We start from the raw sequence: 52991 nt of genomic DNA, 5'->3' as shown, positions 1-52991 counted from the left end.
CCCCCGACCTGAAGGGAGTAACGCCCAGGTCACTCCCACCGAAGCGAGACACATCGCGCTGTTAAAAAGAAGCGCATACTGTGCGGCGCTGGCCATGCCCAGCGGCAGCAGCAGCGCATAGAGCGACGCGGTAACCGCGATCCCCATCGCTCCCCCCAGCGAACTGCCCATTTTGTACACCCCAGAGGCCACCCCGACTTTGTTTTCTGGCGCGTTCATCACCGCCGTATCCGTTGACGGCGTAGCGTAACATCCCAGCCCCAGCCCAAATAAAATGTTACTGAGAAAGACGGTGATGATGTAGATCTCCTTGCTTAAAAACGTGCAGGAGATAAGCGTGATGCCCGTTGCGGTCAGCAGCGGCCCGGTCATCATCGGCAGGCGCGCGCCGTAGCGCTGAAGCAGCTTTTCCCCCACCCGGATCATCGCCAGCACGGTAATCAGATACCCCAACGTCATCATGCCGGTTTGCAGTGGTGACAGACGGTGGCCTTGTTGCAGCCAGATGCTGGCAATCATCATGGTACCAATGCAGCCGTTGAGCAAAAAGTTAGAGAATACCGAGGCGCTGTAGGCTCGGTTTTTAAACAGGGCAAAATCAATCAGCGCCGCATCACCCTTGCGTCGCCCGGTGAGCACGAAGCAGGCCGCTGCCAGCGCGGCGCTACCCAGCACCAGCAATGACAGGCCGCTGCTCCAGCCCCAACCGTGTCCTTTGCTGATAAACAGATTCAGCAGCACCAGCATAAGGACAAAACTCACCAGGCCGCTAGTATCCAGCTTATGGCGACGTGCGCCGTCGCTTCGGCTTTCCGGGGTACCGCGAATCAGCAGGAGTGCCACCGCCGCCACCAGCATGGAAAAAATAAAGATCCAGCGCCAGCCGAGCGTGGTGGCGATGGCACCGCCGACAAATGAGCTCAGGCCGCTGCCGCCCCATGAGCCGATGACCCAAAAGCTGATTGCCCGCTGGCGAGCGTTGCCTTGATACCAGGTTTTAATCAGCGCCAGCGTGGCGGGCATGATGCAGGCCGCTGACAGACCTTGTATCGCTCTCCCCAGCAAAAACAGAACGGGCTCCCACGATACGAAGAGTAAGGCACTGCCGATGATGCTCAGCATCAGGCCAATGTATGTCATGCGCACGCGGCCAAACTTATCGGCAAATCCCCCGCAGGCAACGACAAAACAGCCGCTGAATAGCGCACTAAGGCTGACCGCCAGCGTAAGGGTTTCAAGAGAGATTGCGAGGCTGTTTTTCATTGCCGGCACAACGTTAATCACAGACTGCGCAAATAACCAGAATGTCAGGACGCTCATCACAATACCGGCCAGCAGCCGATCGTTACCTGCGTAGGACGTTGTGTCTGTCAGTGGAACGGTACTCATCGTGCAGCCCTCAGATTGGCGCGAATCAGCGCAGATAGTGTTCGGTTAACGCAGTCCAGAGGGCCGCCCCGGTCAGCAGGAGCTTGTCGTTAAAGTCGTAGCCTGGGTTATGCACCATACAGCGGTCCGGCTCATCTCCCGCACCGAGGGTGAAGTAACAGCCGTTGGGGTTTTTCTCGAGCATGAATGCAAAATCTTCGCTTCCCATAAAGGCATTCACCGACGTGACGGCATCCTTACCGAACAGGTCTGTCGCCACCGTGCGCACCATGTCATTGGCCTGCGGGCTATTGCGCAGCACCGGGCTGCCATTCACGTGACGAATCGTGGCCGTGGCGTTGAAGCTCTCAGCCTGCGCCACGGCAATGTCGTGGATCCGCTGCAGGACGGTTTGACGCACCGCTTCATCCAGCGTGCGCACGGTCAGCTTCATGAGTACCTTATCGTTGATAATATTCGGGGCATGTCCCGCCTGGATGCTGCCCACGGTCACGACGACCGGCTGGAATGGGGTGATATTCCTCGACACAATCGACTGCAGGGCGAGGGTGATGTGACAGGCAACCAGCGTAGCATCAACGGTGTGTTCCGGAACGGCGCCGTGTCCCCCTACGCCGTTCACTTCAATATGTATGGTGTCAGAGGAGGCCATCATGGCGCCATCGCGCAGGCCAATTTTCCCAAGCGGCTGGGAGGGCATGTTATGCAGGCCAAAAATATGGTCGCAGGGGAATTGTTCAAACAGGCCGTCTTCAACCATGACGCGCCCGCCATACAGCAGCTCTTCGGCTGGCTGAAAAATCAGATGCAGCGTGCCGCTAAAGTTGCGGGTACGGGCCAGATACTCTGCGGCATAAAGCAGGGTAGTGGTGTGCCCATCGTGTCCGCAGCCGTGAAATTTACCTTCAACCGTGCTGCTCCACGCTTTGCCGCTATTTTCCTGCATCGGCAGCGCGTCCATGTCGGCGCGCAGGCCCAGACGTTTGCTGCCGTTGCCCACCTTCAGGGTGCCGACCACGCCGGTTTTGGCCATTCCCCGATGGACCTCATAGCCCCATTGCTTCAGGAGTGCCGCGACGCGGTCGCTGGTTTTATGCTCCTCGAAGCCGATTTCGGGATGCCGGTGAAACTCGCGTCGTAATTCAGTGAACTGAGCCTCGGAGCCTCGCAGCGCGTCAACAATTGGATGTGTCATTTTTGTTATCCTTTTCCTGCCAAATGGTGTTAGTTTCGAGTTTATGTCGATCGCATTGCCGGAAAACGCCCTTTTTTGTTGTGAATCGACGCCTTTTTTCTGATTGTTTTTCATACGATTCAGTTATGACAAAAAAGAGGATGTCATTATTTGTCCTGGCAGGAGCAGCAAATGAAGCAGCGTAAAAGTGAGTTTGCGGTAACCGTTGAGGACATCCGACGCTATGCGCAGGATGAAGGTGATTCGCTGACGATACTCTGGGTGCTGGAGGGTGAGGGGGAGTTGCACGCCGACGCGGGGCCAGAAACGATGCAGACAAACGGTCTTGCGATAATAAACCGCCATCAGCGCTGGCGGTTCAGCAGCCGGAGCGCTAACGTCACCCTGCGTGTCACCCTCTCCGGGGGCTGGGTCATCCAGCTGTACGAAGACTTTTTTGCCCATGACTATGCGATTCCGGCGGAGCCCGGCGGGAGCTTGCCGCAGTGCGACGCGCTTCGGCACCTGCTGCGCCAGCTTCTGGTGGTGACGCTGGTGAACGATCCGCGCCGCTATCGGCTGGAGGCGAATCGCTGGCTGAGCGAGATCCTGTTGCTGCTAACCGGTCGCTTTCAGCAGCCCACTCGCCAGAAACCCCGGCACCAGCACGCGAACGTAAGCAAGCGCATCGCCCGTGTCCTGGAGCGGATCGACGCCAGCTACACCCGCCGCATTACGCTGGCCGAAATCGCAGAGAGTGAGTTCGTCTCAGAAGCGTGGCTCTCCCGTCTCTTTCGAAAAGAGACGGGAGTCAGTTTTATGCAGTACATCACCGCCCTGCGGCTGGAAAAAGCGGCTGACGCCCTGCGTCTCACCAGCCGTCCTCTGCATCAGATTGCGCTGGAGCACGGGTTTGCCAGCACGCGCATAATGACCGATCGCTTCCGGCGCTATCACAACATGTCTCCGGGCGAGTTTCGCAAGGCCGGGCGCCATCGCCCAGAGGCGTCCCGCCTGCGGGCGAGTGCGGACGAGCAGCGCTTTCCCGTTGCGGTGGATACGCTTTTCGGCCTGCTTAACGGCGCTGAGGCGCACGGCTGGGAACCCCCTCCGCTCGCCCACGCGCCGCGTCAGGAGCGGATCCTGAATCTGGCGCAGCTTCACCCGATCTCGGCTTCGCTGCGCCGCACGCGGCTTGTTGTGACCCTGCGCGAGCTCGACGATTTGTTGCGGGAGGATGTTCGCCAGCATCTGGAGGCGCTTCATGAAGCGATCCCCATTGAGGGTATTGATATCGCGGAACCTTTTCTCAGCAGCCGTCTGTTCGCCACGGGGTGGGACGATCCCGAGATGGCCGGCTACGCCTGCTGGTACAATCTGCAGCAGGTGTTCAGCTGGGTGGCCAAAAAGGGCTGGACAGTGCTGCTGCACACGGGCGTCACCACCCGATGCGATCTGCTGACGCGTTTTTTGCAGCTATCGATTAACCGTTTTTCGCCCGACGTCACCGCAGGCTGGCACGCGGTTATGCACTGGTCTTCTCAGGCCAACGCGGAAACGCAGGAGCAAGCCTGGCACACGCAGCGAGCGGTGCTCAAGTCGTACCTTCCGCAGGCGAAGTTTGGCGTATGGCATCGTTTCTTACCCGCGGGAACCGGGCCTGGCGGTGACGCGCTGTTCCAGTCAGCTATCCTGAACCAGGCTGATTTCCTCGCGTGTCCGGCCGATGCCAATGAACTGCTCGATCTGGCGCAGCTGGATCCCGCGCATCTTTCCTCGTCTGAAAATTACCCTGTGCTAAAGGTCCGTCAGATCCTCGCCGCCCTTCGCCAGCGGCAGCGGACGCTGCCGGTATGGTTACTCTCATGGAATACCCTTACCGGCAACACGCGGGCGACCAACGGCTGGTTTTTCCGCGGCGCGCTGCTGATGCAAAACCTGCTCGGGCTTTCAGAACAGGTCTGGCTGGCGGGCTTCTGGCTAAATTCTGGTTTACAGGGAGAAGCGAGGGCGAACAACACCCTCGATACATCGAGCCTTGCGCTTCAATATAATCACGGCCTTCCACGGCCCATCTATTGGGTACTCTGGCTGTGGCAGCGTCTGCGGGGAGAGGTGCTCGTTAACGATAAGAGCGTGCTACTGCTGCGTCATGAAGGTGGCTACCAACTGCTGCTGCGCAACGTGGTGGTATTCAATCCGCTGTTGTCGAGTGAAGAGGCCTTTATCCAGCGTTTTCAGCAGCACCACCACCTGCAGCTGCAAGGAGCGTGCGGCAGATGGCGCATCAAGCGCCACCTGTTCGATCGTCATAACGGCGCGCTTTACCCGCTGCTGGAAGGCGTTCGAAGCGAAAGCGGGCCTGACGAAGAGATGTGGAACTGGATTGCGCATAAAGCGCGTCCAACGCTTTCCGTACACGATGAACGGCTTTATGACGGCTGGCAAATCACGGAGTCGCTGGAAAGTAACGCGCTCGTTCTTTATGAACTTACGCCGTTAAACGCCTGCGAGGATGAGGACGATCACTCCCCGCGATAGATGCAGCCCGCGGTGCAGGTCTCTTTGATCATCACCGCGCTCAGCAGCGGTACCTGCGGTTTCATCTGATCCCAAATCCATTTTGCCAGCACTTCGCTGGTTGGGTTTTCGAGGCCCGGGATCTCATTCAGGTAGTAGTGATCCAGACGATCGTAGGTCGGCTTAAACGCCGCCTTCAGCTCGGCAAAATCCATGATCCAACCGGTATGCGGATCAACTTCACCGGTGATCTCAAGACGCACCATGAACGAATGCCCGTGCAGACGGCCACATTTATGCCCTTCAGGGACATGCGGAAGGTGGTGGGCGGCTTCGAAGGTGAAATCTTTAAACAGTGTGGTGGACATGATCGCTCTCAGTAATGCGGAAAAAACCGCCGCATAGTACCGGAAAGCACAATTTTTAGCATTAACTAAAACGGCTCTGAGCGGCAACCACCTCGTATTCAGGGTGTTTATCGCTATTTGTTCTTTTATTTCAGAAGGTTATTTAATCGGTTTTATCGCTAAGCATGACAACCAAAACAGGTTAGTCCATTTGGTTATTTATTATTTCCATCCCTTCTTTAATTGTTATTATCCTCGCCGTTAACCTTATCTTCAGTTTGGATTTATTCGCTTAAAGTCCGCTTGGCTACTGGAACATAACGACGCATGACAACACAGGCCCCACCTTCAAATTTGCTTCCCCTGAACCCGGAGCAACTGGCGCGCCTTCAGGCTGCCACCTCTGATTTTTCTCCCACTCAGCTTGCCTGGGTCTCCGGTTATTTCTGGGGAATGCTCAATCAACAGCCTGGCGCTGTGGCGGGTGCACCGGCCACGGCCGTTGAAATTCCGGCCATTACCCTGATTTCCGCCTCGCAGACGGGCAATGCCCGCCGCGTGGCCGAAGCACTGCGCGACGACCTGCTGGCCGCGAAACTGAACGTGAACCTGGTCAACGCCGGGGATTACAAATTTAAGCAAATCGCGTCGGAAAAACTGCTGGTGGTGGTTGCCTCTACGCAGGGTGAAGGTGAACCCGCTGAAGAAGCGGTGGCGCTGCATAAGTTCCTGTTCTCGAAAAAAGCGCCGAAGCTGGATGGCACGGCGTTTGCCGTCTTTGGCCTGGGCGACACCTCCTATGAATTCTTCTGCCAGTCCGGCAAAGACTTCGACAGCAAGCTGGCGGAGCTGGGCGCGGAGCGCCTGCTGGACCGCGTTGACGCGGATGTCGAATACCAGGCCGCCGCCGCCGAATGGCGCGCCCGCATCGTTGAGGTGCTAAAAGCGCGCGTGCCGAAAGAGACGTCGACGCAGGCCGCGTTCACCGCGACGGGTGCTGTTAACGACATCCACACCAGCCCGTACACCAAAGAGGCGCCGCTGACGGCGAGCCTGTCGGTGAACCAGAAAATTACCGGCCGCGATTCAGAAAAAGATGTGCGCCATATCGAAATCGATCTGGGCGACTCGGGCCTGCGCTATCAGCCTGGCGATGCGCTGGGCGTCTGGTATCAGAACGATCCGGCGCTGGTGAAAGAGCTGGTTGAGCTGCTGTGGCTGAAAGGCGACGAGCCTGTCACCGTTGACGGTAAAACGCAGCCGCTTTCTGATGCGTTGCAGTGGCATTTTGAGCTGACGGTGAACACCCCGAATATCGTCGAAAATTATGCCACCTTGACGCGCAGCGAATCCCTGCTGCCGCTGGTGGGCGACAAGGCGAAACTTCAGCATTACGCCGCGACGACGCCGATCGTTGATATGGTGCGCTTCTCTCCGGCTCAGCTGGATGCCGATGCGCTGATCGGTCTGCTGCGTCCGCTCACTCCGCGCCTGTACTCCATCGCCTCTTCGCAGGCTGAAGTGGAGAGTGAAGTGCATATTACCGTCGGCGTAGTGCGTTACGATATCGAAGGCCGCGCCCGCACGGGTGGGGCATCAGGCTTCCTGGCGGATCGTGTGGAAGAAGAGGGCGAAGTGCGCGTCTTTATTGAGCACAACGATAACTTCCGCCTGCCGGTCAAGCCGGAAACGCCGGTCATCATGATTGGCCCGGGCACCGGCATTGCGCCGTTCCGCGCCTTCATGCAGCAGCGCGCGGCAGACGGCGCGCCGGGTAAAAACTGGCTGTTCTTTGGCAATCCGCACTTTACCGAAGATTTCCTCTACCAGGTCGAGTGGCAGCGCTATGTGAAAGAAGGCGTACTGACCCGCATCGATCTGGCCTGGTCTCGCGACCAGAAAGAAAAAGTATACGTACAAGACAAACTGCGCGAACAGGGCGCAGAACTGTGGCGCTGGATCAATGACGGTGCCCACATTTATGTCTGCGGCGACGCCAATCGCATGGCGAAAGACGTTGAGCAGACTTTGCTGGAAGTGATTGCCGAATTCGGCGGTATGGATGCCGAAGCGGCGGACGAATTTTTAAGTGAGCTGCGCGTTGAGCGCCGTTATCAGCGAGATGTCTACTAATGAGCGAAAAACATCCAGGGCCACTGGTGGTCGAAGGTAAACTGACAGACGCCGAGCGCATGAAGCTGGAAAGCAACTATCTGCGTGGCACCATTGCTGAAGATCTGAATGACGGTCTCACCGGCGGTTTCAAAGGCGACAACTTCCTGCTGATCCGTTTCCACGGCATGTACCAGCAGGACGACCGCGACATCCGCGCCGAGCGTGCAGAGCAGAAGCTGGAGCCGCGTCACGCGATGCTGCTGCGCTGCCGTCTGCCGGGCGGGGTGATTACCACCAAACAGTGGCAAGCGATCGACAAGTTTGCCGGTGAAAACACGATTTACGGCAGCATCCGTCTGACTAACCGTCAGACCTTCCAGTTTCACGGCATTCTGAAGAAGAACGTCAAGCCGGTGCACCAGATGCTGCACTCCGTTGGGCTGGACGCGCTGGCGACCGCCAACGACATGAACCGTAACGTGCTCTGCACCTCGAATCCGTATGAGTCCGAGTTGCACGCCGAAGCGTACGAGTGGGCGAAGAAGATCTCCGAGCACCTGCTGCCGCGCACGCGCGCCTATGCAGAGATCTGGCTCGATCAGGAAAAAGTCGCGACCACCGACGAAGAGCCGATCCTCGGTCAGACCTACCTGCCGCGTAAGTTTAAAACCACGGTCGTTATTCCACCGCAGAACGATATCGACCTGCACGCCAACGACATGAACTTCGTGGCGATTGCCGAAAACGGCAAGCTGATTGGCTTTAACCTGCTGGTGGGCGGCGGCCTGTCCATCGAACACGGTAACAAGAAAACCTACGCCCGTACCGCCAGCGAGTTCGGCTTCCTGCCGCTGGAGCATACGCTGGCCGTGGCGGAAGCGGTGGTGACGACCCAGCGCGACTGGGGTAACCGTACCGACCGTAAAAACGCGAAAACCAAATACACCCTGGAGCGCGTGGGCGTCGAGACGTTCAAAGCGGAAGTGGAGCGTCGCGCGGGCATCAAGTTTGAGCCGATCCGCCCTTACGAATTCACCGGGCGCGGCGATCGCATTGGCTGGGTGAAGGGTATCGACAATAAATGGCACCTGACGCTGTTTATCGAAAACGGTCGTATTCTGGATTATCCAGGGCGTCCGCTGAAAACCGGTCTGCTGGAAATTGCGAAGATCCATAAGGGCGAGTTCCGCATTACCGCTAACCAGAACCTGATCATTGCCGGCGTGCCGGAAAGCCAGAAGGCGAAGATCGAGAAGCTGGCGCGCGAACATGGGTTGATGGATGCGGTGAAGCCGCAGCGCGAAAACTCAATGGCCTGCGTGTCGTTCCCGACCTGTCCGCTGGCGATGGCGGAAGCGGAACGTTTCCTGCCGTCGTTTACCGACAAAGTGGAAGCGATTCTGGAAAAACACGGCATTCCGGACGAGCATATAGTTATGCGCGTCACCGGGTGTCCGAACGGCTGTGGTCGCGCGATGCTGGCCGAGCTCGGACTGGTGGGGAAAGCGCCGGGTCGTTACAACCTGCACCTGGGCGGTAACCGAATCGGTACGCGCATCCCGCGTATGTTCCGCGAGAACATCACCGAGCCGGAAATTCTTGATTCCATCGACGAGCTTGTCGGGCGCTGGGCGAAAGAGCGCGAAGCGGGTGAAGGCTTCGGCGACTTTACGGTGCGTGCGGGCATCATTCGCCCGGTGCTCGATCCCGCGAGGGATTTCTGGGAGTAACATCCCGACGGTTTTACAGGTGTTGTAGGCCGGGCAAACGCAGTGCCGCCCGGCAAAACAGGCAAACGAGGTTCTTATGTCCGTACTCGATCTAAACGCCCTTAATGACCTGCCAAAAGTCGAACGCATTCTGGCGCTGGCAGAAACCAATGCCCACCTTGAAAAGCTGGACGCCGAAGCGCGCGTGGCATGGGCGCTGGAAAACCTGCCGGGAGAGTATGTGCTCTCGTCGAGCTTTGGTATTCAGGCGGCGGTCAGCCTGCATCTGGTGAATCAGATCCGTCCGGACATTCCGGTGATCCTCACCGATACCGGCTACCTGTTCCCGGAAACCTACCAGTTCATTGACGAGCTGACGGACAAGCTCAGGCTGAACCTCAAAGTTTACCGCGCGACGGAAAGCGCGGCCTGGCAGGAGGCGCGCTACGGCAAGCTGTGGGAGCAGGGCGTTGAGGGCATTGAGAAGTACAATGAGATTAACAAAGTTGAGCCGATGAACCGGGCGCTGAAAGAGCTTAATGCGCAGACGTGGTTTGCGGGTCTGCGCCGCGAGCAGTCCGGTAGCCGGGCAACTTTACCGGTGCTGGCGGTGCAGCGCGGGGTGTTTAAAGTGCTGCCGATTATCGACTGGGATAACCGGACGGTGTATCAGTACCTGCAAAAGCACGGGCTGAAATACCATCCGCTGTGGGACCAGGGCTATCTGTCGGTGGGCGATACCCACACCACGCGTAAGTGGGAACCGGGAATGGCGGAAGAAGAGACGCGATTCTTCGGGCTGAAGCGTGAGTGCGGGTTGCACGAAGGGTGATAACCTTTTTGCCCGGTGGCGCTGCGCTTACCGGGCCTACAAAGGCTCGTTCCCTATGTAGGCCCGGTAAGGCTTAGCCGCCACCGGGCTTAACGGCCTCAGGCTTTCCCCGCTTTCGCCAGCTCCTTCACCAGCGGCAGCATCACCTTCACCACATCACGACTGCGGTGCTCAATCCGCTGCGGCAGCGCGCGATCGATGTGCTGCTGATTGTCCAGCATCACGTTGTGCCAGCTCGTCCCGTCCGGGAAGGCCTTCGATTTAGCCCGCTGCTGGTAGCCATCTTTTTTGCCCAGCGCCCAGTTTGTCGCTTCCACGTACAGCACCGGAATGCCCGCCTTATCGAACACTTCCCCGTCGTTGCAGCAGCCTGTGCCTCGCGGATAATCCTGGTTACCGCCAGGGTTGCTGGTGGCATAAACACCATGGCTGCGGGCTATCGCCAGGGCCCGGTCGCGCGTCAGCTTCCGCACGGTACCCGGCGTACTTTGCCCGCTGTTGAAATAGAGCTTGTCGCCGACGATCAGGTTGTCGAGGTTAATCACCAGCAGCGTATTTTTCTTCTCCTCAGCGCTCATGCGCTTAAGGAGATTCTCAGCGCCGAGTTTGCCCTCTTCTTCGCCGCTGGTGGCAACAAAACGAATGCCATATTGGGTGGGAATATCTTTCATCCGCTCGGCCAGTTCGAGCATCACGCCGAGGCCTGCGGCATTGTCGTCCATGCCCTGCAGCGTCAGCCCGCCAAGATTATTATCCGTATCGGCGTCACTCATCGGGGCGTAGGTATCAAGGTGCGCCATAATAATAATTTGCTCTTTTGCGGTACCTTCGTGGGCCGCAATCACCGTACTGCCGGTCACGTTATGCCAGTTTTTCGTTTTATTTCGGGAGGTATAGACATAGCGGCTGTGAAACGATCGGATATCGCTCTGATAACCCATGTCGGCAAACTGCTGGCGAAGATAGTCTGCAGAGAGCATTTCCGCAGGCGATCCGGTCATGCGACCGGGGAAAACGGTGGCAATATGCCGCGCCTGCATATTGGCGATTTCACCATAAGGTTGGTTTTTTGCCTGAGCGGGAAGAATAAAGCAAACGCCGAGCGCCAGGGCAGCAATACGGTGGCGCGTTGCGGAAAACATAGTGAGTCCTTAAAAACAGAGCAAAATAGTCACCCGCCTAGTATGAAACTGTGATCGTCCATACACAATTTGAATTGCTCTTAAATGCCCGAAATATCGCGTGTTAAGCACTTTTTGGTATTAGCATTTTCATCGCGTTATTCCATTGAGTAACTACTCATTCCAATTCGTAATTTCATTCGGTCTAAGCCGCCCCCTATAGTCCCTCTATTCCTCGTTGTTAGTGAGTTGTTGCCTGTGGACTATCTGCCCTTATTTGCTGCGATTAAAGAGAAACCGGTGCTGGTTGTTGGCACGGGTGAAATCGCCGATCGCAAAATTGCGTTTCTGCAGCGCGCAGGGGCGCAGGTGCAGGTCGTTGCAGAGGCGGATTTTCACGAGTCACAAATCGATAGCGTCGTGCTGGTGATTGCGGCGACCGAAGATCGTGACCTCAACCGGCGGATCTCCGACGCCGCTCAGGCCCGTTACCGCCTGGTGAACGTGGTGGACGACCAGCCTTTATGCTCATTTATTTTCCCGTCGATCGTTGACCGCTCGCCGCTGCTGGTGGCGATCTCCTCCGGCGGGACCGCACCGGTGCTGGCGCGCGTGCTGCGGGAAAAAATCGAAGCGCTGCTGCCGACCAGCCTCGGGCGGATGGCTGAGAAAGCCAGTTACTGGCGCAACCATCTGAAAACCCGCCTGACCAGCGTGACGGAACGCCGTCGCTTCTGGGAGCGCGTGTTTCGCGGCCGCTTTGCCAGCCTGATGCATGCCGGTAATGAGACAGCGGCGCAGAAAATTCTTGAAGACGAACTGGATAACCCCGGCAGCACCGGCGGGGAGATCATCCTGGTGGGCGCGGGGCCGGGCGATGCCGGGCTTCTGACGCTGCGCGGCCTGCAGGTGCTGCAGGACGCGGACGTGGTGTTCTACGACCATCTGGTCACCGACGGCGTGCGCGAGCTGATCCGTCGTGACGCGGAGCAAATCTGCGTGGGCAAACGGGCTGGCGAGCACTCTGTGCCGCAGCACGACACCAACCAGATGCTGGTTGACGCCGCCAAAGCGGGCAAAACCGTGGTGCGCCTGAAGGGGGGCGATCCGTTTATCTTCGGGCGCGGCGGCGAAGAGCTGCAGGCGGCGGCCGAAGCGGGCATACCGTTCCAGGTGGTGCCCGGCATCACGGCGGCCTCTGCGGTGACGGCTTACGCCGGTATCCCGTTGACCCACCGCGATTACGCCCAGAGCGTCACCTTTGTGACCGGCCACTATAAGGCGGACAGCACGCCGTTTGACTGGTCGCATCTCGCCCAGAGCCGCCAGACGCTGGCGATATACATGGGCACGATGAAGGCGGCGGACATCAGCGAACAGCTTATTCAGCACGGTCGCGAGGCGACGACCCCCGTTGCCGTCATTTCTCGCGGCACGCGCGTCGATCAGCACGTTGCGACGGGCACCCTGGAACATCTTGCAACCCTGGCGAAAGACGCCCCTATGCCCGCCCTGATCGTGGTGGGGGAAGTGGTGCAGCTGCACAGCACGCTCGCCTGGTTTCAGCACACAACCGATACAGAAGGCTTTGGTTCTTCTGTTGTAAATTTGGCTTAAGGAACGGTTATGGACCAAAAACGTCTTACACACCTGCGGCAGCTCGAAGCGGAAAGTATCCATATCATCCGCGAAGTGGCCGCCGAGTTTTCTAACCCGGTGATGATGTACTCCATCGGTAAAGATTCCAGCGTCATGCTGCATCTGGCGCGTAAAGCGTTTTATCCAGGTACGCTGCCGTTCCCGCTGCTGCACGTGGATACCGGCTGGAAATTCCGCGAGATGTACGAGTTCCGCGATCGTACCGCGAAAGCCTACGGCTGCGAGCTGCTGGTGCATAAAAACCCGGAAGGGGTGGCGATGGGCATTAACCCGTTCGTGCACGGCAGCGCCAAACACACCGATATCATGAAGACCGAAGGGCTGAAGCAGGCGCTGAACAAATACGGTTTTGATGCGGCCTTCGGCGGCGCGCGTCGTGACGAAGAGAAATCCCGCGCTAAAGAGCGTATCTACTCCTTCCGCGATCGCTTCCACCGCTGGGACCCCAAAAACCAGCGTCCGGAGCTGTGGCACAACTACAACGGCCAGATTAACAAGGGCGAAAGCATCCGCGTCTTCCCGCTCTCTAACTGGACCGAGCTGGATATCTGGCAGTACATCTATCTGGAAAACATCGAGATCGTTCCGCTGTACCTGGCCGCCGAGCGCCCGGTGCTGGAGCGCGACGGCATGCTGATGATGATCGATGACGATCGCATCGACCTGCAGCCGGGCGAAGTCATCAAAAAACAGATGGTCCGTTTCCGCACCCTCGGCTGCTGGCCGCTGACCGGCGCGGTGGAGTCCAGTGCGCAGACGCTACCGGAGATCATCGAAGAGATGCTGGTGTCGACCACCAGCGAGCGACAGGGGCGCGTGATTGACCGCGACCAGGCAGGCTCCATGGAGCTGAAGAAACGTCAGGGTTATTTCTAAGGAGCCGCCATGAACACCACTATTGCTCAACAAATTGCCAAAGAAGGTGGCGTGGAAGCGTATCTGCATGCGCAACAACACAAAAGCCTGCTGCGTTTTCTGACCTGCGGCAGCGTGGATGACGGGAAAAGTACCCTGATTGGCCGCCTGCTGCACGATACGCGCCAGATTTACGAAGATCAGCTCTCTTCCCTGCATAATGACAGTAAGCGTCACGGTACCCAGGGTGAAAAGCTGGATCTGGCGCTGCTGGTGGATGGCCTGCAGGCGGAGCGCGAGCAGGGCATCACCATCGATGTGGCCTACCGCTATTTCTCTACCGAGAAACGCAAATTTATTATCGCCGACACCCCAGGGCACGAACAGTACACCCGCAATATGGCGACCGGCGCGTCGACCTGCGACCTGGCGATCCTGCTGATCGACGCGCGTAAAGGCGTGCTGGATCAGACCCGTCGCCACAGCTTTATCTCCACGCTGCTGGGGATCAAACACCTGGTGGTGGCGGTCAACAAGATGGATCTGGTGAACTTCAGCGAAGAGAAGTTCGAGGAGATCCGCCAGAGCTATCTGACCTTTGCCGAACAGCTGCCGGGCAACCTGGATATCCGCTTTGTGCCGCTCTCGGCGCTGGAAGGGGATAACGTCGCCTCCCAGAGCGCGAACATGCCGTGGTACAGCGGCCCGACGCTGCTGGAAGTGCTGGAAACGGTTGAAATCCAGCGCGTGGTCGACACTCAGCCGATGCGCTTCCCGGTGCAGTACGTGAACCGTCCTAACCTCGATTTCCGCGGTTTCTCCGGTACCCTTGCGTCAGGCTCCGTGAAGGTCGGTCAGCGCGTCAAGGTGCTGCCATCCGGCGTGGAATCGACCATCGCCCGTATCGTCACCTTCGACGGTGATCTGCAGGACGCGGGCGCCGGTGAAGCGGTTACGCTGGTGCTGAAAGACGAGATTGATATCAGCCGGGGCGATCTGCTGGTGGACGCGCAGGAAACGCTGGCGGCAGTGCAGGGCGCGTCCGTGGACGTGGTGTGGATGGCGGAGCAACCGCTGACGCCGGGCCAGAGCTACGACATCAAAATTGCCGGCAAGAAGACCCGCGCCCGCGTGGACGGTATTCAGTTCCAGGTGGACATCAACAATCTGACCCAGCGCGAGGTTACCGAGCTGCCGCTGAACGGTATTGGTCTGGTCGATCTGACCTTCGACGAACCGCTGGTGCTGGATCCGTATCAGCAGAACCCGGTGACGGGCGGGCTTATCTTTATCGACAGGCTGACCAACGTTACCGTCGGTGCCGGTATGGTACGCGAACCGATTAAACAGGCTGCTGTGGCCTCTGAATTCAGCGCCTTTGAGCTGGAACTGAATGCGCTGGTGCGTAAACACTTCCCGCACTGGGGCGCGCGCGATCTGCTGGGAGGCAAGTAATGGCCGCGCATGATGAGAACGTCGTCTGGCATCCTCATCCGGTCACCGTCGCCCAGCGCGAACAGCTCCACGGTCACCGTGGGGTTGTGCTGTGGTTTACCGGGCTGTCCGGCTCGGGTAAATCGACGGTGGCGGGCGCGCTGGAAGAGGCATTGCATCAGCAGGGCGTAAGCACGTACCTGCTGGATGGCGACAACGTGCGCCATGGCCTGTGTAGCGATTTAGGGTTCAGCGACGACGACCGCAAAGAGAACATCCGCCGGGTCGGGGAAGTCGCCAGCCTGATGGCCGACGCCGGGCTGGTGGTGCTGACCGCGTTTATCTCTCCCCACCGCGCCGAGCGCCAGATGGTGCGCGAACGCGTCGGTCAGGATCGCTTTATTGAAGTGTTTGTGGATACGCCGCTGGAGGTTTGCGAAGCGCGCGACCCGAAAGGGCTGTACAAAAAAGCGCGTGCCGGAGAACTGCGCAACTTCACTGGAATTGACGCGGTCTACGAAGCGCCTGAATCGCCTGAAATTCACCTGGAGGGTCAACAATTGGTAACAAATTTAGTAAGCCAATTATTAGACCTGCTCAGACGGGACGATATTATCAGATCCTGAGACGGTATCGTTCGGGAGCTGTCTTCCCGAACGATGAGTCACGGTCACAGGACTAGCTATGCGCAACAGTGAACATTACATTACCACCACCGGGTCGGAGCCGCTTGCGACCGACGACGAAACGACCTGGTCATTTCCTGGGGCCATCATTGGCTTCGTCTCATGGTTGCTGGCGCTGGGTATCCCGTTTCTTATCTACGGCGGAAACACGCTGTTCTTCTTTCTCTACACCTGGCCTTTCTTTCTGGCGCTGATGCCTGTGGCGGTTGTCGTCGGCATTGCGCTGCACTCGCTGCTCAATGGCAAGCTGCTCTACAGTACCGTGGTCACGATTGTGACGGTGGTTCTGATGTTTGGTCTGTTATTTTTGTGGCTCATGGGCTAACTTCAGCCATAATTCAAACCGTAACCAACTGTGTAACGATATTGAGCAGGACGATTCTGCGGAAAAAATGTGGTACATTTGCCCGCGATGTTGCGGCATCTCTGTTACCCCGGCGTAGTGCTCTGGGGAAGTCTTGGGATGATGATGCCGTTTTTCAGGGGGCAGGATGGGTAAACTAACGCTGCTGTTGCTGGCTTTGCTAATCTGGCTGCAATATTCGCTGTGGTTCGGTAAGAACGGACTGCACGACTATAGCCGGGTGAGCGATGACGTCGCGGCTCAGCAGGCAACAAACGCCAAACTTAAGGCGCGAAACGATCAACTCTTCGCTGAAATTGATGACCTCAATGGCGGGCAAGAGGCGATTGAGGAACGCGCACGCAATGAACTCAGTATGACTAAGCCGGGCGAAACCTTTTATCGTCTGGTTCCGGATGCGTCTAAACGCAATCAGGGCTCAGCACAAAACAATCGATAATCAGGCCCAGGATTACGACATGGCAGTAACTTTTTCGGACGTATGCGCCGTGGTGCCGGCCGCAGGTTTTGGCCGGCGCATGCAGACAGAATGTCCCAAGCAATACCTCTCTATTGGCGATAAAACGATCCTCGAGCACGCCGTGGCGGCGCTGCTGGCGCACCCGCGGGTGACGCGGGTGATCATCGCTATCAGCCCGGGCGATGCGCGCTTCGCGCAGCTACCGCTGGCAAATCATCCACAGATTACCGTTGTCGATGGCGGTGCCGAGCGCGCCGATTCCGTGCTGGCAGGCATTCAGGCTGCCGGTAACGCGCCGTGGGTGCTGGTGCATGACGCGGCGCGTCCGTGTCTGCATCAGGACGATCTCGCTCGCCTGCTGGCGTTGAGCGAAACCAGCAAAGTGGGTGGCATTCTGGCCGCCCCCGTGCGCGACACCATGAAGCGTGCCGAGCCGGGCAAACGGGCTATCGCCCACACCGTCGATCGCGTCGATCTATGGCACGCGCTGACGCCGCAATTTTTCCCCCGCGAATTACTCCACGACTGCTTAACGCGCGCGCTTAACGAAGGTGCGACCATTACGGACGAAGCCTCTGCGCTGGAGTACTGCGGTTTCCACCCAACGCTTGTTGAAGGACGTGCTGATAATATTAAAGTGACGCGTCCGGAAGATTTACAGCTCGCGGAATTTTATCTTACCCGTTTGACCCATCAGGAGAAGGCATAATGCGAATTGGACACGGTTTTGATGTACACGCCTTTGGCGGCGAAGGCCCAATTATCATTGGCGGCGTGCGCATTCCTTATGAAAAAGGGCTGCTGGCGCATTCTGATGGCGACGTGGCGCTGCATGCGTTGACCGACGCGCTGTTGGGCGCGGCTGCACTGGGTGATATCGGCAAGCTGTTCCCGGACACCGACCCGGCGTTTAAAGGGGCAGACAGCCGTGAACTGCTGCGCGAAGCGTGGCGCCGCATCCAGGCGAAAGGCTACACCCTTGGCAACGTCGACGTGACGATTATCGCCCAGGCCCCGAAAATGCTGCCGCACATTCCGCAGATGCGCGTGTTTATCGCAGAAGATCTGGGCTGCCATATGGACGACGTGAACGTCAAAGCGACGACGACCGAGAAGCTGGGCTTCACCGGTCGTGGCGAAGGGATTGCCTGTGAAGCCGTGGCGCTGCTGGTGAAGGCGAGCAAATGACAGACTTCGACAACCTGACATATCTGCACGGCAAACCGCAGGGGAACGGGGTGCTGAAAGCCAGCCCTGAAGATTTCCTCGTGGTCGAGGATCTGGGCTTTGAGCCGGATGGCGAAGGCGAACATATCCTGGTGCGTATTCTGAAAAATGGCTGCAATACCCGCTTTGTGGCCGACGCGCTGGCAAAATTTCTCAAAATTCATGCCCGCGAGGTGAGCTTTGCCGGGCAGAAAGATAAACACGCCGTCACCGAACAGTGGCTCTGCGCGCGCGTTCCCGGCAATACGATGCCTGATTTAAGCAAATTTGAGCTTGAGGGCTGTAAGGTACTGGAATATGCCCGCCACAAGCGCAAACTGCGTCTGGGGGCGTTGAAAGGCAACGCGTTTACGCTGGTGCTGCGCGAAGTGACTGATCGTGAAGACGTTGAAAAACGTCTGAACGCCATCAGTGACCGCGGCGTACCGAACTACTTTGGCGCGCAACGTTTCGGCATTGGCGGCAGCAACCTGCAGGGCGCACTGCGCTGGGCGCAAAGCGACGCGCCGGTGCGGGACAGGAATAAACGCAGTTTTTGGTTGTCGGCGGCCCGCAGTGCGTTGTTTAATCAGATTGTGAGCGAAAGGCTGAAAAAACCGGACGCGAATCAAGTTGTTGTTGGCGATGCGCTACAATTAGCGGGACGCGGAAGCTGGTTTGTGGCAACGGCCGAAGAGATGGCCGATGTCCAGTCGCGCGTGGACGCAAAAGGGCTGCTGATCACCGCCGCGTTGCCTGGCACGGGCGACTGGGGAACCCAAGGGGAGGCCCTGGCCGCCGAGCAGTCAGCCGTGGCGGATGCGCCAGAATTGCAGTCCTTGCTGGTGCGGGAAAAAGTCGACGCGGCACGCCGCGCGATGCTGCTCTATCCGCAGCAGTTAAGCTGGAACTGGTGGGATGACGTGACCGTCGAGTTACGCTTCTGGCTGCCGGCAGGCAGCTTTGCCACCAGTGTTGTCAGGGAACTTATCAACACCTCGGGTGATTATGCGAATATTGCTGAGTAACGATGACGGGATCCACGCGCCAGGCATTCAGACCCTGGCGAAACACCTCCGTGAGTTTGCGGATGTGCAGGTCGTGGCACCCGATCGTAACCGCAGTGGAGCGTCTAACTCGCTGACGCTGGAGTCGTCGCTTCGCACCTTTACCTTTGAAAATGGCGATATTGCCGTACAGATGGGCACGCCAACCGACTGTGTTTTTCTGGGCGTGAACGCGCTGATGCGGCCGCGTCCGGATATCGTCGTCTCCGGCATTAACGCCGGGCCTAACCTCGGCGATGACGTGATTTACTCCGGCACCGTGGCGGCCGCAATGGAAGGACGTCACCTGGGGTTCCCGGCGCTGGCGGTCTCGTTGAACGGCTACACGCACTACGACACCGCCGCCGCGGTGACCTGTTCGATCCTGCGGGCGCTCGGCCGTGAGCCGTTGCGTACCGGACGCATCCTCAACATCAACGTGCCGGATCTTCCTCTTGATGAAATTAAAGGCATCCGCGTCACCCGTTGCGGGAGTCGACATCCTGCCGATCAGGTGATCCCGCAGCAGGATCCGCGCGGCAACACGCTTTACTGGATCGGCCCTCCCGGCGATAAGTGCGATGCGGGTCCGGATACCGACTTTGCCGCCGTGGAGGAAGGCTATGTTTCGGTTACCCCGCTGCACGTAGATTTAACCGCGTATAGCGCGCATGATGTGGTGTCGGGCTGGCTGGATCGCGCAGGAGTGAACGCGCAATGGTAAACAAACGTGTACAAACTCTTCTGGAACAACTACGTGCGCAGGGGATCCGCGACGAGCACGTGCTTGAAGCGCTCGCCCTGGTTCCGCGTGAGAAATTTGTAGACGAGGCGTTTGAACACAAAGCGTGGGAAAACGTGGCGCTGCCCATCGGGCAGGGCCAGACGATTTCACAGCCTTACATGGTGGCTCGCATGACGGAGCTGCTGGAGCTGACGCCCGACTCCCGCGTGCTGGAGATTGGTACCGGTTCGGGGTATCAGACCGCGATCCTGGCGCATCTGGTGCATCATGTTTGCTCCGTTGAGCGGATCAAAGGTTTACAGTGGCAGGCGCGTCGTCGCCTGAAACAACTTGATTTACATAATGTTTCGACACGACACGGTGATGGATGGCAGGGTTGGAAGGCTCGTGCCCCGTTTGACGCTATCATCGTGACGGCGGCCCCGCCTGAAATTCCAGCAGCCCTGTTGTCGCAGCTGGATGAGGGGGGCATTCTGGTTCTGCCTGTCGGGGACGAGCAGCAGCTGTTGAAGCGCGTTCGTCGGCGCGGCGGCGAGTTTATTATCGACACCGTGGAAGCCGTGCGCTTTGTGCCTCTGGTGAAGGGGGAGTTGGCCTGAGACTCGGAATTATCCAGGGTTATTAAGGCAAATTCAGCGTATGGTGTGGCGCGAAAGATTCGTGCCATCACGGTAAATTTTAAGTCACTGGTAGTTAACACATTCCTGGGGGATAAATGAGCGCGGGAAGCCCTAAATTCACCATCAGCCGTGTTGCGGCATTATCACTGGTTTCGCTCTGGCTGGCAGGCTGTACAAGTTCTAACAACGCGCCTGCGCCCGTCAGTTCCGTCGGCGGAAACAGCGGCTCCGGTAACACGTCCAGCGGAATGTTAATCACGCCGCCACCTAAAATGGGAACTGCTGCGCCGCAGCAAACACCACAAATTCAGCCTGTGCAACATCCTGTTACACAGCCAATGCAGGTTCAGCCAGTTGAACAGCCTGTTCAGACCCAAAATGGCCGCATAGTCTATAACCGCCAGTATGGGAACATTCCGAAAGGTAGCTACACCGGTGGCAGCACCTATACCGTGAAACGCGGCGATACGCTGTTCTACATTGCGTGGATCACCGGGAACGATTTCCGTGACCTCGCGCAGCGCAACAACGTCCAGGCCCCATACGGTCTGGAAGTCGGGCAAACGCTCCAGGTGGGCAACGCGACGGGTACGCCGCTTACGCCTGGCAACACGGTTTCAGCGGCCGATGTGACGGCTCAAAATAACAGCGTTAAGCCTGCACAAAAATCCACCACGGTGGTTGCTTCACAACCTGTAATTACGTATTCTGAGGATTCAGGTGATCAGACTGCTAACAAAATGTTGCCGAATAATAAAGGGACTGCGACTGCTGTCACAGCACCGGTTACGGCTCCTGTGGTTAGCTCTACTGAACCGACTGCCAGCAGTATGACCTCCAGTTCGCCGATTTCTGCATGGCGCTGGCCGACTGATGGCAAGGTTATCGAGAACTTCTCTTCCTCCGAAGGGGGAAATAAAGGGATCGATATCGCAGGGAGTAAAGGACAGGCTATCATCGCGACCGCAGATGGACGCGTTGTGTATGCCGGTAACGCTCTGCGCGGTTACGGTAATCTTATTATCATCAAACATAACGATGATTACCTGAGTGCCTACGCCCATAACGACACAATGCTGGTCCGGGAACAACAAGAAGTTAAGGCGGGGCAAAAAATCGCTACCATGGGTAGCACCGGAACCAGTTCTACACGCTTGCATTTTGAAATTCGTTACAAGGGGAAATCCGTAAACCCGCTGCAGTATTTGCCGCAGCGATAATTTGACGGGGCATGCCAGCCAGGGTGTCTCGTTCAGGGATCACGGGTAGGAGCCACCTTATGAGTCAGAATACGCTGAAAGTTCATGATTTAAATGAAGACGCGGAATTTGATGAGAACGGAGTAGAGGCTTTTGACGAAAAAGCCTTAGTAGAAGAGGAACCCAGTGATAACGATTTGGCTGAAGAAGAGCTGTTATCGCAGGGTGCCACACAGCGTGTACTGGACGCGACTCAGCTTTACCTTGGGGAGATTGGTTACTCCCCACTGCTAACGGCCGAAGAAGAAGTCTATTTCGCACGTCGTGCTTTGCGTGGTGATGTCGCCTCGCGTCGTCGCATGATTGAAAGTAACCTGCGACTGGTCGTGAAAATTGCCCGCCGTTACGGCAATCGTGGTCTGGCTCTGCTGGATCTGATTGAAGAGGGCAACTTAGGTCTCATCCGCGCAGTTGAGAAGTTTGACCCGGAACGCGGGTTCCGTTTCTCAACCTACGCGACCTGGTGGATTCGTCAGACCATCGAACGGGCTATTATGAACCAGACCCGTACGATCCGCCTGCCGATCCATATCGTCAAAGAGTTGAACGTCTATCTGCGCACCGCACGCGAGTTGTCCCATAAGCTGGACCACGAGCCAAGCGCAGAAGAAATTGCCGAACAACTCGATAAACCGGTTGATGACGTAAGCCGTATGCTGCGTCTCAACGAGCGCATTACCTCCGTTGACACCCCGCTGGGTGGCGACTCCGAAAAAGCGCTGCTGGACATCCTGGCCGATGAAAAAGATAACGGTCCGGAAGACACCACGCAGGACGATGACATGAAACAGAGCATCGTCAAATGGCTGTTCGAACTGAACGCCAAACAGCGTGAAGTGCTGGCACGTCGTTTCGGTTTACTGGGGTATGAAGCTGCGACACTGGAAGACGTCGGCCGCGAAATTGGCCTGACCCGTGAACGTGTTCGTCAGATTCAGGTTGAAGGTCTGCGCCGCCTGCGTGAAATCCTGCAGGGGCAAGGTCTGAATATCGAAGCGCTGTTCCGCGAATAAGCAACCTTTCGTCAAAAAAGGCCCGTCGTGAGACGGGCCTTTTTCTTTTGTGTTACGGCTGTGCCGCCGTCTCGTGCAGCAGACGCCATGTTATTTTGTCGCCTTCATGACTGAGCACCGCGGTCGACCAGCGCACGTTGACGGGCAGGTCTGGCCGGGTTTGCGTCTCCCGGTAGTGAAGCACAGCACCCCGTTCGCCGCTTTGGATCGTGGTTAATTCGTCAATGACAATTTTCAGCCCGGGACGGCTTCCGCGCTGTTTTTCCAGAAAACTGGCCAGGCCGCGATAGTCGATCTGCACACCGCCCGGCGGGATCATCAGAAAATCGGGACGGAAACGGGCGAGCAGGGCATCCGGATCGCCATCACCTTTGCCTAACCAGTCTTCAAGCGCAATGTGGAGGTCGATAATGTCGTGTTCGAAAGGCGTCATGTATTCTCCTGTCGCAGCGGGTTTAGCACCTGCGTATTGTTAAGACGAAAAACGTACAGTACAGGCAGCAAGGTCATGCCTGCAGCAAAAATAAACATCCCGTGCCAGGCGGCGTGAGGTGTCAGCCACGCCTGCGCCAGGTTCAGCACCTGCGCAAGCAGCAGGGCACCGGCAAAAAAGCTCAGCTGACGATTGAGATTCCACAGCGCGCTGGCATCCGGCATCTCGTCCCGGCGCATTGTCAGAAACGCGCTGCTCTGAGCCGTACTGCTGCACAGGCTTCCTCCCGCGCCCATCAGGGTAAACGCGACGGCAGGCAACAGTGTTGACGAGCTGACGTCAATCAAAAGCAGAATACCCGCCGCCTGCAACAGGCAGCCGATGACGATCAGCGGCCGGGGGCCGATACGGTTAAAATAACGTCCCGTCGCCGTGATGGCGAGAAACGATGCCACAGACCACGGCAGCATGAGCATTCCCGTTGCGGCTGGGCTCATGTTCGCCTCGTGCTGAAGATAAAACATGCCCGTGACGTTCACCCCAATAAATATGCCGGGGACGCATAAATAGACAAGCATGGAAAAACGCAAAAGCGGGTCCGCGAGCAAGGTCAGGTTTAGCAGTCTGGCCGCGTTCATCGTGGGTTTTTCGTGTTTAAGCCACAGACAGGCCAGAATAAAGGTCACGATAGCCAGCGGGAGCGTGGCGAAAAAGATCCATCGCCAGCCCAGCGTCTGCACCAGCATGCCGCCGACAGCCGGGGAGCAGGCCGGGGCAAGCAACGCAACCAGCATCACCGCTGAGGAGAGTCGGGCCCGCTCGTGCGGCCTGAACTGTTGCCAGGTCAGCGCCTGTCCGACCGGGATCAGTAAGCCTCCTCCTGCGCCCTGAAGCACTCGCCAGGCGATCAGACTCTCAAGCGTTGCCGACGTGCCTGCCGCAGCAGAGGCGGCACTGAACAGAAAAAGCGAAAGCAGGATGACGCGCTTTGGCCCGATGCGGCGCGTGAGCACGCTGCTGAACGGGATCACCAGCGTCAGACCGGCAATATACCCGTTACTGACCCAGGCAAGCGCAGAAGGCGTGGCAGTAAAGGCGTGAGCCATTGCCGGAAAGGCGACGCTGGCAATAAACATGTTGATCAAATCAAGAAAAAAGCCCAGCAGATAGACAACGGCAATTTTGCTGCGATATGTCATGGTGGATCCTCCGGTGAGGTGGCGTATCGTATCGGCTCGGGAATCACGGATAAACCTGACAAAGCGCGATATACTGTCAAAAATATTTTGACAGTATCGGGCGTGATGATGATTAACCTACAGCGGACGCAGATGTTTATCGCAGTGGCTGACACCGGCAGTTTTACGGCTGCTGCCGAGGCGATGGGGCTGACAAAAGCGGTCGTCAGCTTCAATATTCGCCAGCTTGAAGATGAGCTGGGCGTTACGCTGCTGCTGCGCTCCACGCGTAGACTGACGTTAACCGAGGCGGGCGCGCTGTTTCATCAGCGCAGCGTGGCGCTTCTGAAGGACGCCGAACGGCTGCAGGATGATGTCCGCGCGAACCATGCGGGGCTCACCGGCGAACTGCGGATCACGACCACGCCTGAATATGGCGCCCGGGTCGTGGTGCCGCTGCTGGCCAGATTTAGCCAGCAGCACCCGGATCTTCGCGTACGACATGCTTCGTCGTCACTGCATGCTGATCTTATCTCGGAGCGTTTTGACGTGGCCATCCGACTTGGCACGCTTGTCGATTCACGCAACCACGCCGCACTGATTTCTCACTTTTCTATTCTCCCCGTCGCAACACCCGAGTGGCTTGTGAGAAACCCGATCGACTCGCTTGCGCAGCTGTCGCAAGCCGACTGGATCATCCACGAACGCTTAGCCTCGCCGCTGCGCTGGCAGGTGAAAGATGCCCGCGGTGCGCCTGACGTGCTGGAGATAAAAAAGGCGCCGCGTTTGTTTGCCGACAGCGCTCAGGCGCTTATGGCTTTTGCGCTCGCAGGCGGTGGCGTGGCGTTACTGCCGGAATGGCTGGTGCGCGATGCGCTTGATGCGGGAACGCTGGTGACGGTTTTACCGGGGTATACCTTTGCGCGGCAGGGCATCTATGCGGTCTATCCTGATGCCCGGCATGTGTCAGCGAAAGTGCGCACCTTTATCGATTTTATGCGCACCAGCGTGAATTAATCGTGCATCATCTTTTTGATGAGAGCCGAGAACTGCTCCCGCTCGGCCTTGTTTAGACGGCCTAAAAAGGCCTCATCAACCTCATTGCCTACCGGCTTACAGTCTGCAAGCAGGGCCTCACCTTCTGGCGTGAGGAAGACAAAGCGACGGCGCTTATCCGCAGGGTCGTGCTCGCGTTTGACCAGCCCGCGCGCCTCCATGCGGCTGAGCATTTCCGCCAGAGTCGCTTTCGTGCTGACCGCGACTTCAGTCAATGCCACCTGTTCGATGCCTGGATGCTCGGCAATGGAGCGCATCACCGCATACTGCGGCTTGGTCAGCTCCGGTAATGCATGTTGCCACTGGGCGGTATGCTGTTGAAAAAGCTGACGTAACAGGTGGAACGCCTCTTGTCTTAGTTCCATGAACACTCCGACGGGAAAAATCTCCCTCTATGATAGCCGCTCTTGCTCTGGATTTTAACGCGGCATTTTTTAGCAATTCGTGTGATCGTATGCGAACAATCTTGTCAGGAAATCGATCCGGGAGTAGTTTACTCATAATGTTCGTGTACGAACAAATTGATTGAGGTGCTGAATGAGATTAATCGTGGGAATGACGGGAGCAACGGGTGCTCCGCTGGGCGTGGCGCTGCTGCAGGCGCTGCGGGAAATGCCGGAAGTAGAGACGCATCTGGTGATGTCGAAGTGGGCAAAAACCACCATTGAACTGGAAACCCCTTACACCGCGCAGGACGTTGCTGCGCTGGCTGACGTCGTCCACAGCCCGGCTGACCAGGCCGCCACCATCTCCTCCGGTTCATTTCGTACCGACGGCATGATCGTCATTCCCTGCAGCATGAAAACGCTGGCCGGGATCCGCGCGGGCTATGCCGAAGGGCTGGTGGGCCGTGCGGCGGATGTGGTGCTGAAAGAGGGGCGCAAGCTGGTGCTGGTGCCCCGTGAAACGCCGCTCAGCACCATTCATCTGGAGAATATGCTTGCGCTCTCCCGCATGGGTGTGGCGATGGTGCCGCCTATGCCTGCGTATTACAACCACCCGCAAACCGCCGATGACATTACCCAGCATATTGTGACCCGCGTGCTTGACCAGTTTGGTCTGGAGCATAAAAAGGCGCGCCGCTGGAACGGGTTGCGGGAGGCGAAACATTTTTCACAGGAGAATAAAGATGGCATTTGATGATTTGAGAAGCTTCCTGCAGGCGCTCGATGAGCAAGGGCAACTGCTGAAAATTGAGGAAGAGGTAAACGCCGAGCCGGACCTGGCGGCGGCAGCCAACGCGACCGGCCGCATCGGTGACGGCGCGCCCGCGCTGTGGTTCGACAACATTCGCGGGTTTACCGATGCCCGCGTGGTGATGAACACCATCGGCTCCTGGCAGAACCATGCCATCTCGATGGGGCTGCCTGCGAACACGCCGGTGAAAAAGCAGATCGACGAGTTTATTCGCCGCTGGGATAAATTCCCGATTGCGCCAGAGCGCCGCGCCAATCCGGCCTGGGCGCAGAATACGGTGGACGGTGAAGACATTAACCTGTTCGATATTCTGCCGCTGTTCCGTCTGAACGACGGCGACGGGGGTTTCTATCTCGATAAAGCGTGCGTCGTCTCGCGCGATCCGCTCGACCCGGATAACTTCGGCAAGCAGAACGTCGGCATCTATCGCATGGAAGTGAAGGGCAAGCGCAAGCTCGGCCTGCAGCCGGTACCGATGCACGATATCGCTCTGCATCTGCACAAAGCCGAAGAGCGCGGCGAAGACCTGCCGATTGCTATTACCCTCGGCAACGATCCGATCATTACCCTCATGGGCGCGACGCCGCTGAAATACGATCAGTCAGAGTATGAAATGGCCGGCGCGCTGCGTGAAAGCCCATATCCGATTGCCACCGCGCCGCTGACCGGCTTCGACGTACCGTGGGGTTCTGAAGTGATCCTGGAAGGGGTGATTGAAGGCCGCAAGCGCGAAATTGAAGGTCCGTTTGGCGAGTTTACCGGGCACTACTCCGGTGGCCGTAACATGACGGTTGTGCGTATCGACAAAGTTTCTTACCGCACCAAACCGATTTTCGAATCCCTTTATCTCGGTATGCCGTGGACCGAGATTGATTATCTGATGGGGCCAGCCACCTGCGTGCCGCTCTACCAGCAGCTGAAAGCGGAGTTCCCGGAAGTGCAGGCGGTGAACGCGATGTACACCCACGGCCTGCTGGCGATTATCTCCACCAAAAAGCGTTACGGCGGTTTTGCCCGCGCGGTCGGCTTGCGCGCCATGACCACGCCGCACGGCCTGGGCTACGTGAAGATGGTGATCATGGTAGATGAGGATGTCGACCCGTTCAACCTCCCGCAGGTGATGTGGGCGCTGTCATCGAAGGTCAACCCGGCTGGCGATCTGGTGCAGTTGCCGAATATGTCGGTGCTGGAACTGGATCCCGGATCCAGCCCGGCGGGTATTACCGACAAACTGATTATTGATGCGACCACGCCTGTCGCACCGGATACCCGGGGCCACTATAGCCAGCCGGTACAGGATCTCCCCGAAACCAAAGCCTGGGCTGAAAAACTGACCGCGATGCTGGCTGCACGCCAATAAGGAGGAAAAGATGATTTGTCCACGTTGTGCCGATGAGCATATTGAAGTGATGGCGAGGTCACCGGTGAAAGGGGTCTGGACCGTTTATCAGTGCCAGCATTGTCTGTATACCTGGCGCGATACCGAACCGTTGCGTCGTACCAGCCGCGAACATTACCCGGAAGCGTTCCGCATGACGCAGAAGGATATCGATGAGGCGCCGCAGGTACCGACAATCCCGCCGCTGCTGTAAAAAAAGCCCGGTGGCGCTGCGCTTACCGGGTGATAACATCGTGCGGTCTTTTTTGCCGGGTGGCGGCTTCGCCTTACCCGGCCTACAAAAACCGTTGGCCCGGTAAGCGCAGCGCCACCGGGCAAAGATCGCAGAAAACTAAACCAGACTCTTCAAACGATAAATCCACTCCAGCGCCTGACGCGGCGTCAGTGAATCCGGATCGAGGTTTTCCAGCGCTTCCACGGCAGGCGATGTCTCTTCCGCCGGTACCAGCAGCGACATCTGCGTACCGTCAATCTGCGTCGCTGCCGCATTCGGTGACAGGCTTTCCAGTTCACGCAGTTTCTGACGCGCGCGCTTGATCACCTCTTTCGGTACACCAGCCAGCGCCGCAACGGCCAGACCATAGCTCTTGCTTGCCGCGCCATCCTGCACCGTGTGCATGAAGGCGATGGTGTCGCCGTGCTCCAGCGCATCAAGGTGGACGTTAGCCACCCCTTCCATTTTCTCCGGCAGCTGCGTCAGCTCGAAGTAGTGGGTGGCGAACAGAGTCATGGCCTTGATTTTATTCGCGAGGCTTTCCGCGCAGGCCCATGCCAGCGACAAACCGTCATAGGTTGATGTTCCGCGTCCGACTTCGTCCATCAGCACCAGGCTGTGCTCCGTCGCGTTATGCAGAATGTTAGCCGTTTCAGTCATTTCGACCATGAAGGTTGAGCGACCGCTCGCCAGATCGTCCGCAGCTCCAACACGGGTAAAGATACGGTCGATGGGGCCAATCTCCACGTTTTGCGCCGGAACGTAGCTGCCGATATAGGCAAGCAGGGCAATCAGCGCCGTCTGACGCATATAGGTACTCTTACCGCCCATGTTCGGACCGGTAATGATCAGCATTCTTCGCTGCGGCGACAGGCTCAGCGGGTTGGCGATGAACGGTTCGTTCAGTACCTGCTCGACCACCGGATGACGGCCTTCGGTAATACGAATGCCTGGCTTGTCGGTAAAGGTCGGGCAGGTGTAGTTCAGCGTTTCCGCGCGCTCTGCCAGGTTCACCAGCACGTCCAGTTCCGCCAGCGCGCTGGCGCTCAGCTGCAGGTCGGCCAGGTGCGGCATCAGCATGTCGAACAGCTCTTCATAGAGCTGTTTTTCCAGCGCCAGCGCTTTCCCTTTCGAGGTGAGGACTTTGTCTTCGTACTCTTTCAGCTCGGGAATGATATAGCGTTCAGCGTTTTTCAACGTCTGGCGGCGCACGTAGTGAATCGGCGCCAGGTGGCTCTGCCCGCGGCTGATTTGAATGTAGTAACCATGAACCGCGTTATAACCCACTTTCAGGGTGTCGAGCCCAAGACGCTCGCGCTCGCGGATCTCCAGCTTATCAAGGTAGTCTGTCGCGCCGTCGGCCAGCGCGCGCCATTCGTCCAGCTCCTCGTTGTAGCCCGGGGCAATCACGCCACCATCACGCACGAGAACCGGAGGCGCATCAATAATGGCGCGTTCAAGCAGCTCGCGGAGTTCGGTAAATTCACCCATGGTTTCGCGGAGTTTCTGTACCGGCGCGCTGTCAACGTCGCTCAGCTGCGCACGGAGTTCCGGTAACTGCTGGAAAGCATGACGCATCCGCGCGAGGTCGCGCGGTCGCGCCGTGCGCAGCGCCAGACGGGCCAGGATACGTTCCAGATCCCCCACCTGGCGCAGGACAGGCTGCAGCTCGGTATACCGATCCTGCAGGGCGGCAATCGTCTGCTGACGGCAAACCAGCGTTGCGGTATCGCGAATCGGCATATGCAGCCAGCGTTTCAGCATACGGCTGCCCATTGGCGTGACCGTACTGTCCAGGACCGACGCAAGCGTATTTTCTACGCCACCCGCCAGGTTCTGCGTGATCTCCAGGTTACGGCGCGTGGCGGCATCCATGATGATGCTGTCCTGCTGGCGCTCCATGGTGATAGAGCGAATGTGCGGCAGGGCAGTGCGCTGGGTATCTTTCACGTACTGCAGGAGGCAACCTGCCGCGCACAGACCGCGCGGGGCATTTTCAACGCCAAAGCCAATCAGATCGCGGGTGCCAAACTGCAGATTCAGCTGCTGGCGCGCTGTATCAATTTCGAATTCCCACAGCGGACGGCGGCGCAACCCGCGACGACCTTCAATCAGCGCCATTTCGGCGAAATCTTCGGCGTAGAGCAATTCTGCCGGGTTGGTGCGCTGCAGTTCGGCTGCCATCGTTTCACGATCGGCCGGTTCACTCAGACGAAAACGCCCGGAGCTGATGTCCAGCGTCGCGTAGCCAAACCCTTTGCCGTCCTGCCAGAGCGCGGCCAGCAGGTTATCCTGGCGCTCCTGAAGCAGGGCTTCATCACTGATGGTACCTGGCGTGACGATGCGCACGACTTTGCGTTCCACCGGACCTTTTGAGGTCGCGGGGTCGCCGATCTGTTCGCAGATGGCGACAGATTCACCCTGATTCACCAGTTTCGCCAGGTAGTTTTCTACCGCGTGGTGCGGAATGCCTGCCATCGGGATGGGCTCACCTGCCGATGCGCCACGTTTGGTCAGCGAGATGTCGAGCAGCTGCGATGCACGCTTAGCATCATCATAAAACAGCTCGTAAAAATCGCCCATACGGTAAAACAGCAGGATTTCCGGATGCTGTGCCTTCAGCTTCAGATACTGCTGCATCATCGGCGTATGTGCGTCGAAATTGTCGAGTGTGCTCATGGAGTTATGATGTCCATTTCTTTGAATATAAACCGTTTTGAGCGGCTCAGTGGCCGTTTGTTCCTTCTATTGTCGCATGAAAAAAAGGTACGGCGCAGAAAAATGTCGTCGCTTTACGAGGCATCTTCCGACATTAACTCAATGACTATTTTTCCATGCTCAACGTCCACGCGAACCCGGGAGTGGGTGGTAAACCCTGCCTGTTCAAGCCAGTCTCCTTTTAAGCTCAGCGCCGCATGCACGCTGTAGCGCTTCGGTATCTTGGTATTGCGGTCTTCATGGCGCTTTCTGAAATATCCCACTGTTAAATGGCGATAGGGTTTGTTGATAGCAAGTTCTTGCATAGGGTCTCCCGATAACACGGATAAAAGTCATTACTGATGCCTGTATAAAATACCAGTGATTGTCGGGCGGTGCAGGGCTAAAACTGGAATCAGGCTTCAGAAAACCGCATGCAAAAACTGAAATTCTGCATTGAAAGGTGTATTATTTTTGCACTTTATTGTTCGGTAAGTCGCTATGTCCGGTGAAAGAATTTCACGCGAAAAAGAGACCATCGCGAAAATGATCGCGCTGTATCAGAAGCAGTGTCCTCAGGCCTCTGCGGAAGAGGGGCACTATCAGGCGCTAAATGCCTATGCCGATAAGCGCCTGGATAAATGCGTTTTCGGGGAGGAAAAGCCCGCCTGTAAACAGTGTCCGGTCCACTGCTACCAGCCTGCCAAACGCGAAGAGATGAAGCAAATTATGCGCTGGGCAGGCCCGCGAATGCTCTGGCGTCACCCCATTCTGACCGTCCGTCATCTGATGGATGATCGTCGTCCCGTACCGGAACTGCCGGAAAAGTATCGTCCGAAAAAGTGATCGGTTCAGCTTCTGAGCGGGCGGCAAATCACGTTCATGGCCAGCGCGCTGCAGAGCGGGAAGAGGGCCAGCAGCAGCCAGGGGAGCATCGCCTGCGTGGAGGGCACCAGGGCGCGATCCAACAGACTGCCAAACAGCAAATTCCCCGTCAGGACCGCGACTCCGCCAGCGGTGGCGAGTGCGCCATAGTGCGCCCCCAGCGTGGACTCTTCGGCAAACCTTGGGATCAGATCCTTTGCCGAGGGTACCAGCAGCATCTGCCCCAGCGTCAACAGCGTCACGAAACAGACCGACGGCAGCAGGCGCAGCCAGCCCTCTGGCGGTGCCGTCGATGCAAACATTGCCACGCTTGCAAAGGCGGCGGAGAGCAGCAAAAAGCCCATCGGCAGGATCCTCACCGCGCCCACGCGCCGGGCGAAACGCGCCAGCGGCAGTTGTAAAGTGATGATCAGAATGGAGGCCAGCATAAAAAGCGGGCCGAGATCTTTCTCGTTTCCGCCGGAACGCTGGATCTCTACCGGCAGCGCCAGATAGAGCTGGTTATAGCTCAAAAGCCACGAGCTATAGGCAATGATAAAGGCGACAAAGCGCGGCTGGCGGAACGTCGTCCACCAGGGAACGAGCTTCAGCGTCCGCGAGGCGTGGCGTGACGCGGGCAGGCAAAAGTAGAGCACCACCAGCGCAACGATAAAGACCCCTGCGCCCGCCAGCGCCACCTGGCGAAAGCCCAGGCCGGTGAGCAGGGCGCCGGTAACCGGGCCCAGTACCGCACCGAGTTCCCCGCAGACCGCAAAGAGCGCGAACCACTCCGCCCGGCTTCGTTTACCTTTCGCCTCGCTGTGCGTGCCCGCTTTCGCCAGCAATGCTTCAATCGACGGAGAAAACAGCGCGCCGCCCACGCCTGTCAGACACGCGCCCAGAATAATCGGCCACAGCGATCCTCCGAACGCCAGCAGCAGATACCCCGCAACGCGAACAATACAGCCGCTCAGGATAACGACTTTCGCGCCAAACCTGTCCGAGAGCGCGCCGCCGACGATAAACATCCCCTGCTGAGAGAAGGTGCGCAGGCCGAGGATCAGCCCGATCAGCCCGCCGGAGAGCAGCATGTCGTCGCGCAGGAATATCGCCAGGAAGGGAACAACGGCGTAAAAGCCGATGTTAAAAACAAACTGGCTACCCAGTAAGACGGGCGGCCAGAGCGTGGTGGCAGGGCGAAGGGGCATCGTTGTTCACTCGCCCCTAAACGATAAAGTGAATGTGTTTTTTGCCATGGAACGGTGAGATCTCAATTTTGGTTTTGACCCGGAAGACGTCCCAGAGCAGCGACTCGGACAGGATGTCCTGCGGTGTTCCCGTCGCCACAATTTGCCCATTCTGCATCACAATCAGCGAGTCGCAGAACATCGAGGCGTGGTTGAGATCGTGGATGGCGACAATGCTGGTGACCGGTAATTCGCTGATTAACTGCATCAGCTGCATCTGATGATGAATGTCCAGGTGGTTGGTCGGTTCATCCAGCAGGATTTCCGTCGGGGTCTGGGCCAGCGCGCGGGCAATGTGGACGCGCTGACGTTCACCGCCGGAGAGGCTCAGCCAGCCCTGGTCGCTTTTATCCAGCATATCCACGCGCTGCAGAGCGGCGGTGACGGTCTCGTCATCGTGCGTGCTCCAGTTGGAAAAGGCGGAGTGGTGCGGAATACGTCCAAGTTTCACCACGTCGCGCACGCGCATATTGGCGTCAGTCATGCCGTGCTGTTCCACGAAGGCGACCCGGCGGGCAAGCTGTTTTTTGGCGATGCGGGTAATGTCCTGTCCGTCCAGGGTGACGCAGCCAGCATCCGGGCGACGCAGCCCCGCGAGGATACGTAAAAGAGACGATTTACCGCAGCCGTTAGGGCCAAGCAGTCCTACCGTTTCGCCCCGTGACACCTTCAGCGAGACGTCATTAACGATGACTTTTTTGCCGACCTTCCAGGTAATATTTTCCGCACAGATGCTCATCACTTATTCCTTGAACGGTAGATAATCACGGCAAAGAAGGGGACGCCAACCAGCGCGGTGACCACGCCGACAGGCAGGCTTTGCGGTGCTATCAGCATGCGTGAGGCAATGTCTGCCAGCACCATCAGGATCGCGCCTGCCAGCGCGCTGGCAATAAGCAGCGTGCGGTGCAGCGGCCCGAACAGGAAACGCATCACGTGCGGCACCACCAGCCCGACAAAGCCGATTGACCCCGCCATGCTGACGATGGTTGCGGTAATCAGCGCGGTGGTGGTAAAGAGCGCCAGGCGCACCCAGGGAACGGCAATGCCCAGCGACGCGGCGGCGTCGTCACCGAACGTAAAGGCATCCAGCGCCCGGGAATAGTAGAGGCAAATGGCTAACCCAATCAGCACCACGACCAGTGCCAGCTGGAATTCAGGCCAGCGTACGCCGCTGAAGCTGCCCAGCAGCCAGAACATCACGTCGCGCGCCTGCTGGGCGCTGGCGGAGGTGCTGATGGTGTAGGCGGTAATGGCGTTGAAAAGCTGCGAGGCGGCGACGCCTGCCAGAATAGTACGTTCATTCCCGCCGCGCGCGCCGTTCGTCAGAAACGCGACAAATGCAAACGCGGCGAATGCCCCGGCGAAGGCACCGGCAGAAAGGGAGACCGCACCGGTGCCGATCCCCAATACGACAACAGAAACCGCCCCGGTCGACGCGCCCGCGGACACGCCGAGCACGTAGGGTTCCGCCAGCGCGTTCTTCAGCAAGCTCTGCAATACGGCACCGCAGATGGCCAGCCCCGCGCCGCAGCAGGCCGCCACCAGCGCGCGGCTCAGGCGAAAGTCCCAGATGACGCTTTCATAGATGCGAGTGAGCGGAACCTCGGTGAGCCCCATTTTATTGCTGATGGCGTAAAACACGTTATCCAGCGGGATGGACAGCTCGCCGACGCTGACGCTCAGGGCGATCACCAGAAATAGCAGTACCAGGGCGAGCAAAGCCGAGGTCGTCAGAACCAGGCTCTGCCGGGCCTGAAGAACGGCGATTGTCATCAGTTCAGCCCCAGCTTTCTGAGCTGTTCGCCGACCTGCTCAGCCCCGTAAATCGTGCGAATCGTCGGGTTCATGGCCTGACCGTCCATCACCACGATGTGGCCTTTTTTCACGGCGTCCAGCTGGCTGACGGCCGGATCGCTCTTCAGGAATTTGATTTTTTCTTCCGCGTTATCCAGCGCCCAGCGGTTGCGGTCCAGGCTGGAGACCACAATCACATCCGGATTGGCGGCAATAATGCTCTCCCAACCCACGGTTGGCCATTCGGTTTCGGAGGTGATGGCGTTATGCCCGCCCATCAGGCTCGCAATAAACCCGGAGGGGCTATTTTTACCGCCTACGTAGGCGTCCGCAGAGGGGGATGAGCTGGAGAACCAGAAGACAAACGAGAGGTCTTTTTTGTTCTTGCCGAATTCCTTACGCAAGTCGGCCTCACGTTTTTTGAAATCGGCAATCACGGCCTGACCGCGGTCTTCAACGTTAAAGATTTTGGCGAAATCCCCAATCTCCTGATAGAGATACGTCATATCCCACAGTTTCTGGCGGCTGCCGTACATATCGCCCGTGGCTTTTTTGGTCGCGCACATGCCCGGTGACACGTAGCTGTTCACGCCCAGGGTCATCAGATCGTCGCGTTTTGCGACCTTGCTTTCCGGCCCCAGCAACAGCGGCGTTTGGGCGGGGACAAAGTCGGGATTTTGCGCAAGCACGGATTCAAGGGTAGGGATTTCAACCGTCAGGGTTTTGATTTTTGCGTTCTGTTCCGCTAGCTGCGGCAACACTTTCGTCGGCCAGAAGGCGCTGGCCTTCACCTTATCTTCCAGCCCCAGCAAGAGCAAAATTTCGACGGTATTCTGACCCAGGGCCACGACGCGTTCTGGCGCTTTGGTGAATGTCTCTTTATAGCCACAGTTTTCAATGGTCAGAGGATATGTGGTTGCCAGAGCAGAACTGACCGACGCAACCGCCAGGCCTAACGCGCAGATGACCTTCTTCATGAAACGCTACCCTTGATTAATATTATTATTGATGCAAATGAAACTCATTATTAAGGCGGAATTTTATACAGAGGAAACGATTTTGTGTCAATGAGGGACAATTGCGCAGGGTAACGCAAGGCGGTGTCAGAGCAACACCGCCGGATTGGGGCCTTAAACCAGGCTCTCTTTATCGATCCCGAGGCGTTTCATGCGCGACAGCAGGGTAGTGCGTTTTAACCCTAAACGCTGGGCGGCACCTTTTGGCCCGGCGACCACGCCGTTGGTCTCTTTGAGTACGCGCATAATGAGCTGATATTCATCTTCTCCCTCTTTCGCTGTCTCGGCGGCGGGCACGCTCACGTCAGGCAGCGTCACTTCAGGCAGGGAGAGCTGCAGGACATTTCCGCGCGTCAGCAGCACCGCACGTTCAATGACGTTTTCCAGCTCGCGCACGTTGCCGGGCCACTCCATCGATGAAAGGGTACGTAACGTCTCGGCAGGAATGCTGTCGATATTTCGCCCCATCCGACGCGCGATCTTGGCGGTAAACGCTTTGACCAGCAGGGGAATATCTTCCGGGCGCTCTCGCAGCGGCGGCAGGAAGATCGGGAAGACGTTCAGGCGATAGTAGAGATCGCTGCGAAACTCGCGGTCGGCGACCATCTTTTTCAGGTCGCGGTTAGTGGCGGCAATCAGCCGCACGTCAGTCTGGATAAGCTTGTTGCTGCCAAGACGTTCAAACTCCTGCTCCTGCAGGACGCGCAGCAGTTTCGGCTGTAGCTCCAGCGGCATATCGCCCACTTCGTCGAGGAACAGCGAGCTTTTGTCCGCCAGCTCAAACCGGCCCAGCCGCTGGCTGCTTGCCCCGGTAAAGGCACCTCGTTCGTGGCCGAACAGGTCGCTTTCCAGAAGCCCTGCGGGCATCGCGGCGCAGTTCATCTTCACCATCCGACGGCTGTTGCGGTTGCTCAGGTTGTGGATGGCGCGGGCAATCAGCTCTTTACCCGTACCGGTTTCGCCCAGTATCAGTACCGTGCTGTCGCTTTGCGCCACCATCTCAACCTGCTTGAGCACGTTGTACATGGCGTCGCTACGTCCGATGATTTCACCAAACTCGCTGTCCACGTTGTTGAGCTGTTCGGTCAGGGCCAGGTTCTCATCCACCAGCCGCTCCTTCAGACGATGAATTTCCTGATAGGCGAGGGCGTTATCCAGGGCGATGGAAATACGCTCGGCGATCTGACGCAGCAGCTTCAGGTTGGCGGTGGTGAAGACGCCTTCCTCGCACTGCGCCAGCTTAAGCACGCCCAGCATGGTGTTGCCGGACATCAGCGGCAACAGGCACAGGGTCTGAATTTTGTTACCCCAGGTGTTAAACAGCATCCGCTCGTACGGTGCCACCGGATCCTGTTCGTTGAGGTTGATCAGGAGGATCTCTTTGCTTTTGAAGACCCGCTCCGAAAGGGTCCCCGCTTCATCCACTTCACTCTGCTCGTGTGCCGGGTTGGCTTCATCCAGATAATGCGTAGAGTAGATGTTCAGCTTGCCCTTGCGATGGCCGCGAAGCGCGATGCTGATGGCATCGATTTTGAAATAGTGATGGATCTCTTTCGACACTTCGCTGACCAGTTCGTCCATATCGAGCCGTGACAGTACGGCGTTGGTGATGGCGACCAGAATGCGGAAGTTGTCGCGTTCGCGGCTCAGCAGGTCGTAATCCACATTATTGGTCACGCGGCTTTGGATCTGCTCCGCAACGACGGCCACAATCTGGGTAAAGGTGTGCAGGCGTTCGTATTCCGCCTCGCTCCAGGGCTGGTCGGTCGTGCGGATAAACTCGCAGCCGCCAAAAATCTGACCCTCTGCTGCCAGCGGCAGCATGCAGTAATGCCCGAACGGCTGATAGAGGTTACTCTCCGCGAGCCGCGGCCACGCCTGCCGGAACTCCTTAAAGTTACAGTGCAGCACTTCAGGTCGGGAGAGAATGCGGCGCACCGGGCCATGCGCGAGATACGTTTCGTCTTCGTATTCAAACGTTTTGCCATTGTCACGCGTTGAGTAGTAGCTCGCGCGGTGCGTTCCGCTATGCCACAGTACAATCGCGGCGCTGTCGGCCAGCGCCGACTGCCTGACCAGCCGCGTCAGGGCATCGCTCAGCGCACCGAGATCGGGCTGCTGTAAAAGTGTGCGCGTAATGTCAAACAGGCCCTGCTGTCCAAGATCGCTCATCGGTGTATACGGCATAGTGCTTTCCAGTAGAAACGAGCAAAAAATCCATGCTGGCCGCTTGTGGCGCGGCCTAGCAAATACGGGGTAAGGGTTCAGCGTGCGGCAGATCCAGCGTGCGCTTCACGCCATAAAGTCCGGTCAGGCGCACCCCTTTGCGCTCAACCACTTCACCAATCATTGCCGCCTCTTTTCCTGACGGATGAGCCTGCAGCTGTTCAAGAACGGCTTGTGCTGCGGCCCGTTCAACGCCAATCACCAGCTTGCCTTCATTTGCAAAGTTGAGCGGGTCCAGCCCCAGCAGTTCGCAAAGCCCACGAACGGCGGGCTTAACGGGCAGGCTGCGCTCGGTGAGTTCAATCCCGCATCCGCAGCTTGCCGCAAACTCATGGACCACGGCGTTGACACCGCCTCGCGTGGCATCCCGCAGGGCCTTCACGCCGGGAATACCGCGCAGCGTCTGAATCAGTGGGGTGAGTACCGCGCAGTCGCTGCGCAGTTCGCCGTCCAGCCCCAGGCCTTCGCGCAGGTTCAGGATGGTCGCCCCGTGGCAGCCCAGCGTGCCGGTCACGATCAGCACGTCGCCCACGCTGAGGCGCTGTGCGCCCCAGTGAATATCGGCGGGGATCGCGCCCATGCCGGCGGTGTTGATAAACAGCTTGTCGGCCGCGCCGCGCTGCACCACTTTTGTGTCGCCGGTGACGATAGCTATCCCCGCCTCGCGCGCGGTCTGCGCCATGCTGTTGACTACGGCCGTGAGCGTCTCCATCGGTAATCCCTCTTCAAGGATAAATCCGCAGGAGAGGTAGCGCGGGATGGCGCCGCTGACGGCGACGTCGTTCGCCGTGCCGCAGACGGCGAGCTTGCCGATATCGCCGCCCGGGAAGAACAGTGGATCAATGACGTAGCTGTCGGTGGAGAAGGCCAGCCTGTCGCCCTGGGCGGTGAGGGTGGCGAGATCAATGCGCGCCTGGTCTTCCTGTTCGGCGAGCCAGGGGTTGTTAAAGGCCTCCATAAACAGCCGGTTAATCAGCTGCTGCATCGCCTGTCCGCCGCTGCCGTGCGCCATTTCAACCGTATTCATGCTTCACTCTCCTGGTTGCGATACTGATACCATGCGGCACACGCCCCTTCGGAGGAGACCATCAGCGCGCCAAACGCCGTTTGCGGGTTACAGGTATTGCCAAATAACGGACACTGATGCGGTTTGCATTTGCCGGTGAGCACCTCGCCACAGCGTGCCCGGGGATCGTCGCAAACCTGCTGCGGCTGCGGGCGGAAATGCGCTTCGGCGTCGAACGCGCGATAGGCTGGCGTCAAGCGCACGCCGGATTCAGCAATTAGCCCCAGGCCGCGCCATTCGCTGTCGCCCTCAACGCTAAACACGTCGGCTATCGCCTGCTGCGCTCGTTCATTTCCCGCATCCGGCACCACGCGGCGGTACTGATTTTCCACGGTACTCAGGGCCGCTATTTTCTGCTCAACCAGCATGGTGACACCTTGCAGTAGATCAAGTGGTTCGAAACCAGCCACCACTAACGGACGATTGTACTGTTCAGCGATAAAACCGTAGGCGTCTGTGCCAATCACCATGCTGACGTGGCCCGGTGCCAGAAAGGCGTCAATGCCGTTGCCTGGCTCTTCCAGCAGGCTGCGCAGGGTGGGGATGAGCGTAATGTGCTGGCAGAAGAAGAAAAAGTTATCGACGCCGCGCGCTTTCGCCTGCTGCAGCGTGATGGCGGTGGCGGGCATGGTGGTTTCAAACCCCAGGCCAAAAAACACCACCTTGCGCCCGGGGTTATCCGCTGCCAGCGTCAGGGCATCCATCGGCGAATAGACGATCCGTATGTCTGCGCCGCGCGCTTTCGCCTGCAGCAGCGAACCATTTTTCCCCGGCACGCGCATCGCGTCGCCAAAGGTGCAGAAAATGACGTCGGGCTGGCTGGCAATTTCAATACAGCTGTCGATGCGCCCCATCGGCAGCACGCAGACCGGGCAGCCGGGGCCGTGGATAAACTCAATGTTCTCCGGCAGCAGCTGGTCGAGGCCAAATTTGAAGATGGCGTGCGTGTGCCCGCCGCACACCTCCATGATCCGCAGCGGCCTTTCTTTCGTGTAGTCCAGCAGCGCTGCGCGCGTTTTCAGGTGGCCGATAAGCTGCAGCACCTGCTCCGGCGCGCGGTATTCATCAACGTAACGCATGATTACCGCTCCTCGCCGTACAGCAGCGCGCCCACGTCAGGCTCCACGTCGAACATATTTTGCAGGGCGTCGAGCGTGTCGCGGGCTTCCGCTTCGTTAATCACGCTCATGGCGAACCCCACGTGAACCAGCACCCACTGTCCGAGACGCGAGGTGCCCGTTTCATCGCTGCTGCCCACCAGCGTCAGGTCGACGTCGCGCAGGATGCCGCAAACCTCGACTTTGGCCTGATTACCGTCGATGGCGTGAATTTGTCCCGGTACGCCTATGCACATCGTTCGCTCTCCAGCCAGTGTAGCCAGCCGTCCATGCCGTCGCCGCGCGTGGCGGAGACCAGCAGGATCTCAATCTCCGGGTTCACCTCGCGGGCATACGCCAGGCACTTATCCACGTCGAAATTCAGGTACGGCAGCAGGTCGACTTTGTTCAGCAGCATGACGGACGCGGCGGCAAACATGTGCGGGTACTTCAGCGGCTTATCTTCGCCTTCGGTCACTGAAAGCACCGCCACCTTGTGTCGTTCGCCGAGGTCGAAGCTCGCCGGGCAGACGAGGTTGCCAACGTTTTCAATAAACAGGATGCCGTTATCCGCCAGCGGCAGGCGCGGGGCGGCGTCGGCAATCATCTGCGCATCCAGGTGGCAGCCTTTGCCGGTGTTGACCTGAATCGCCGGGGTGCCGGTTTCGCGAATGCGCGCCGCGTCGTTAACGGTTTGCTGGTCGCCTTCGATCACTGCACAGGAGACACGCCCGTTCAGGCGCTTGAGCGTTTCGGTCAGCAGCGTGGTTTTACCGGAACCGGGGCTGGAGACCAGGTTCAGCACCAGCTGTTTACGGGTGGCAAAGCGGGCGCGGTTGCGGGCGGCGAGCTGGTTATTTTTGTCCAGCACGTTGATTTCCACCTCCAGCATCTGGCGCTGGCTCATGCCCGGCGCGTGGGTGCCTGCTTCGCCGTGGCCGTAATGCAGGTCGCCCGCATCGGAGCGTTGCGGCGCAAAGGTAATGCCGGTCAGGGCTGCCGCAGGGCGTGGGGCGGGTGAAAAGGGCGCGGAGCGAAACGCGGAGTGGGGGCGGTGTTCATCCCCTTCTATATACAGGTTGCCTTCGGCGCAACCGCAGGTACTACACATACTTTACTCCTTCTCGATTTCGAGGCGTTGGATCTGCATGCCGTCATCCGCCACGATGCGCAGACCGCCGCTCTGACACTGTGGACAGCGCTGTACCTTCGATGAAAGCAGGGTGACGTACTGCTGACACTGCTCGCACCAGCACTCCGCCTGCTGTTCTTCAATATGCAGTTCGCAGCCTTCCGCCAGCGTGCCGCGGCAGACCAGCTCAAAACAGAAGGTCAGGGCGCTGGTCTCGACGCAGGAAAACGCTCCGACCTTCAGCCAGACGCCGGTGACGCGCTTCGCGTGGTTTTGCACTGCCTGCTGTTCGATAAGTTCCAGAGCCCGCTGGCAGAGGGTGATTTCGTGCATGACGCCTCCTCAATGAATTGCCCCGGTAATGCAATAACAGTGCCAGCTTGATTTTTGTTAAGGCGTGACGATGTCAACGCTGTCGAAATGACACGTCGACACCGCGGTGATGACAGCGGTTTTTCAGTTTAATCCCTTTAAAATCAGCAAAATAAAAACTGGCATGGAATCTGCTTAACAGCCGCTATCTCCATTAAACGGATACCTTCTATGACTATTTGGGAAATCAGCGAAAAAGCAGATTACATCGCGCAGCGTCATCAACAGTTACAGGACCAGTGGCACCTTTACTGCAACTCGCTGGTTCAGGGCATTACATTGTCGAAGGCGCGTCTTCACCACGCGATGAGCTGCGCGGCGCAGGGGGATATGCGCTTTGTCCTCTTCGGCCATTTCACCATCAACGTGACCCTGGCGGATAACTTCAACAGCCACACCATTGAGTACTACCTCGAGACAAAAGACGGCGAAAAACAGTGTATTGCGAAGGCGCAGCTGATGGCCGACGGCATGGTGGACGGCCACGTCAGCAACCGCGATCGCCAGCAGGTGCTGGAGCACTATCTGGAAAAAATCGCGCCGGTTTATAACGGCCTGTACGCCGCCGTTGAGCACGATCTTCCTGTCAACCTGAAGCAGCTGATGGACGGAAATGCCTCAGCGAACGTGGCCTGACCCATGCGTGTCGAGAAGTGTCGACAAGACAGCTTTTCGACAAAAATGACTATCACCAGAGGATAACCCGGTGAACCGTTTTGTAATTGCTGACTCGACGGTCTGCATTGGCTGTCGAACCTGTGAGGCGGCGTGTTCGGAAACGCATCGCCTGCATGGGCTGCAGTCCATGCCGCGCCTGCACGTCATGCGTAATGAAAAAGAGTCTGCCCCGCAGCTCTGCCATCACTGTGAAGATGCCCCGTGCGCGGGTGTCTGTCCTGTAAATGCCATCACCCGCGTGGATGGCGCAGTCCAGTTGAACGAAAGCCTGTGCGTAAGCTGCAAGCTGTGCGGCATTGCCTGCCCGTTCGGCGCGATTGAATTTTCCGGCAGCCGCCCGCTGCATATTCCGGCCAATGCCAACTCGCCTAAAGCCCCGCCCGCGCCGCCAGCGCCTGCACGCGTCAGCACGCTGCTGGACTGGGTGCCCGGCATCCGTGCCGTGGCGGTGAAGTGCGACCTGTGCAGCTTCGATGAACAGGGCCCGGCCTGCGTACGGACCTGTCCGACGAAAGCGCTGATTCTGGTTAACATTCGCGACATCGCCCGTACCAGCAAGCGCAAGCGCGAGCTGACCATCAACAGTGATTTTGGCGACCTTTCTCTGCTACAGGCGCTTAACGAGGGGGCGAAATGAACGCGGCCATAATGATTACCGGCGCGGTAGCCTGTTTTATTGCCGCAGCTATTCTGGCGCCGATCTTCTCCTTCCATAAAACCCTGAGCGGCGGAGTTGCCGGGATCGGCGGGGCGGCAGGTAGCCTGTTGACGCTGGCGGCAGGCGGCGTTGTTTTGCTCGGCGGACAATCCGTTGACACCCTCATACCGCTGGTTCGCCACACCGTTGAGATTACGCCGCTGAACGCCCTCTGGCTGGTGACGTTTGGCCTGTGCGGGCTGTTTATCAGCCTGTTCAATATCGAGTGGCATCGCCACCCGCACGCTAAAGCCAACGGCCTGCTGGTGAACCTGCTGATGGCGACGGCGGTCTGTACCGTTACCGCCAACAACCTCGGCGCGCTGGTGGTGATGGCGGAGATCATGGCGCTCTGCGGCGTGTTCCTGACGGGCTGTAGCGCCTCTGGGAAATTATGGTTTGCGCTGGGACGCCTCGGGACGCTGCTGCTGGCGCTGGCCTGCTGGCTGGTGTGGCAGCGCTTCGGCACGCTGGACTTTGCTGCGCTTAACGGGCATCCGCTAGGGAATGACGTCTGGCTGCTGGGCGTGATCGGCTTTGGCCTGCTTGCCGGAATCATCCCGCTGCACGGCTGGGTGCCGCAGGCGCATGCGAATGCCTCCGCGCCCGCCGCCGCGCTGTTTTCGGTGGTGGTGATGAAGGTTGGTCTGTTTGGGATCCTGGCGATTACGCTGACCGGCGGACAACCGCCGCTGTGGTGGGGCGTGGTGCTGCTGATTGCGGGCATGATCACCGCCTTCGTCGGCGGCCTGTACGCGCTGATGGAGCACAATATCCAGCGTCTTCTGGCGTACCACACGCTGGAGAATATCGGCATCATTCTGCTCGGCATTGGCGCGGGCGTGACCGGGCTGGCGCTGAATCAACCGGCGCTGATTGCGGCCGGTTTTATCGGTGGTCTTTATCACCTGATCAACCACAGCCTGTTTAAAAGCACCCTGTTCCTTGGAGCGGGCAGCGTCTGGTTCCGCACCGGCCATCGGGATATCGAAAAGCTCGGTGGGATTGGCAAAAAGATGCCAGTGATTTCACTGGCGATGCTGGTCGGGCTGATGGCGATGGCCGCGCTGCCGCCGCTGAACGGCTTTGCCGGGGAGTGGGTGATCTATCAGTCCTTCTTCGCCCTCGGTCAGAGCGAGGCGTTTATCGCCCGTCTGCTGGGGCCGCTGCTGGCGGTCGGGCTGGCGATTACCGGGGCGCTGGCGGTGATGTGCATGGCGAAAGTTTATGGCGTGACCTTCCTCGGCGCACCGCGTACGCGTGAGGCTGAGAACGCCTGCTGCGCACCGCTACTGATGGGCGTAAGCGTGGTCGCGCTGGCGCTGTGCTGCATCGCGGGCGGCGTCGCCGCACCGTGGCTGCTGCCGCTGCTGGGCAATGCCATTCCGCTGCCGCTGACCGCGGCGAACACCACCGTTTCCCAGCCCATGATCGCGCTGCTGCTGATAGGCGCACCGCTGCTGCCGCTGGTGCTGATGCTGTTCTTCAAACGCGACCGGCTCACCTCCCGCTCGCGCGGTGCAGCATGGGCCTGCGGCTACGAACACGAACAGTCGATGGTCATCACCGCCCACGGTTTCGCTATGCCGGTGAAAGAGAACTTTGACGCCGTGCTGAAGCTGCGCCACTGGCTGAACCCGGTGCGCTGGGTACCCGGCTGGCAGAGCGCTGCCGCACCCGCGCTGTTCCGCCGTCTGGCGGTTATCGAGCTGGCGGTGCTGGTGATCGTTGTGATTTCACGAGGAGCCTGACATGAGTCTGTTACTGGCAATTCTTCAGGCGCTGGTGCTGTTTGCCGCCGCGCCGCTGCTGTCGGGCATCACGCGCGTGGTGCGCGCCCGGATGCACAACCGTCGCGGGCCTGGCGTGCTCCAGGAGTATCGCGATCTCTTCAAGCTGCTTTCTCGCCAGAGCGTGGCGCCGGATGCCGCAGGCTGGGTCTTCCGCCTGACGCCGTTCGTGATGGTGGGCGTGATGCTCACCATCGCCACCGCGCTGCCGGTGGTGACGGTGGCTTCGCCGCTGCCGGCGCTCGGGGATCTGATTACGCTGATCTACCTGTTTGCCATCGCCCGCTTCTTCTTTGCGATTGCGGGTCTCGACACCGGGAGCCCGTTTACCGGCATCGGCGCCAGTCGCGAGGCGATGCTCGGCGTGCTGGTTGAGCCGATCCTGCTGCTGGGGCTGTGGGTTGCCGCGCAGGTTGCGGGTTCCACGCACATCAGCTTTATCACCCACACCGTGTACCACTGGCCGGTTGCCCGCTCCCTTCCGCTGGTGCTGGCGCTGTGCGCCTGCGCATTCGCCACCTTTATCGAGATGGGCAAGCTGCCGTTCGATCTGGCCGAAGCCGAGCAGGAACTGCAGGAAGGACCGCTCACCGAGTACAGCGGCTACGGCTTTGCGGTGCTGAAGTGGGGCATCAGCCTTAAACAGCTGGTGGTGCTGCAGATGTTTGTCGGCGTCTTCTTCCCGTGGGGGCAGATGACGCACTTCTCCGCGGGCGGTCTGCTGCTGGCCGTTGTGGTTGCCGCCCTCAAGCTGCTGGTCGGCGTGCTGGTCATTGCCCTGTTCGAAAACAGCATGGCGCGTCTGCGTTTTGTGGAAACGTCACGCATTACCTGGGCCGGTTTTGGTTTTGCATTTTTAGCGTTCGTCTCCTTGCTGGTGGCGTGATTAAAGAGAGTGTTTATGTCTGAAGAAAAGAAAGGTCAGCAGTATCTCGCCGCATTGCATCAGGCTTTTCCCGGCGTGGTGCTGGAGGAGTCCTGGCAAACCAAAGACCAGATCACCGTCACCGTAAAGGTGAACTATCTGCCGGAAGTGGTGGAGTTTCTCTACTACCGGCAGGGCGGCTGGCTGTCGGTGCTGTTCGGTAACGACGAGCGCCAGCTGTGCGGCAATTACGCGGTGTACTACGTGATGTCGATGGAGCAGGGCGAGAAGTGCTGGATCACCGTGCGCGTCGAGGTCGACCCGAATAAACCGGAATACCCGTCCGTCACGCCGCGCGTGCCCGCTGCGGTCTGGGGCGAGCGTGAAGTGCGCGACATGTATGGCCTGGTGCCGGTTGGTCTGCCGGATGAACGCCGTCTGGTGCTGCCGGACGACTGGCCGGACGAACTCTATCCGCTGCGCAAAGACAGCATGGACTACCGCCAGCGTCCGGCCCCGACTACCGACAGTGAAACCTACGAATTCATCAACGAGCTGGGCAGCAAGAAAAATAACGTGGTGCCGATCGGCCCGCTGCACGTCACTTCCGACGAGCCGGGCCACTTCCGCCTGTTCGTCGACGGCGAAAACATTATCGACGCCGACTACCGCCTGTTCTACGTCCACCGCGGCATGGAAAAGCTGGCGGAAACCCGCATGGGCTACAACGAAGTCACGTTTCTTTCTGACCGCGTCTGCGGCATCTGCGGCTTCGCCCACAGCACCGCCTACACCACCTCGGTGGAGAACGGCATGGGGATCGTGGTGCCGGAACGCGCGCAGATGATCCGCGCCATTCTGCTGGAGGTGGAGCGCCTGCACTCGCACCTGCTGAACCTCGGGCTGGCCTGCCACTTCGTCGGGTTTGACTCCGGGTTTATGCAGTTCTTCCGCGTGCGTGAAGCGTCGATGAAGATGGCGGAGATCCTCACCGGGGCGCGCAAAACCTACGGTCTGAACCTGATCGGCGGGATCCGCCGCGACCTGCTGAAGGATGACATGATCCAGACCCGCCAGCTGGCGCAGCAGATGCGCCGCGACGTGCAGGAACTGGTGGACATGCTGCTCAGCACGCCCAACATCGAGCAGCGCACCGTCGGCATTGGCCGCCTCGATCCGGAGATCGCCCGCGACTTCAGTAACGTCGGCCCGATGGTGCGCGCCAGCGGGCACGCCCGCGACACGCGTGCCGATCACCCGTTCGTCGGCTACGGCCTGCTGCCGATGACCGTGCACAGCGAGCAGGGCTGCGACGTCATCTCCCGCCTGAAGGTGCGCATCAACGAGGTGTTCACCGCGCTGAATATGATCGACTTTGGTCTGGACAACCTGCCGGGCGGCCCGCTGATGGTGGAGGGCTTCACCTACATTCCAAACCGCTTTGCCCTCGGCTTTGCCGAAGCGCCGCGCGGGGACGACATTCACTGGAGCATGACCGGCGACAACCAGAAGCTCTACCGCTGGCGCTGCCGTGCGGCGACCTACGCCAACTGGCCAACCCTGCGCTACATGCTGCGCGGTAACACCGTGTCTGATGCGCCGCTGATCATCGGCAGCCTCGACCCGTGCTACTCCTGCACTGACCGCATGACCGTCGTGGACGTGCGCAAGAAGAAAAGCCAGGTGGTGCCGTACAAAGAGCTTGAGCGCTACAGCATCGAGCGTAAGAACTCGCCGCTGAAATAAGGATTCGTCATGTTTACCTTTATCAAAAAAGTGATCAAAACCGGCACGCAGACCAGCCGCTATCCGCTGGAGCCGATGCCGGTCGACAAAAACTTTCGCGGCAAGCCGGAGCACAACCCGCAGCAGTGCATCGGCTGCGCGGCCTGCGTCAATGCCTGTCCGTCGAACGCCTTAACGGTGGAAACGGATCTCAAAACCGGCGAGCTGGCCTGGCAGTTTAACCTCGGGCGCTGCATCTTCTGCGGCCGCTGCGAAGAGGTCTGCCCGACGGTCGCCATTCGCCTGTCGCAGGAGTACGAGCTGGCGGTGTGGAAGAAAGAGGATTTCCTGCAGCAGTCGCGCTTTGACCTGTGCCACTGCCGCGTCTGCCAGCGCCCGTTCGCCGTGCAAAAAGAGATCGACTACGCCATCGCGCTGCTGCAGCACAACGGCGACGCCCGCGCGGAGCATCACCGTGAAAGCTTTGAAACCTGCCCGGCGTGCAAGCGACAGAAGTGCCTGCTGCCGTCCGACCGCATTGATATCACCCGCCACATGAGAGAGGCCAGCTGATGGAAAATTTACTTGGCCCACGCGACGCTAACGGCATTCCGGTGCCGATGACGGTGGACGAATCCATCGCCAGCATGAAGGCGTCGCTGCTGAAAAAAATCAAACGCTCGGCCTACGTCTACCGCGTGGATTGCGGAGGCTGCAACGGCTGCGAGATTGAGATCTTCGCTACGCTGTCGCCGCTGTTTGACGCCGAGCGCTTCGGCATCAAAGTGGTGCCGTCCCCGCGTCATGCGGACATCCTGCTGTTCACCGGGGCCGTCACCCGCGCCATGCGCTCGCCCGCGCTGCGCGCCTGGCAGTCCGCGCCGGACCCGAAAATCTGCATCTCGTACGGCGCCTGCGGCAACAGCGGCGGCATCTTCCATGACCTCTACTGCGTCTGGGGCGGCACCGACAAAATCGTGCCGGTGGACGTCTACATTCCGGGCTGTCCGCCGACGCCCGCCGCCACGTTGTACGGCTTTGCGATGGCGCTCGGCCTGCTGGAACAGAAAATCCACGCCCGCGAGCCAGGCGAGCTCGACAACCAGGCTGCGGCCATTCTGCACCCGGACATGGTGCAGCCGCTGCGGGTGAAGGTCGATCGCACGGCGCGCAGGCTGGCGGGCTATCGCTACGGCCGTCAGATTGCCGACGACTATCTGCGCCTGCTGAGCCAGGGCGAGCATCAGGTCGCACGCTGGCTGGAGGCGGAAAACGATCCGCGCCTCAATGAGATTGTGGCGAACCTGAACAGCATCGTCGATGAGGCGCGTATCCGATGAGTGAAACGGTGGTGTTCAGCCAGCTGAGCCGTAAGTTTATTGATGAGAACGATGCCACGCCGGATGCGGCGCAGCAGGTGGTCTATTACAGCCTGGCGATTGGGCATCACCTCGGGGTGATTGACTGCCTGGAGGCCGCACTGAGCTGCCCGTGGCCGGAATACCTGGCGTGGATTGCCACGCTGGAGGAGGGCAGTACGGCGCGGCGCAAAATGGAAGGCGTGCCGAAGTACGGTGAGATCGTGATCGATGCGAACCACATTGCCATGCTCGCCAACGCCTTTGACGCGGCGCTCGGCAGACAAACCCCGGAGCAGCAGGCGTGGAGCAAAACGCTGCTCGGTATGCTGCATGATATTCATCAGGAGAGTGCTATCTACCTGATGGTGAGGAGATTACGTGACTGACGTTTTACTGTGTGTCGGCAACAGCATGATGGGCGACGACGGCGCGGGTCCGCTGCTGGCGGAGATGTGCGCCGCGAACCCGCAGGGCAACTGGGTGGTGATTGACGGCGGCAGCGCGCCGGAAAACGATGTGGTGGCCATCCGCGAGCTGCGTCCGGACAGGCTGTTAATCGTCGATGCCACCGATATGGCACTCAACCCCGGCGAGATCCGCCTGATTGATCCGGACGACATCGCCGAGATGTTTATGATGACCACCCACAATATGCCGCTGAACTACCTGGTGGATCAGATCAAAGGTGACGTGGGCGAGGTGCTCTTTTTGGGGATTCAGCCGGACATTGTCGGGTTTTATTACCCGATGACGCCGCCGGTGAAGGAGGCGGTGGAGGTGGTGTATTCACGACTAGCCGGGTGGGTTGGGGATGGAGGTTTTTCTCAGCTCTGAGCAGTGCCGGGTGGCGGCTTCGCCTTACCCGGCCTACCAAACCCATCTCCCTCTCCCTGTGGGAGAGGGCTGGGGTGAGGGCAACAGGCTACTCGAGATCCCCCCCGTTACTCGCAATCACCTTCTTATACCATCCGAACGATTTCTTGCGTTTCCGCTCCAGCGTGCCGTTCCCGGCGTCGTCGCGGTCGACGTACACAAACCCGTAACGCTTGCTCATCTCACCGGTTGAGGCCGAGACAAGGTCAATGCAGCCCCAGGTGGTGTAACCCATCAGCGGCACGCCGTCCTCAATCGCATCGCCCATCGCGCGGATATGCTCGCGCAGATAGCTGATGCGGTAGTCGTCGTTAATCTCGCCGTTTTCATCAACGACATCTTTCGCTCCCAGGCCGTTTTCTACCAGGAACAGCGGCTTCTGGTAGCGGTCGTACATCATGTTCATGGTGATGCGCAGGCCGAGCGGGTCGATGCCCCAGCCCCATTCGCTCACCTGAATGTGCGGGTTGCGCAGAGATTTAACGATGTTCGCCGCATTGGTGTTGTTCGCGTTCATATCCGCCGAGGCGCAGCGCGAGGCGTAATAGCTGAACGAGACAAAATCGACGGTATTTTTCAGCAGTTCGTCATCGCCCGGATCTTTAACAATCACGACGCCTTTCTCGCGGAACACGCGTGCAGAATAGGCCGGATAGCTGCCGCGCGCCTGCACATCGATAAAGAACAGGTTCTCGCGGTCTTTCTCCAGCGCCATCCACACGTCTTCCGGCTTGCAGGAGTAGGGGTAGAAGTTACCGCCCGCCAGCATGCAGCCAACCTGGTTTTCCGGGTTCACCTCGTGAGCGATTTTGGTCGCCAGCGCGCTCGCCACCAGTTCGTGGTGCGCGGCCTGGTATTTCACCTGGTCTTCGTTTTCGCCTTCCTCAAACACCAGCCCCGCGCCGGAGAACGGGCTGTGCAGCATGATGTTGATTTCGTTGAAGGTCAGCCAGTATTTCACCAGCCCATTAAACTCCTCGAAGCAGGTGCGGGCGTAGCGGGCAAAGAAATCCACCATTTTGCGGTTGCGCCAGGAGCCGTACTCCGTCACCAGGTGCATCGGCACGTCGAAGTGGCAGAGGGTCACCAGCGGCTCGATGTTGTACTTTTTGCACTCCTCGAACACCGCGCAGTAAAAGGCAATGCCCTCTTTGTTCGGCAGCGGCTCGTCGCCGTTCGGATAGAGTCGGCTCCAGGCGATCGAGGTGCGGAACACCGTAAAGCCCATCTCCGCCATCAGGGCGATGTCCTCTTTATAGCGATGGTAAAAATCAATCGCCTCGTGGCTCGGGTAGAATTCGTCGTCACGCAGCGAAAAACGCTTTTCCTTACCGAGCTTCACCGCCAGGCGGTTCGCGCCGTGGGGGATCATATCGACCGTCGTCAGCCCTTTGCCGCCCTCACGGTAAGCGCCTTCACTCTGGTTGGCGGCAAGCGCGCCGCCCCATAAAAATCCTTGTGGAAAAACAGACATTCTTACCTCGCTTTCAATTTATGCTTTTGCTGCGTTGTTCTGTACCGGTGCGGTCTGCAGGGCGCGCGCTTTTTCGGCGTCGTCTTCGACCGGAATATCCTCAAAGCCCAGTATCAGGGTCAGAACAAACGACAGCACCACTGCCAGACCCATCACGCCAAACACCCAGACGATGGTCATCGGGTTCGCCGGGTCGAAGAACTGTACGCTGGTAAACAGCCCCGGTGCCGCCATCGAGTGGCTGGCAAGACCCGCGATACCGGCAACCGCGCCGCAGATAAAGCCGCTGATCAGGCTTGCAATCAGCGGGCGTTTCAGACGTATTGCGACACCGTACAGGGCCGGTTCAGAGATCCCCGCCATGATGGCGGAGGCCGCCGCCGCCAGCGCCGTCTGGCGCAGCTCCGGGTTTTTGGTTTTCCACGCCACCGCCAGCGACGAACCGCCGAGCGACAGGTTGGCGCCAATTTCCGACGGCATCACCATCCCTTCCTTGCCCGTTTCGGCAATGGTCTGAATGATGGTTGGCGTAAACACGCGGTGCATGCCGGTCATGACCAGCAGCGGCCACAGCGCGCCCATGATGGCCACGGAGAGCCAGCCCAGATAGCCGTGAATGGTGTAGACCAGCGCGGAGATCGCACTACCGATCCAGATGCCCAGCGGTCCAATCAGCACGATGGCGAGCGGGGCGGCAATCAGCACGATCAGCATCGGCTTGAGGAAGTTTTTCGTCACCGCCGGGGTGATACGATCCACCCAGCGTTCGATGTACGACAGGCACCAGGTCATCACCAGCGCGGGGATGACGGTGTAGGTGTATTTCACCGCCGTCACCGGGATAAACGCGAACTCAACGTGCTCGCCCTGCGCGGCTTTCGCCATCAGCTCGATAAAGCTCGGATGCACCAGCACGCCCGCAATGGCTATCGCCAGCGACATGTTGGTTTTGAATTTCACCGCCGCCGAGGCCGCCACCATCAGCGGCAGGAAGAAGAACGCGCCGTCGCCGATGACGGTCAAAATGGTGAGCGTCGGCGCGCCTTTGGGCAGCACGCCGGTCATCTCAAGGATCATCGCCAGCAGCTTGACCATCGAGCCGCCGATGATCGCCGGGATCAGCGGGGACATGGTGCCGATCAGCGCGTCGAGGATCCCAGCGCCAATGCGGCGCAGCGTCAGCTTTTGCGGGCCTTCCGGCACCGCGGGCTGCAGGTCAGCGGGCAGCAGGCTTACCACCTCGCGGTACGCCTGGGAGACGGTATTGCCAATAATCACCTGGCACTGGTTGTCGTTGCGCACCACGCCGAGCACGCCGCTGATGCTTTTCAGGCGCGCGGCGTCGGTGAGGGTTTCATCTTTCAGAACGAAACGCAGTCGCGTCATGCAGTGGGTGACGGCGACGATGTTCTCTTTGCCGCCCAGCGCGCTGATAACGTCGTTCGCCAGCGCAGCGTAATTTTTGGCCATCGGATGTGATCCTGTTATCGTTGTGTGAAATGTAGGAAACCGGTTCCACATAATCATCATGAGTTTTTATGAATGAAACAAGATTGCTTTTTGACCATTTTTTTATTTCGTGATGCCGATCACCAGCCGGAACCCAAAGCGTGATGTCGCCGCTGCGACAATTTTTCTGCAGTGCAGTACACTGCGCTCCATCAGATTCAGACGGAATAACAACATGACCACGATGCTTGAAGTGGCGAAGCGGGCAGGCGTTTCGAAAGCGACGGTATCCCGGGTGCTGTCGGGCAATGGCTATGTCAGCCAGGAGACTAAAGATCGGGTGTTTCAGGCCATTGAAGAGAGCGGCTATCGCCCAAATTTGCTGGCGCGCAACCTGGCGACCAAACGTACCCAGACGCTGGGCCTGGTGGTGACCAACACCTTGTATCACGGCGTCTACTTTAGCGAGCTGCTGTTTCACGCCGCGCGCATGACGGAGGAGAAAGGGCGGCAGCTGATCCTCGCGGACGGCAA

The 52991-nt window shown here is 58.7% G+C and carries 53 protein-coding genes (1 of these 53 cut by a window edge); 32 read left to right on the top strand and 21 right to left on the bottom strand.

Features of this window, described 5'->3' with window-relative positions:
- Together ACMWJS_RS08660 and ACMWJS_RS08655 are read right to left on the bottom strand one after the other, a co-directional pair.
- Window positions 1-1389 (bottom strand): MFS transporter (locus tag ACMWJS_RS08660; RefSeq protein ID WP_414746947.1); only part of this gene is annotated, 1389 nt, incomplete at its 3' end.
- A 25-nt stretch (window positions 1390-1414) separates the two neighbouring features.
- Window positions 1415-2584 carry a M20 aminoacylase family protein gene (locus tag ACMWJS_RS08655; protein WP_414746946.1) on the bottom strand — a complete coding sequence of 390 codons (1170 nt, stop codon included), beginning with the start codon at window positions 2582-2584 and terminating at the stop codon, window positions 1415-1417.
- Window positions 2585-2755: 171 nt separating this feature from the next.
- Between ACMWJS_RS08655 and ACMWJS_RS08650 the strand changes: the two genes are divergently transcribed.
- Window positions 2756-5104 carry a helix-turn-helix transcriptional regulator gene (locus tag ACMWJS_RS08650; RefSeq protein ID WP_414746945.1) on the top strand — a complete coding sequence of 783 codons (2349 nt, stop codon included), beginning with the start codon at window positions 2756-2758 and terminating at the stop codon, window positions 5102-5104.
- Here the strand turns inward: ACMWJS_RS08650 and queD are convergent.
- Window positions 5089-5451, bottom strand: a complete 363-nt coding sequence (gene queD, locus ACMWJS_RS08645; RefSeq protein WP_196346625.1) for a 6-carboxytetrahydropterin synthase QueD — start codon at window positions 5449-5451, stop codon at window positions 5089-5091. The genes ACMWJS_RS08650 and queD overlap by 16 nt on opposite strands.
- A gap of 306 nt (window positions 5452-5757) precedes the next feature.
- Here queD and cysJ point away from each other — a divergent pair, with 306 nt between their 5' ends.
- From cysJ to cysH, 3 genes are all read left to right on the top strand, one after another.
- Complete coding sequence (gene cysJ / locus ACMWJS_RS08640; protein WP_414746944.1) at window positions 5758-7563, top strand: NADPH-dependent assimilatory sulfite reductase flavoprotein subunit; 1806 nt, start codon at window positions 5758-5760, stop codon at window positions 7561-7563.
- Entirely contained in the window at window positions 7563-9275 is a 1713-nt protein-coding gene (gene cysI / locus ACMWJS_RS08635) for an assimilatory sulfite reductase (NADPH) hemoprotein subunit (protein WP_024909261.1), read from the top strand. Before cysJ ends, cysI begins: the two co-directional genes overlap by 1 nt.
- Window positions 9276-9351: 76 nt before the next feature.
- The gene (gene cysH, locus ACMWJS_RS08630; RefSeq protein WP_193357660.1) at window positions 9352-10086 is read left to right on the top strand and encodes a phosphoadenosine phosphosulfate reductase; all 735 of its coding nucleotides are present in this window, start codon (window positions 9352-9354) and stop codon (window positions 10084-10086) included.
- Window positions 10087-10184: 98 nt separating this feature from the next.
- Here the strand turns inward: cysH and ACMWJS_RS08625 are convergent, their stop codons facing one another.
- Window positions 10185-11228, bottom strand: a complete 1044-nt coding sequence (locus ACMWJS_RS08625) for an aminopeptidase (RefSeq protein ID WP_414746943.1) — start codon at window positions 11226-11228, stop codon at window positions 10185-10187.
- Between the two features lie 246 nt (window positions 11229-11474).
- On the opposite strand from ACMWJS_RS08625, the gene cysG reads away from it, so the two are divergent.
- The 13 genes from cysG to rpoS all read left to right on the top strand — a co-directional run bounded on the left by cysG (window position 11475) and on the right by rpoS (window position 22554).
- The gene (gene cysG, locus ACMWJS_RS08620) at window positions 11475-12824 is read left to right on the top strand and encodes a siroheme synthase CysG (RefSeq protein ID WP_162270769.1); all 1350 of its coding nucleotides are present in this window, start codon (window positions 11475-11477) and stop codon (window positions 12822-12824) included.
- A gap of 9 nt (window positions 12825-12833) precedes the next feature.
- Window positions 12834-13742: a sulfate adenylyltransferase subunit CysD gene (gene cysD, locus ACMWJS_RS08615; protein WP_006811770.1), complete on the top strand. Its 909-nt coding sequence runs from the start codon at window positions 12834-12836 to the stop codon at window positions 13740-13742.
- A 9-nt stretch (window positions 13743-13751) separates the two neighbouring features.
- Window positions 13752-15176, top strand: coding sequence for a sulfate adenylyltransferase subunit CysN (gene cysN, locus ACMWJS_RS08610; RefSeq protein WP_032653189.1), 1425 nt, complete (start codon window positions 13752-13754; stop codon window positions 15174-15176).
- Window positions 15176-15781 (top strand): adenylyl-sulfate kinase, encoded by a 606-nt coding sequence (gene cysC / locus ACMWJS_RS08605; protein WP_021241908.1) that lies wholly within the window; start codon window positions 15176-15178, stop codon window positions 15779-15781. The genes cysN and cysC overlap by 1 nt, the downstream gene beginning before the upstream one ends.
- 58 nt (window positions 15782-15839) lie before the next feature.
- Window positions 15840-16166, top strand: coding sequence for a DUF3561 family protein (locus ACMWJS_RS08600; protein WP_008499610.1), 327 nt, complete (start codon window positions 15840-15842; stop codon window positions 16164-16166).
- A gap of 166 nt (window positions 16167-16332) precedes the next feature.
- Window positions 16333-16644, top strand: coding sequence for a cell division protein FtsB (gene ftsB / locus ACMWJS_RS08595; RefSeq protein WP_008499609.1), 312 nt, complete (start codon window positions 16333-16335; stop codon window positions 16642-16644).
- A gap of 19 nt (window positions 16645-16663) precedes the next feature.
- Window positions 16664-17374 (top strand): 2-C-methyl-D-erythritol 4-phosphate cytidylyltransferase, encoded by a 711-nt coding sequence (ispD, locus tag ACMWJS_RS08590; protein WP_048029219.1) that lies wholly within the window; start codon window positions 16664-16666, stop codon window positions 17372-17374.
- Complete coding sequence (ispF, locus tag ACMWJS_RS08585) at window positions 17374-17853, top strand: 2-C-methyl-D-erythritol 2,4-cyclodiphosphate synthase (protein ID WP_008499607.1); 480 nt, start codon at window positions 17374-17376, stop codon at window positions 17851-17853. Before ispD ends, ispF begins: the two co-directional genes overlap by 1 nt.
- Entirely contained in the window at window positions 17850-18899 is a 1050-nt protein-coding gene (gene truD / locus ACMWJS_RS08580; protein WP_104950218.1) for a tRNA pseudouridine(13) synthase TruD, read from the top strand. The genes ispF and truD overlap by 4 nt, the downstream gene beginning before the upstream one ends.
- Window positions 18880-19641, top strand: coding sequence for a 5'/3'-nucleotidase SurE (surE, locus tag ACMWJS_RS08575; protein ID WP_021241911.1), 762 nt, complete (start codon window positions 18880-18882; stop codon window positions 19639-19641). The genes truD and surE overlap by 20 nt, the downstream gene beginning before the upstream one ends.
- On the top strand, window positions 19635-20261 hold the full coding sequence (locus tag ACMWJS_RS08570; RefSeq protein ID WP_008499604.1) for a protein-L-isoaspartate(D-aspartate) O-methyltransferase: 627 nt from the start codon (window positions 19635-19637) through the stop codon (window positions 20259-20261). Before surE ends, ACMWJS_RS08570 begins: the two co-directional genes overlap by 7 nt.
- A 116-nt stretch (window positions 20262-20377) precedes the next feature.
- Entirely contained in the window at window positions 20378-21502 is a 1125-nt protein-coding gene (gene nlpD, locus ACMWJS_RS08565) for a murein hydrolase activator NlpD (protein ID WP_008499601.1), read from the top strand.
- Window positions 21503-21561: 59 nt separating this feature from the next.
- On the top strand, window positions 21562-22554 hold the full coding sequence (gene rpoS, locus ACMWJS_RS08560) for an RNA polymerase sigma factor RpoS (RefSeq protein WP_008499600.1): 993 nt from the start codon (window positions 21562-21564) through the stop codon (window positions 22552-22554).
- A gap of 52 nt (window positions 22555-22606) precedes the next feature.
- Here rpoS and ACMWJS_RS08555 read toward each other — a convergent pair whose 3' ends face one another.
- Window positions 22607-22987: a DUF4440 domain-containing protein gene (locus ACMWJS_RS08555; RefSeq protein WP_262766779.1), complete on the bottom strand. Its 381-nt coding sequence runs from the start codon at window positions 22985-22987 to the stop codon at window positions 22607-22609.
- Window positions 22984-24186: an MFS transporter gene (locus tag ACMWJS_RS08550; protein WP_262766780.1), complete on the bottom strand. Its 1203-nt coding sequence runs from the start codon at window positions 24184-24186 to the stop codon at window positions 22984-22986. The genes ACMWJS_RS08555 and ACMWJS_RS08550 overlap by 4 nt, the downstream gene beginning before the upstream one ends.
- A gap of 108 nt (window positions 24187-24294) precedes the next feature.
- Between ACMWJS_RS08550 and ACMWJS_RS08545 the strand changes: the two genes are divergently transcribed.
- Window positions 24295-25182 (top strand): LysR substrate-binding domain-containing protein, encoded by an 888-nt coding sequence (locus ACMWJS_RS08545; protein ID WP_414747007.1) that lies wholly within the window; start codon window positions 24295-24297, stop codon window positions 25180-25182.
- Here the strand turns inward: ACMWJS_RS08545 and ACMWJS_RS08540 are convergent.
- Window positions 25179-25586, bottom strand: a complete 408-nt coding sequence (locus tag ACMWJS_RS08540; protein WP_023294441.1) for a MarR family winged helix-turn-helix transcriptional regulator — start codon at window positions 25584-25586, stop codon at window positions 25179-25181. The two genes, ACMWJS_RS08545 and ACMWJS_RS08540, sit on opposite strands and share 4 nt — an antisense overlap.
- 172 nt (window positions 25587-25758) lie before the next feature.
- Here ACMWJS_RS08540 and ACMWJS_RS08535 point away from each other — a divergent pair, with 172 nt between their 5' ends.
- From ACMWJS_RS08535 to ACMWJS_RS08525, 3 genes are read left to right on the top strand one after another with little or no spacing between them, the layout of a single operon-like run.
- The gene (locus tag ACMWJS_RS08535; RefSeq protein ID WP_008499595.1) at window positions 25759-26361 is read left to right on the top strand and encodes a non-oxidative hydroxyarylic acid decarboxylases subunit B; all 603 of its coding nucleotides are present in this window, start codon (window positions 25759-25761) and stop codon (window positions 26359-26361) included.
- Window positions 26351-27778 carry a non-oxidative hydroxyarylic acid decarboxylases subunit C gene (locus tag ACMWJS_RS08530; protein WP_008499594.1) on the top strand — a complete coding sequence of 476 codons (1428 nt, stop codon included), beginning with the start codon at window positions 26351-26353 and terminating at the stop codon, window positions 27776-27778. The genes ACMWJS_RS08535 and ACMWJS_RS08530 overlap by 11 nt, the downstream gene beginning before the upstream one ends.
- 10 nt (window positions 27779-27788) lie before the next feature.
- Window positions 27789-28010, top strand: coding sequence for a non-oxidative hydroxyarylic acid decarboxylases subunit D (locus ACMWJS_RS08525; RefSeq protein ID WP_334755594.1), 222 nt, complete (start codon window positions 27789-27791; stop codon window positions 28008-28010).
- 138 nt (window positions 28011-28148) lie between these two features.
- On the opposite strand, the gene mutS is transcribed toward ACMWJS_RS08525, so the two are convergent.
- Both mutS and ACMWJS_RS08515 read right to left on the bottom strand, forming a co-directional pair.
- The gene (gene mutS, locus ACMWJS_RS08520; RefSeq protein ID WP_023616757.1) at window positions 28149-30710 is read right to left on the bottom strand and encodes a DNA mismatch repair protein MutS; all 2562 of its coding nucleotides are present in this window, start codon (window positions 30708-30710) and stop codon (window positions 28149-28151) included.
- A gap of 113 nt (window positions 30711-30823) precedes the next feature.
- The gene (locus ACMWJS_RS08515) at window positions 30824-31054 is read right to left on the bottom strand and encodes a SymE family type I addiction module toxin (protein ID WP_334755592.1); all 231 of its coding nucleotides are present in this window, start codon (window positions 31052-31054) and stop codon (window positions 30824-30826) included.
- A gap of 175 nt (window positions 31055-31229) precedes the next feature.
- Between ACMWJS_RS08515 and ACMWJS_RS08510 the strand changes: the two genes are divergently transcribed.
- Window positions 31230-31574, top strand: a complete 345-nt coding sequence (locus tag ACMWJS_RS08510) for a nitrous oxide-stimulated promoter family protein (RefSeq protein WP_334755591.1) — start codon at window positions 31230-31232, stop codon at window positions 31572-31574.
- Between the two features lie 5 nt (window positions 31575-31579).
- On the opposite strand, the gene ACMWJS_RS08505 is transcribed toward ACMWJS_RS08510, so the two are convergent.
- From ACMWJS_RS08505 to hypA, 10 genes are all read right to left on the bottom strand, one after another.
- Window positions 31580-32800 carry an MDR family MFS transporter gene (locus ACMWJS_RS08505; RefSeq protein WP_414746942.1) on the bottom strand — a complete coding sequence of 407 codons (1221 nt, stop codon included), beginning with the start codon at window positions 32798-32800 and terminating at the stop codon, window positions 31580-31582.
- A gap of 16 nt (window positions 32801-32816) precedes the next feature.
- Window positions 32817-33578, bottom strand: a complete 762-nt coding sequence (locus ACMWJS_RS08500) for an ABC transporter ATP-binding protein (protein WP_277718000.1) — start codon at window positions 33576-33578, stop codon at window positions 32817-32819.
- The gene (locus tag ACMWJS_RS08495) at window positions 33578-34615 is read right to left on the bottom strand and encodes a FecCD family ABC transporter permease (RefSeq protein WP_045908496.1); all 1038 of its coding nucleotides are present in this window, start codon (window positions 34613-34615) and stop codon (window positions 33578-33580) included. Before ACMWJS_RS08495 ends, ACMWJS_RS08500 begins: the two co-directional genes overlap by 1 nt.
- On the bottom strand, window positions 34615-35613 hold the full coding sequence (locus ACMWJS_RS08490; RefSeq protein WP_334755590.1) for an ABC transporter substrate-binding protein: 999 nt from the start codon (window positions 35611-35613) through the stop codon (window positions 34615-34617). Before ACMWJS_RS08490 ends, ACMWJS_RS08495 begins: the two co-directional genes overlap by 1 nt.
- 153 nt (window positions 35614-35766) lie before the next feature.
- The gene (gene flhA / locus ACMWJS_RS08485; protein WP_196365348.1) at window positions 35767-37839 is read right to left on the bottom strand and encodes a formate hydrogenlyase transcriptional activator FlhA; all 2073 of its coding nucleotides are present in this window, start codon (window positions 37837-37839) and stop codon (window positions 35767-35769) included.
- Window positions 37840-37894: 55 nt separating this feature from the next.
- On the bottom strand, window positions 37895-38905 hold the full coding sequence (gene hypE / locus ACMWJS_RS08480; protein ID WP_277717998.1) for a hydrogenase expression/formation protein HypE: 1011 nt from the start codon (window positions 38903-38905) through the stop codon (window positions 37895-37897).
- Window positions 38902-40023 (bottom strand): hydrogenase formation protein HypD, encoded by a 1122-nt coding sequence (gene hypD / locus ACMWJS_RS08475; protein WP_334755589.1) that lies wholly within the window; start codon window positions 40021-40023, stop codon window positions 38902-38904. The genes hypE and hypD overlap by 4 nt, the downstream gene beginning before the upstream one ends.
- A 2-nt stretch (window positions 40024-40025) precedes the next feature.
- Window positions 40026-40298 carry a HypC/HybG/HupF family hydrogenase formation chaperone gene (locus tag ACMWJS_RS08470; protein WP_167213731.1) on the bottom strand — a complete coding sequence of 91 codons (273 nt, stop codon included), beginning with the start codon at window positions 40296-40298 and terminating at the stop codon, window positions 40026-40028.
- On the bottom strand, window positions 40289-41152 hold the full coding sequence (gene hypB, locus ACMWJS_RS08465; RefSeq protein ID WP_126325643.1) for a hydrogenase nickel incorporation protein HypB: 864 nt from the start codon (window positions 41150-41152) through the stop codon (window positions 40289-40291). Before hypB ends, ACMWJS_RS08470 begins: the two co-directional genes overlap by 10 nt.
- A gap of 3 nt (window positions 41153-41155) precedes the next feature.
- Window positions 41156-41506 carry a hydrogenase maturation nickel metallochaperone HypA gene (hypA, locus tag ACMWJS_RS08460; RefSeq protein ID WP_039265546.1) on the bottom strand — a complete coding sequence of 117 codons (351 nt, stop codon included), beginning with the start codon at window positions 41504-41506 and terminating at the stop codon, window positions 41156-41158.
- Between the two features lie 210 nt (window positions 41507-41716).
- Between hypA and hycA the strand changes: the two genes are divergently transcribed.
- From hycA to hycI, 9 genes are all read left to right on the top strand, one after another.
- Window positions 41717-42181 (top strand): formate hydrogenlyase regulator HycA, encoded by a 465-nt coding sequence (gene hycA, locus ACMWJS_RS08455; protein ID WP_032653166.1) that lies wholly within the window; start codon window positions 41717-41719, stop codon window positions 42179-42181.
- Window positions 42182-42251: 70 nt separating this feature from the next.
- Window positions 42252-42860, top strand: coding sequence for a 4Fe-4S dicluster domain-containing protein (locus ACMWJS_RS08450; protein WP_023308971.1), 609 nt, complete (start codon window positions 42252-42254; stop codon window positions 42858-42860).
- Window positions 42857-44671 carry a formate hydrogenlyase subunit 3 gene (gene hycC / locus ACMWJS_RS08445; protein ID WP_334755587.1) on the top strand — a complete coding sequence of 605 codons (1815 nt, stop codon included), beginning with the start codon at window positions 42857-42859 and terminating at the stop codon, window positions 44669-44671. The genes ACMWJS_RS08450 and hycC overlap by 4 nt, the downstream gene beginning before the upstream one ends.
- A gap of 1 nt (window position 44672) precedes the next feature.
- Window positions 44673-45596, top strand: coding sequence for a respiratory chain complex I subunit 1 family protein (locus ACMWJS_RS08440; protein WP_111967750.1), 924 nt, complete (start codon window positions 44673-44675; stop codon window positions 45594-45596).
- Window positions 45597-45611: 15 nt separating this feature from the next.
- Window positions 45612-47321 carry a formate hydrogenlyase subunit HycE gene (gene hycE, locus ACMWJS_RS08435; protein WP_045908505.1) on the top strand — a complete coding sequence of 570 codons (1710 nt, stop codon included), beginning with the start codon at window positions 45612-45614 and terminating at the stop codon, window positions 47319-47321.
- A 9-nt stretch (window positions 47322-47330) separates the two neighbouring features.
- A complete protein-coding gene (locus ACMWJS_RS08430; RefSeq protein WP_008499573.1) occupies window positions 47331-47873 on the top strand; it encodes a formate hydrogenlyase complex iron-sulfur subunit in 543 nt (180 codons plus the stop codon).
- Window positions 47873-48640, top strand: a complete 768-nt coding sequence (locus ACMWJS_RS08425; protein ID WP_148769289.1) for an NADH-quinone oxidoreductase subunit B family protein — start codon at window positions 47873-47875, stop codon at window positions 48638-48640. The genes ACMWJS_RS08430 and ACMWJS_RS08425 overlap by 1 nt, the downstream gene beginning before the upstream one ends.
- Window positions 48637-49047 (top strand): formate hydrogenlyase maturation HycH family protein, encoded by a 411-nt coding sequence (locus ACMWJS_RS08420; RefSeq protein ID WP_023294422.1) that lies wholly within the window; start codon window positions 48637-48639, stop codon window positions 49045-49047. The genes ACMWJS_RS08425 and ACMWJS_RS08420 overlap by 4 nt, the downstream gene beginning before the upstream one ends.
- Window positions 49040-49495 (top strand): hydrogenase maturation peptidase HycI, encoded by a 456-nt coding sequence (gene hycI, locus ACMWJS_RS08415; RefSeq protein ID WP_334755586.1) that lies wholly within the window; start codon window positions 49040-49042, stop codon window positions 49493-49495. Before ACMWJS_RS08420 ends, hycI begins: the two co-directional genes overlap by 8 nt.
- 88 nt (window positions 49496-49583) lie before the next feature.
- Here hycI and ACMWJS_RS08410 read toward each other — a convergent pair whose 3' ends face one another.
- Together ACMWJS_RS08410 and ascF are read right to left on the bottom strand one after the other, a co-directional pair.
- Window positions 49584-51008: a 6-phospho-beta-glucosidase gene (locus ACMWJS_RS08410; protein ID WP_414746941.1), complete on the bottom strand. Its 1425-nt coding sequence runs from the start codon at window positions 51006-51008 to the stop codon at window positions 49584-49586.
- Window positions 51009-51026: 18 nt separating this feature from the next.
- The gene (ascF, locus tag ACMWJS_RS08405; RefSeq protein WP_024907719.1) at window positions 51027-52478 is read right to left on the bottom strand and encodes a PTS cellobiose/arbutin/salicin transporter subunit IIBC; all 1452 of its coding nucleotides are present in this window, start codon (window positions 52476-52478) and stop codon (window positions 51027-51029) included.
- Between the two features lie 214 nt (window positions 52479-52692).
- Between ascF and ACMWJS_RS08400 the strand changes: the two genes are divergently transcribed.
- A protein-coding gene (locus tag ACMWJS_RS08400) for a LacI family DNA-binding transcriptional regulator (RefSeq protein WP_262790554.1) crosses the window boundary here: on the top strand, window positions 52693-52991 show its 5' end (the start). 715 nt of this gene lie beyond the right edge of the window; 299 of the gene's 1014 nt are visible here — the first part of the coding sequence; it begins with the start codon at window positions 52693-52695; its stop codon lies off the right edge, out of view.

It is taken from the genome of Enterobacter sp. HK-058-C-ECC, assembly GCF_047531125.1.
GTDB lineage: Bacteria > Pseudomonadota > Gammaproteobacteria > Enterobacterales > Enterobacteriaceae > Enterobacter > Enterobacter quasiroggenkampii.
The sequence above is the reverse complement of the archived record's forward strand: the minus strand, read 5'-3'. Positions and strand labels throughout refer to the sequence as shown.

Excerpts from the sequence above, each read along its gene's own strand:
- ACMWJS_RS08425 (WP_148769289.1), top strand. The coding sequence starts at position 47,873 with ATGGAAAATTTACTTGGCCCACGCGACGCTAACGGCATTCCGGTGCCG.
- cysN (WP_032653189.1), top strand. The coding sequence starts at position 13,752 with ATGAACACCACTATTGCTCAACAAATTGCCAAAGAAGGTGGCGTGGAA.
- ACMWJS_RS08545 (WP_414747007.1), top strand. The coding sequence starts at position 24,295 with ATGATTAACCTACAGCGGACGCAGATGTTTATCGCAGTGGCTGACACC.
- ACMWJS_RS08525 (WP_334755594.1), top strand. The coding sequence starts at position 27,789 with ATGATTTGTCCACGTTGTGCCGATGAGCATATTGAAGTGATGGCGAGG.
- ACMWJS_RS08430 (WP_008499573.1), top strand. The coding sequence starts at position 47,331 with ATGTTTACCTTTATCAAAAAAGTGATCAAAACCGGCACGCAGACCAGC.
- ACMWJS_RS08625 (WP_414746943.1), bottom strand. The coding sequence starts at position 11,228 with ATGTTTTCCGCAACGCGCCACCGTATTGCTGCCCTGGCGCTCGGCGTT.
- queD (WP_196346625.1), bottom strand. The coding sequence starts at position 5,451 with ATGTCCACCACACTGTTTAAAGATTTCACCTTCGAAGCCGCCCACCAC.
- ACMWJS_RS08440 (WP_111967750.1), top strand. The coding sequence starts at position 44,673 with ATGAGTCTGTTACTGGCAATTCTTCAGGCGCTGGTGCTGTTTGCCGCC.
- ACMWJS_RS08515 (WP_334755592.1), bottom strand. The coding sequence starts at position 31,054 with ATGCAAGAACTTGCTATCAACAAACCCTATCGCCATTTAACAGTGGGA.
- hycA (WP_032653166.1), top strand. The coding sequence starts at position 41,717 with ATGACTATTTGGGAAATCAGCGAAAAAGCAGATTACATCGCGCAGCGT.
- flhA (WP_196365348.1), bottom strand. The coding sequence starts at position 37,839 with ATGCCGTATACACCGATGAGCGATCTTGGACAGCAGGGCCTGTTTGAC.
- ACMWJS_RS08470 (WP_167213731.1), bottom strand. The coding sequence starts at position 40,298 with ATGTGCATAGGCGTACCGGGACAAATTCACGCCATCGACGGTAATCAG.
- hypE (WP_277717998.1), bottom strand. The coding sequence starts at position 38,905 with ATGAATACGGTTGAAATGGCGCACGGCAGCGGCGGACAGGCGATGCAG.
- ispD (WP_048029219.1), top strand. The coding sequence starts at position 16,664 with ATGGCAGTAACTTTTTCGGACGTATGCGCCGTGGTGCCGGCCGCAGGT.
- hypA (WP_039265546.1), bottom strand. The coding sequence starts at position 41,506 with ATGCACGAAATCACCCTCTGCCAGCGGGCTCTGGAACTTATCGAACAG.
- ACMWJS_RS08490 (WP_334755590.1), bottom strand. The coding sequence starts at position 35,613 with ATGAAGAAGGTCATCTGCGCGTTAGGCCTGGCGGTTGCGTCGGTCAGT.
- cysH (WP_193357660.1), top strand. The coding sequence starts at position 9,352 with ATGTCCGTACTCGATCTAAACGCCCTTAATGACCTGCCAAAAGTCGAA.
- cysD (WP_006811770.1), top strand. The coding sequence starts at position 12,834 with ATGGACCAAAAACGTCTTACACACCTGCGGCAGCTCGAAGCGGAAAGT.
- ACMWJS_RS08420 (WP_023294422.1), top strand. The coding sequence starts at position 48,637 with ATGAGTGAAACGGTGGTGTTCAGCCAGCTGAGCCGTAAGTTTATTGAT.
- ACMWJS_RS08570 (WP_008499604.1), top strand. The coding sequence starts at position 19,635 with ATGGTAAACAAACGTGTACAAACTCTTCTGGAACAACTACGTGCGCAG.
- ACMWJS_RS08510 (WP_334755591.1), top strand. The coding sequence starts at position 31,230 with ATGTCCGGTGAAAGAATTTCACGCGAAAAAGAGACCATCGCGAAAATG.
- ispF (WP_008499607.1), top strand. The coding sequence starts at position 17,374 with ATGCGAATTGGACACGGTTTTGATGTACACGCCTTTGGCGGCGAAGGC.
- ascF (WP_024907719.1), bottom strand. The coding sequence starts at position 52,478 with ATGGCCAAAAATTACGCTGCGCTGGCGAACGACGTTATCAGCGCGCTG.
- rpoS (WP_008499600.1), top strand. The coding sequence starts at position 21,562 with ATGAGTCAGAATACGCTGAAAGTTCATGATTTAAATGAAGACGCGGAA.
- mutS (WP_023616757.1), bottom strand. The coding sequence starts at position 30,710 with ATGAGCACACTCGACAATTTCGACGCACATACGCCGATGATGCAGCAG.
- ACMWJS_RS08600 (WP_008499610.1), top strand. The coding sequence starts at position 15,840 with ATGCGCAACAGTGAACATTACATTACCACCACCGGGTCGGAGCCGCTT.
- ACMWJS_RS08650 (WP_414746945.1), top strand. The coding sequence starts at position 2,756 with ATGAAGCAGCGTAAAAGTGAGTTTGCGGTAACCGTTGAGGACATCCGA.
- cysJ (WP_414746944.1), top strand. The coding sequence starts at position 5,758 with ATGACAACACAGGCCCCACCTTCAAATTTGCTTCCCCTGAACCCGGAG.
- ACMWJS_RS08655 (WP_414746946.1), bottom strand. The coding sequence starts at position 2,584 with ATGACACATCCAATTGTTGACGCGCTGCGAGGCTCCGAGGCTCAGTTC.
- hypB (WP_126325643.1), bottom strand. The coding sequence starts at position 41,152 with ATGTGTAGTACCTGCGGTTGCGCCGAAGGCAACCTGTATATAGAAGGG.
- cysI (WP_024909261.1), top strand. The coding sequence starts at position 7,563 with ATGAGCGAAAAACATCCAGGGCCACTGGTGGTCGAAGGTAAACTGACA.
- ACMWJS_RS08500 (WP_277718000.1), bottom strand. The coding sequence starts at position 33,578 with ATGAGCATCTGTGCGGAAAATATTACCTGGAAGGTCGGCAAAAAAGTC.
- truD (WP_104950218.1), top strand. The coding sequence starts at position 17,850 with ATGACAGACTTCGACAACCTGACATATCTGCACGGCAAACCGCAGGGG.
- ACMWJS_RS08550 (WP_262766780.1), bottom strand. The coding sequence starts at position 24,186 with ATGACATATCGCAGCAAAATTGCCGTTGTCTATCTGCTGGGCTTTTTT.
- nlpD (WP_008499601.1), top strand. The coding sequence starts at position 20,378 with ATGAGCGCGGGAAGCCCTAAATTCACCATCAGCCGTGTTGCGGCATTA.
- ftsB (WP_008499609.1), top strand. The coding sequence starts at position 16,333 with ATGGGTAAACTAACGCTGCTGTTGCTGGCTTTGCTAATCTGGCTGCAA.
- ACMWJS_RS08530 (WP_008499594.1), top strand. The coding sequence starts at position 26,351 with ATGGCATTTGATGATTTGAGAAGCTTCCTGCAGGCGCTCGATGAGCAA.
- cysC (WP_021241908.1), top strand. The coding sequence starts at position 15,176 with ATGGCCGCGCATGATGAGAACGTCGTCTGGCATCCTCATCCGGTCACC.
- ACMWJS_RS08410 (WP_414746941.1), bottom strand. The coding sequence starts at position 51,008 with ATGTCTGTTTTTCCACAAGGATTTTTATGGGGCGGCGCGCTTGCCGCC.
- hycC (WP_334755587.1), top strand. The coding sequence starts at position 42,857 with ATGAACGCGGCCATAATGATTACCGGCGCGGTAGCCTGTTTTATTGCC.
- ACMWJS_RS08495 (WP_045908496.1), bottom strand. The coding sequence starts at position 34,615 with ATGACAATCGCCGTTCTTCAGGCCCGGCAGAGCCTGGTTCTGACGACC.
- ACMWJS_RS08505 (WP_414746942.1), bottom strand. The coding sequence starts at position 32,800 with ATGCCCCTTCGCCCTGCCACCACGCTCTGGCCGCCCGTCTTACTGGGT.
- surE (WP_021241911.1), top strand. The coding sequence starts at position 18,880 with ATGCGAATATTGCTGAGTAACGATGACGGGATCCACGCGCCAGGCATT.
- hycE (WP_045908505.1), top strand. The coding sequence starts at position 45,612 with ATGTCTGAAGAAAAGAAAGGTCAGCAGTATCTCGCCGCATTGCATCAG.
- ACMWJS_RS08555 (WP_262766779.1), bottom strand. The coding sequence starts at position 22,987 with ATGACGCCTTTCGAACACGACATTATCGACCTCCACATTGCGCTTGAA.
- ACMWJS_RS08540 (WP_023294441.1), bottom strand. The coding sequence starts at position 25,586 with ATGGAACTAAGACAAGAGGCGTTCCACCTGTTACGTCAGCTTTTTCAA.
- hypD (WP_334755589.1), bottom strand. The coding sequence starts at position 40,023 with ATGCGTTACGTTGATGAATACCGCGCGCCGGAGCAGGTGCTGCAGCTT.
- ACMWJS_RS08535 (WP_008499595.1), top strand. The coding sequence starts at position 25,759 with ATGAGATTAATCGTGGGAATGACGGGAGCAACGGGTGCTCCGCTGGGC.